This is a genomic window from Catellatospora aurea (assembly GCF_042663325.1).
GTDB classification, from domain to species: domain Bacteria; phylum Actinomycetota; class Actinomycetes; order Mycobacteriales; family Micromonosporaceae; genus Catellatospora; species Catellatospora aurea.
The window spans coordinates 1-56,906 of record NZ_JBHTAC010000046.1; the positions used below are offsets into that span (position 1 = coordinate 1).

At 73.6% G+C, this 56,906-nt stretch carries 50 protein-coding genes and 1 tRNA gene (1 of these 51 running past the window's edge); 24 read left to right on the forward strand and 27 right to left on the reverse strand.

The genetic code is table 11. The features are described 5' to 3' along the window. Positions 1-92 precede the first annotated feature (92 nt). Entirely contained in the window at positions 93-593 is a 501-nt protein-coding gene (locus ACFQO7_RS30665; protein WP_376809645.1) for a hypothetical protein, read from the reverse strand. An 81-nt stretch (positions 594-674) separates the two neighbouring features. Here ACFQO7_RS30665 and ACFQO7_RS30670 point away from each other — a divergent pair, with 81 nt between their 5' ends. Beyond that, positions 675-1,124 (forward strand): NUDIX hydrolase, encoded by a 450-nt coding sequence (locus ACFQO7_RS30670; RefSeq protein ID WP_376809646.1) that lies wholly within the window; start codon positions 675-677, stop codon positions 1,122-1,124. Here ACFQO7_RS30670 and ACFQO7_RS30675 read toward each other — a convergent pair. The 3 genes from ACFQO7_RS30675 to ACFQO7_RS30685 all read right to left on the reverse strand — a co-directional run bounded on the left by ACFQO7_RS30675 (position 1,085) and on the right by ACFQO7_RS30685 (position 5,722). Next, positions 1,085-1,753, reverse strand: a complete 669-nt coding sequence (locus ACFQO7_RS30675; RefSeq protein ID WP_376809647.1) for an ImmA/IrrE family metallo-endopeptidase — start codon at positions 1,751-1,753, stop codon at positions 1,085-1,087. The genes ACFQO7_RS30670 and ACFQO7_RS30675 overlap by 40 nt on opposite strands. A gap of 258 nt (positions 1,754-2,011) precedes the next feature. Further along, entirely contained in the window at positions 2,012-4,765 is a 2,754-nt protein-coding gene (locus ACFQO7_RS30680) for a carbohydrate binding domain-containing protein (RefSeq protein WP_376809648.1), read from the reverse strand. Positions 4,766-4,990: 225 nt separating this feature from the next. Beyond that, complete coding sequence (locus ACFQO7_RS30685; protein WP_376809698.1) at positions 4,991-5,722, reverse strand: Type 1 glutamine amidotransferase-like domain-containing protein; 732 nt, start codon at positions 5,720-5,722, stop codon at positions 4,991-4,993. A 168-nt stretch (positions 5,723-5,890) separates the two neighbouring features. Between ACFQO7_RS30685 and ACFQO7_RS30690 the strand changes: the two genes are divergently transcribed. From ACFQO7_RS30690 to ACFQO7_RS30700, 3 genes are all read left to right on the forward strand, one after another. Further along, the gene (locus ACFQO7_RS30690) at positions 5,891-6,916 is read left to right on the forward strand and encodes a hypothetical protein (protein WP_376809649.1); all 1,026 of its coding nucleotides are present in this window, start codon (positions 5,891-5,893) and stop codon (positions 6,914-6,916) included. 137 nt (positions 6,917-7,053) lie between these two features. After that, complete coding sequence (locus ACFQO7_RS30695) at positions 7,054-7,389, forward strand: DUF4190 domain-containing protein (RefSeq protein WP_376809650.1); 336 nt, start codon at positions 7,054-7,056, stop codon at positions 7,387-7,389. A gap of 84 nt (positions 7,390-7,473) precedes the next feature. After that, a complete protein-coding gene (locus tag ACFQO7_RS30700) occupies positions 7,474-7,929 on the forward strand; it encodes a hypothetical protein (RefSeq protein WP_376809651.1) in 456 nt (151 codons plus the stop codon). Positions 7,930-7,937: 8 nt separating this feature from the next. On the opposite strand, the gene ACFQO7_RS30705 is transcribed toward ACFQO7_RS30700, so the two are convergent. Together ACFQO7_RS30705 and ACFQO7_RS30710 are read right to left on the reverse strand one after the other, a co-directional pair. After that, complete coding sequence (locus tag ACFQO7_RS30705; RefSeq protein ID WP_376809652.1) at positions 7,938-9,572, reverse strand: acyl-CoA dehydrogenase family protein; 1,635 nt, start codon at positions 9,570-9,572, stop codon at positions 7,938-7,940. A 75-nt stretch (positions 9,573-9,647) separates the two neighbouring features. Further along, a complete protein-coding gene (locus ACFQO7_RS30710) occupies positions 9,648-10,289 on the reverse strand; it encodes a hypothetical protein (RefSeq protein WP_376809653.1) in 642 nt (213 codons plus the stop codon). A gap of 215 nt (positions 10,290-10,504) precedes the next feature. Here ACFQO7_RS30710 and ACFQO7_RS30715 point away from each other — a divergent pair, with 215 nt between their 5' ends. Beyond that, on the forward strand, positions 10,505-11,269 hold the full coding sequence (locus ACFQO7_RS30715) for a nucleotidyltransferase domain-containing protein (protein ID WP_376809654.1): 765 nt from the start codon (positions 10,505-10,507) through the stop codon (positions 11,267-11,269). Between the two features lie 15 nt (positions 11,270-11,284). Here the strand turns inward: ACFQO7_RS30715 and ACFQO7_RS30720 are convergent, their stop codons facing one another. Beyond that, positions 11,285-11,872 (reverse strand): ester cyclase, encoded by a 588-nt coding sequence (locus tag ACFQO7_RS30720; RefSeq protein WP_376809655.1) that lies wholly within the window; start codon positions 11,870-11,872, stop codon positions 11,285-11,287. Positions 11,873-11,920: 48 nt separating this feature from the next. Between ACFQO7_RS30720 and ACFQO7_RS30725 the strand changes: the two genes are divergently transcribed. Next, positions 11,921-12,199: a hypothetical protein gene (locus tag ACFQO7_RS30725; protein ID WP_376809656.1), complete on the forward strand. Its 279-nt coding sequence runs from the start codon at positions 11,921-11,923 to the stop codon at positions 12,197-12,199. 10 nt (positions 12,200-12,209) lie between these two features. Here the strand turns inward: ACFQO7_RS30725 and ACFQO7_RS30730 are convergent, their stop codons facing one another. Then, complete coding sequence (locus ACFQO7_RS30730; protein WP_376809657.1) at positions 12,210-12,662, reverse strand: acyl-CoA thioesterase; 453 nt, start codon at positions 12,660-12,662, stop codon at positions 12,210-12,212. A 147-nt stretch (positions 12,663-12,809) separates the two neighbouring features. Here ACFQO7_RS30730 and ACFQO7_RS30735 point away from each other — a divergent pair, with 147 nt between their 5' ends. From ACFQO7_RS30735 to ACFQO7_RS30745, 3 genes are all read left to right on the forward strand, one after another. After that, entirely contained in the window at positions 12,810-14,348 is a 1,539-nt protein-coding gene (locus tag ACFQO7_RS30735) for a M28 family peptidase (protein WP_417281908.1), read from the forward strand. 216 nt (positions 14,349-14,564) lie between these two features. Further along, positions 14,565-15,752, forward strand: coding sequence for a type III PLP-dependent enzyme (locus tag ACFQO7_RS30740; protein WP_376809659.1), 1,188 nt, complete (start codon positions 14,565-14,567; stop codon positions 15,750-15,752). Then, positions 15,749-17,227, forward strand: coding sequence for a saccharopine dehydrogenase NADP-binding domain-containing protein (locus ACFQO7_RS30745; protein ID WP_376809660.1), 1,479 nt, complete (start codon positions 15,749-15,751; stop codon positions 17,225-17,227). The genes ACFQO7_RS30740 and ACFQO7_RS30745 overlap by 4 nt, the downstream gene beginning before the upstream one ends. 135 nt (positions 17,228-17,362) lie before the next feature. Here the strand turns inward: ACFQO7_RS30745 and ACFQO7_RS30750 are convergent, their stop codons facing one another. Next, a complete protein-coding gene (locus ACFQO7_RS30750; protein WP_376809661.1) occupies positions 17,363-17,899 on the reverse strand; it encodes a hypothetical protein in 537 nt (178 codons plus the stop codon). After that, positions 17,859-19,040, reverse strand: coding sequence for a DMT family transporter (locus ACFQO7_RS30755; RefSeq protein ID WP_376809662.1), 1,182 nt, complete (start codon positions 19,038-19,040; stop codon positions 17,859-17,861). Before ACFQO7_RS30755 ends, ACFQO7_RS30750 begins: the two co-directional genes overlap by 41 nt. A gap of 94 nt (positions 19,041-19,134) precedes the next feature. Between ACFQO7_RS30755 and ACFQO7_RS30760 the strand changes: the two genes are divergently transcribed. Then, positions 19,135-20,061 carry a LysR family transcriptional regulator gene (locus tag ACFQO7_RS30760; protein WP_376809663.1) on the forward strand — a complete coding sequence of 309 codons (927 nt, stop codon included), beginning with the start codon at positions 19,135-19,137 and terminating at the stop codon, positions 20,059-20,061. 222 nt (positions 20,062-20,283) lie between these two features. Beyond that, positions 20,284-20,778 (forward strand): hypothetical protein, encoded by a 495-nt coding sequence (locus tag ACFQO7_RS30765; protein WP_376809664.1) that lies wholly within the window; start codon positions 20,284-20,286, stop codon positions 20,776-20,778. Between the two features lie 93 nt (positions 20,779-20,871). On the opposite strand, the gene ACFQO7_RS30770 is transcribed toward ACFQO7_RS30765, so the two are convergent. Further along, a complete protein-coding gene (locus tag ACFQO7_RS30770) occupies positions 20,872-21,951 on the reverse strand; it encodes a hypothetical protein (RefSeq protein ID WP_376809665.1) in 1,080 nt (359 codons plus the stop codon). A gap of 76 nt (positions 21,952-22,027) precedes the next feature. Between ACFQO7_RS30770 and ACFQO7_RS30775 the strand changes: the two genes are divergently transcribed. Both ACFQO7_RS30775 and ACFQO7_RS30780 read left to right on the forward strand, forming a co-directional pair. After that, positions 22,028-22,651, forward strand: coding sequence for a hypothetical protein (locus ACFQO7_RS30775; protein WP_376809666.1), 624 nt, complete (start codon positions 22,028-22,030; stop codon positions 22,649-22,651). Between the two features lie 66 nt (positions 22,652-22,717). Continuing rightward, positions 22,718-23,377: a class I SAM-dependent methyltransferase gene (locus tag ACFQO7_RS30780; RefSeq protein WP_376809667.1), complete on the forward strand. Its 660-nt coding sequence runs from the start codon at positions 22,718-22,720 to the stop codon at positions 23,375-23,377. Here the strand turns inward: ACFQO7_RS30780 and ACFQO7_RS30785 are convergent, their stop codons facing one another. The 5 genes from ACFQO7_RS30785 to ACFQO7_RS30805 all read right to left on the reverse strand — a co-directional run bounded on the left by ACFQO7_RS30785 (position 23,378) and on the right by ACFQO7_RS30805 (position 27,076). Continuing rightward, positions 23,378-23,965 carry a TetR/AcrR family transcriptional regulator gene (locus ACFQO7_RS30785; protein ID WP_360534686.1) on the reverse strand — a complete coding sequence of 196 codons (588 nt, stop codon included), beginning with the start codon at positions 23,963-23,965 and terminating at the stop codon, positions 23,378-23,380. A 12-nt stretch (positions 23,966-23,977) separates the two neighbouring features. Then, a complete protein-coding gene (locus ACFQO7_RS30790) occupies positions 23,978-24,988 on the reverse strand; it encodes an aldo/keto reductase (RefSeq protein WP_360534688.1) in 1,011 nt (336 codons plus the stop codon). Positions 24,989-25,021: 33 nt separating this feature from the next. Next, complete coding sequence (locus ACFQO7_RS30795; protein WP_376809668.1) at positions 25,022-25,666, reverse strand: glycine zipper family protein; 645 nt, start codon at positions 25,664-25,666, stop codon at positions 25,022-25,024. 148 nt (positions 25,667-25,814) lie between these two features. Continuing rightward, on the reverse strand, positions 25,815-26,435 hold the full coding sequence (locus ACFQO7_RS30800; protein WP_376809669.1) for an SGNH/GDSL hydrolase family protein: 621 nt from the start codon (positions 26,433-26,435) through the stop codon (positions 25,815-25,817). A gap of 38 nt (positions 26,436-26,473) precedes the next feature. Beyond that, entirely contained in the window at positions 26,474-27,076 is a 603-nt protein-coding gene (locus tag ACFQO7_RS30805; RefSeq protein ID WP_376809670.1) for a hypothetical protein, read from the reverse strand. 108 nt (positions 27,077-27,184) lie between these two features. On the opposite strand from ACFQO7_RS30805, the gene ACFQO7_RS30810 reads away from it, so the two are divergent. Continuing rightward, a complete protein-coding gene (locus ACFQO7_RS30810; protein ID WP_376809671.1) occupies positions 27,185-27,763 on the forward strand; it encodes a TIGR03086 family metal-binding protein in 579 nt (192 codons plus the stop codon). A gap of 29 nt (positions 27,764-27,792) precedes the next feature. On the opposite strand, the gene ACFQO7_RS30815 is transcribed toward ACFQO7_RS30810, so the two are convergent. The 3 genes from ACFQO7_RS30815 to ACFQO7_RS30825 all read right to left on the reverse strand — a co-directional run bounded on the left by ACFQO7_RS30815 (position 27,793) and on the right by ACFQO7_RS30825 (position 29,348). Next, complete coding sequence (locus ACFQO7_RS30815; protein ID WP_360534698.1) at positions 27,793-28,146, reverse strand: VOC family protein; 354 nt, start codon at positions 28,144-28,146, stop codon at positions 27,793-27,795. A 68-nt stretch (positions 28,147-28,214) separates the two neighbouring features. Continuing rightward, complete coding sequence (locus ACFQO7_RS30820) at positions 28,215-28,469, reverse strand: DUF6343 family protein (RefSeq protein ID WP_376809672.1); 255 nt, start codon at positions 28,467-28,469, stop codon at positions 28,215-28,217. Between the two features lie 39 nt (positions 28,470-28,508). Then, a complete protein-coding gene (locus tag ACFQO7_RS30825) occupies positions 28,509-29,348 on the reverse strand; it encodes a GNAT family N-acetyltransferase (protein ID WP_376809673.1) in 840 nt (279 codons plus the stop codon). A gap of 95 nt (positions 29,349-29,443) precedes the next feature. Between ACFQO7_RS30825 and ACFQO7_RS30830 the strand changes: the two genes are divergently transcribed. After that, on the forward strand, positions 29,444-30,286 hold the full coding sequence (locus ACFQO7_RS30830) for an SDR family oxidoreductase (RefSeq protein ID WP_376809674.1): 843 nt from the start codon (positions 29,444-29,446) through the stop codon (positions 30,284-30,286). Positions 30,287-30,460: 174 nt separating this feature from the next. On the opposite strand, the gene ACFQO7_RS30835 is transcribed toward ACFQO7_RS30830, so the two are convergent. From ACFQO7_RS30835 to ACFQO7_RS30855, 5 genes are all read right to left on the reverse strand, one after another. Beyond that, positions 30,461-32,293: a hypothetical protein gene (locus ACFQO7_RS30835; protein ID WP_376809675.1), complete on the reverse strand. Its 1,833-nt coding sequence runs from the start codon at positions 32,291-32,293 to the stop codon at positions 30,461-30,463. Positions 32,294-32,363: 70 nt separating this feature from the next. Further along, a complete protein-coding gene (locus ACFQO7_RS30840) occupies positions 32,364-35,918 on the reverse strand; it encodes a DUF5682 family protein (protein WP_376809676.1) in 3,555 nt (1,184 codons plus the stop codon). Next, complete coding sequence (locus ACFQO7_RS30845) at positions 35,911-37,068, reverse strand: ATP-binding protein (RefSeq protein ID WP_376809677.1); 1,158 nt, start codon at positions 37,066-37,068, stop codon at positions 35,911-35,913. Before ACFQO7_RS30845 ends, ACFQO7_RS30840 begins: the two co-directional genes overlap by 8 nt. Next, positions 37,065-41,843 carry a hypothetical protein gene (locus ACFQO7_RS30850; RefSeq protein WP_376809678.1) on the reverse strand — a complete coding sequence of 1,593 codons (4,779 nt, stop codon included), beginning with the start codon at positions 41,841-41,843 and terminating at the stop codon, positions 37,065-37,067. Before ACFQO7_RS30850 ends, ACFQO7_RS30845 begins: the two co-directional genes overlap by 4 nt. A 2-nt stretch (positions 41,844-41,845) precedes the next feature. Continuing rightward, positions 41,846-42,784, reverse strand: coding sequence for a DUF4132 domain-containing protein (locus tag ACFQO7_RS30855; RefSeq protein ID WP_376809679.1), 939 nt, complete (start codon positions 42,782-42,784; stop codon positions 41,846-41,848). Between the two features lie 340 nt (positions 42,785-43,124). On the opposite strand from ACFQO7_RS30855, the gene ACFQO7_RS30860 reads away from it, so the two are divergent. The 9 genes from ACFQO7_RS30860 to ACFQO7_RS30900 all read left to right on the forward strand — a co-directional run bounded on the left by ACFQO7_RS30860 (position 43,125) and on the right by ACFQO7_RS30900 (position 52,667). Further along, a complete protein-coding gene (locus tag ACFQO7_RS30860) occupies positions 43,125-43,961 on the forward strand; it encodes a patatin-like phospholipase family protein (RefSeq protein ID WP_376809680.1) in 837 nt (278 codons plus the stop codon). Positions 43,962-44,326: 365 nt separating this feature from the next. After that, positions 44,327-44,399 (forward strand) — tRNA-Cys (locus tag ACFQO7_RS30865). Between the two features lie 26 nt (positions 44,400-44,425). Next, a complete protein-coding gene (locus ACFQO7_RS30870) occupies positions 44,426-45,916 on the forward strand; it encodes an SDR family NAD(P)-dependent oxidoreductase (RefSeq protein ID WP_376809681.1) in 1,491 nt (496 codons plus the stop codon). Continuing rightward, entirely contained in the window at positions 45,913-47,055 is a 1,143-nt protein-coding gene (locus ACFQO7_RS30875; protein ID WP_376809682.1) for a leucine-rich repeat domain-containing protein, read from the forward strand. Before ACFQO7_RS30870 ends, ACFQO7_RS30875 begins: the two co-directional genes overlap by 4 nt. Next, a complete protein-coding gene (locus ACFQO7_RS30880) occupies positions 47,052-48,701 on the forward strand; it encodes an ankyrin repeat domain-containing protein (protein WP_376809683.1) in 1,650 nt (549 codons plus the stop codon). Before ACFQO7_RS30875 ends, ACFQO7_RS30880 begins: the two co-directional genes overlap by 4 nt. A gap of 64 nt (positions 48,702-48,765) precedes the next feature. Continuing rightward, entirely contained in the window at positions 48,766-49,944 is a 1,179-nt protein-coding gene (locus ACFQO7_RS30885; protein ID WP_376809684.1) for an AAA family ATPase, read from the forward strand. A gap of 101 nt (positions 49,945-50,045) precedes the next feature. After that, a complete protein-coding gene (locus ACFQO7_RS30890) occupies positions 50,046-51,320 on the forward strand; it encodes a vWA domain-containing protein (protein ID WP_376809699.1) in 1,275 nt (424 codons plus the stop codon). A 68-nt stretch (positions 51,321-51,388) separates the two neighbouring features. Beyond that, positions 51,389-51,901, forward strand: coding sequence for a hypothetical protein (locus ACFQO7_RS30895; protein WP_376809685.1), 513 nt, complete (start codon positions 51,389-51,391; stop codon positions 51,899-51,901). Between the two features lie 82 nt (positions 51,902-51,983). Beyond that, the gene (locus ACFQO7_RS30900; RefSeq protein WP_376809700.1) at positions 51,984-52,667 is read left to right on the forward strand and encodes a class F sortase; all 684 of its coding nucleotides are present in this window, start codon (positions 51,984-51,986) and stop codon (positions 52,665-52,667) included. Positions 52,668-52,795: 128 nt separating this feature from the next. Here ACFQO7_RS30900 and ACFQO7_RS30905 read toward each other — a convergent pair whose 3' ends face one another. From ACFQO7_RS30905 to ACFQO7_RS30915, 3 genes are all read right to left on the reverse strand, one after another. Then, positions 52,796-53,245 carry an Lrp/AsnC family transcriptional regulator gene (locus tag ACFQO7_RS30905; RefSeq protein WP_360534742.1) on the reverse strand — a complete coding sequence of 150 codons (450 nt, stop codon included), beginning with the start codon at positions 53,243-53,245 and terminating at the stop codon, positions 52,796-52,798. After that, positions 53,245-54,612, reverse strand: a complete 1,368-nt coding sequence (locus tag ACFQO7_RS30910; protein ID WP_376809686.1) for a transaminase — start codon at positions 54,610-54,612, stop codon at positions 53,245-53,247. The genes ACFQO7_RS30905 and ACFQO7_RS30910 overlap by 1 nt, the downstream gene beginning before the upstream one ends. Positions 54,613-54,730: 118 nt before the next feature. Then, on the reverse strand, positions 54,731-56,906 hold the 3' portion of the coding sequence (locus ACFQO7_RS30915; RefSeq protein ID WP_376809687.1) for a helix-turn-helix transcriptional regulator. Its footprint extends 590 nt past the window's final position; only the last 2,176 of its 2,766 coding nucleotides appear in the window; its start codon lies beyond the right edge, outside the window; the stop codon is at positions 54,731-54,733.

Below are 56,906 nucleotides of genomic sequence, written 5' to 3' on the forward strand. Positions count from 1 at the left end.
AGGGCGACACCCACAAGCGCGAAAGGAAGGGCACCTTCACATCGCCATGCGATGTGAAGGTGCCCTTCCTTTCGTCGTCGGACTCCCCCGGCCTAGGCGGGCGGGTTGAGGGCCGACGGCAGGGTCACGCGGCCGCCCAGGGCCAGGAACACCCGCAGCACGGCGTATCCGGCCAGGGCCACCAGGCCGAGGCGGGCGATCGTGAGCACCACGTGCCCGAGCGCGTCGATCGTCTCCGGGAAGGTGTCGACCCAGCCCAGGCCGCCCAGACCGATCAGGAACGTGACGCCGCCGAGCACGACCGCCGCGGCGTACTCGATGAGCGCGACCAGCGCGAAGATCTTCGAGCCCGGCAGCTGCGGGCTCAGGTGCGTGGCGATCAGGACGGCCAGCAGCGGAAGCGCCATGAGGAACAGGTCCAGGAAACCGGATGACTGCGACCGGGAGATCAGCGTCGTGTTCTCCGCGGGCAGGATCCAGCGCAGGAACTGGAAACCGAGGTGGAGCGCTACGTAACCGAGCAGCGCCAGGGTGAACAGCAGCCGCAGCGGCTTGACGCTGGTGTCGGCGGCGGTGGTGACGGGGGTGTTCATGGCGGCATCCTAACCGCGGGTCCGCCGCGCGGCGCGGCGTGCCGCTTGACGAAGATCGTACAGGTGTTCGAGAATGCGCAGGTGAAGCACAGGGCACAGGCGATCGTCGCGGTACACCTGATCCTCCGGCGCGACGACGACGTGCTGCTGGGTCTGCGCGTCAACACGGGCTGGTCCGACGGGTGCTGGCACCTGCCGGCCGGGCACCTGGAGGCGGGCGAGTCCCCACTGGACGCGCTGGTGCGCGAGTCCGCCGAGGAGCTCGGCCTCACCCTCGACCCGGCGCACGCCGAACTCGTGCACCTGCTGCACTACCACGAGTCCCCGCCGCGGCTGAACCTGTTCTTCCAGGTGCGGCAGTGGTCGGGCAGCCCGGTCAACGCCGAGCCGGACAAGTGCGCCGACCTGCACTGGTTCTCGCTGCGCAAGCTGCCGACGCCGCTGGTCGGCTACGCCGGCGCGGCACTGGCGCGGCTGCGCGACGGGGCGTCCTACAGCGAGTGGGCCGAGGCCGGGTCCGCCGCGCGGTAGGCCAGGTGCCGCAGCCCGCGCCGCACCCGCCTGCGCGAGCCGAAGCGCAGCTCGCCGAGCCAGTCCGGCGCGCTCTCGCCGCGTTGCCAGGCGTAGTTGGCCAGCGCGTAGGCGTACAGCGGCCGGGTCAGCCCGGCTCGGCGGCGCGACCAGCGCACCGCCGCCCGGGAGCCGAAGACGCCCAGCCCGAAGTAGACGGTGACCAGGTCGGCGAGCCGCTCGGCGTCGGGCTGGTCGGGCTTGACGCGCCCGTCGCCGACGAGCAGCACGTGCCCCAGCTCGTGCGCGATGGTCGCGACCAGCGGCACCGGGTCGGCCGCGTGGCCGAACGCCACGCCGATCACCGGGTGCCCGTCGCGCAGCCGCAGGTGCCCGTCGGGCACCTCGCCGGCGTGCAGCTCCAGCTCCACCCGCACCGGGTCGACGCCCATCCGCAGGCAGATCGCGTCGAGCAGGGTGCGCGCCTCCTGCACACCGCCGGCGTAGCCGGCGGGCACCAGGTCTGCCGGGCGCACCGGAGGCAGCTCCAGCGGCCCGCGGCCGAACTCGCCCACGAGCCACGTCAGGGACGACGCCACCCAGGCGTCCTCCTCGGGACTGACGGGGCACCGGGGACCGAACCAACGCATGATCAGCATTGTGCGACGCGCGCGCCACTATGAGCTAGTGTCTGGGCCGCAGTCGTCCGGGCACGGTCCGCGTCCGGCGCTGGTCGCGCTGGTCAGGCCGGTTGTGCCAGGGTCGGCAATCCGACCGTACAGTTTGGGTGGACGGTTGCCGCGATCGCGTCCGGCAGCTCCCGGCCGCGCATCCCCGGCCACCAGGCGCGAGCCGTGGGGAAGGGCACCTTCTACATCGCGGAGCGATGTGAAGGTGCCCTTCCTTTCTCAGGGGTGGAGGTAGGTGGTGTCGGCGCCGATCTTGCCGGGGGCGGGGTTGCCGGGCAGGGAGAGGACGTAGACGCGCAGGTTGCCCTTGCCGGAGGCGGTGGCGGTCAGGGTGCCGTTGGTGACGGTGATCGACGTGCCGGTGACGGCGTCGGTGTAGACGCCGTTGGGGATGCCGGTGAAGGTCGCGCTGCCGGAGACGGTGACCAGTGCGAAGCTGTCCACCGCGCCGCTGGTGTAGCGGCGCTTGTAGGCCATCTGGCCGGACACGCCCTCGGTGGAGTACTGGCCCATCTGCAGCGCGGGCACCGCTCGGCGGATCTGGTTGAGCCGCTGCAGGTGCTTGACCAGCGGCTTGTTCAGGGTCGTCGCCACCGCGCCGGACGCCGAGGAGACCACGCCGAAGTCGGGGGCGGTGACGCTGCCCTCGACGTTCGCGCCGTAGTAGGCGCGCCCGGTGCCGGCCAGCGGGCAGCTCGGCCCGCAGTCGATCTGCTTGCCGGCCTGGAACTCGATCTCCGAGCCGTAGTACAGCGTGGGCACGCCGCGGAACGCCCACATCAGCGACATGTTCTCGGCCCAGGTGTCGGTGCCCCCGGCGTAGCGGGTGCTGGACTTGTTCGGGCCGTAGTCGTGCGAGTCGACGTACACCACGTTGTAGGTGGCGTCGTTGACGCTGTCGTCGCTGTCCTTGCCGTTGTAGAAGGCGTTGGGCGCGTCGCCGAAGTTCATGTGCATGCGCATGTCGATGATGTTCATGCCGGAGAACTGCGTGCGGTCGGGCGCGTGGTAGACGTTGCCCTGCAGGAACGCGTTGGTGCTGGTGGGCTGGTTGCCGGTGCCGAGGTTGTTCTCGTAGTTGAACTGCTCGATCGCCGCCGTCACGTCGTCGGCGCTGTAGGTGGCCCGCTCCTTCCAGGTGAAGAACTGGGCGGAGTGGTTGACCGAGCCGCGGTTCCACTTGTCGTTGACGAACGCGGCGACCTCGCCGAAGACGTAGAAGTCCTTGGCCTTGGCCGCGCCGTACTTGCTGATCAGCTTCTGCTCCAGGGCGGGCAGGAAACGCCGGTTCCAGGTCACGCGCGGGATGTGCACCGCGGTGTCGATGCGGAACCCGTCGACGCCCATGTCGATGAACCGGTGGTACGCGTCGATCAGGTACTGCTGCACCGCCGGGTTCTCGGTGTTGAAGTCGGCCAGGTCTTCGTGCAGCCAGCAGCTGCGCGCGTCCTCACCCTCCCAGTTGCCGATCCAGCACTGGTGGTACAGGTTGCTCGGGAACATGCCCGAGGTCGGGCTGGGCCACTGGCAGTTGTAGACCTTGTAGCCCTCGGCGCTGTAGAAGCCGCTGAACACGCCCCAGTTGCGGCAGGTGTTGCCTGCCGGCTCCGGCGTCGACCACAGGTCGCCGGTGTAGTGGCTCTTGCCCGAGCCCGGCTCGACGGACAGGCCGTCGTAGGTGAACGACGGGTTGGGCACGTCGTAGTACCAGCTCCACTGGCTGTCGCGCACGCCGTACACGGTCGGCGTGAACAGGCCCTTGGCGCCCCAGCGGGAGCTGTGGTTGTACACCACGTCCTGGTAGATCTTCAGGCCCTTGGCGTGCGCGGTGTCGATGAGGTTCTGGTAGCTCGCGCCGGGCGACTCCAGCCGGGCGTCGATCCGGAAGAAGTCGTAGCCGTGGTAGCCGTGGTAGTCGTAGTCGGACCGGTTGAGCACCACCGGCGTGATCCAGATGGCGGAGAAGCCCAGGCCCTTGATGTAGTCGAGTTTCTGGATCAGGCCGGAGAAGTCGCCGCGGAACATCGGGTCGTCGTTGGCGGCGTTGCCGGACTTGGTGTGCTGGCTGCCGCCGCGGTTGTTGGCCGCGTCGCCGTCGTAGAAGCGGGCGGTCATCACGAAGTAGATGGCGTCCTTGCGCGGGTCGCCGCCGAGCATGGTGCCGGTGGTCGTCGGCGGCGGCGTGCTCGGGGACGTGGACGGCGTCGGTGACGGCGAGGCCGGGGGCGAGCTGGACGGCGACGGTGACGGGGAGGTGGTCGCGCACGGGTCGCCGACGCCCTTCACCCCGCCGGAGACGGTCACGTTGCCGGTGCCCAGGCTGTAGTTGGCCCCGTTGTTGTTGTCCCAGGTCCCGGAGCCGTTGTTGAACACCACCTGCAGACCCGTCGCCGTGCCCAGGCTGATGGTCTTCTTGCGCCACCCGGTGCAGGCGGCGTCCATGGCCACCCCCGGCACCGCCGTCCACGACCCACCGGTCGGCGCATAGTGGACGTTGACGGTGGTCCAGGCGGTGTTCGGCCGGTAGAACACGGTCGCGGTGTTGCCCGCCGACGAGGGTATGGGTGACGGCGAGGCCGTGGCGCAGGGATCGCCGGCGCCCTTCACCCCGCCGGAGACGGTCACGTTGCCGGTGCCCAGGCTGTAGTTGGCCCCGTTGTTGTTGTCCCAGGTCCCGGAGCCGTTGTTGAACACCACCTGCAGACCCGTCGCCGTGCCCAGGTCGATGGTCTTCTTGCGCCACCCGGTGCAGGCGGCGTCCATGGCCACGCCCGGCACCGCCGTCCACGACCCACCGTTGGGCGCGTAATGAATGTTCACCGTGGTCCAGGCGGTGTTCGGCCGGTAGAACACGGTGACGGTGTTGGCGGCCGACGCGGGCAGCGTCAGCAGCGGGATCAGGCTCGCGACGAGACCGGTCAGGGCGAGCAGCATTGCTCCCCACCGGGCGCGAGCACGACGTCGAGCGCTCACGACGACTCCTCACACGGGGCCGTGCGGCATCGACGGAGGCCGGTTCATCCTCGGTGGATGCGGACACCGTTCTTGCGCAAGGCGATTGAAAGTTTCTGAAAGCTAGCAACAGATTTCGGGCATGTAAAGAGCCGCACATATCTATGGCACGCGCTTGACCCGCCGACCCTGCTCCGCAGGCCGGTTGAAATTCCTTTCAATCCCCGGGTGTACGCCGCACCGGGGTCAGGACAGCAGGCGCGCCCCCAGCGGGCGCTCGCTCACCACGCCCGCGGCGTCGGCCTCGACGTGGTACGCGTCGGCGCCCTCGGCGCTGGAGACGGCCTCGACGAGTTCGGTGCCGACGTAGTGCAGGCCGGTGCCGTCGTCGGTGGCGTAGCCCGCGGGCAGCAGGCCGCTGCCGACGTACTCGTGGAACCGGGCGCGGCGGGGCTGGCCGGGGAAGTCGTGATGCACGCCGTTGCCGTACGGCAGGAACGCCAGCGCGTCGGTGACCGGGTCGAGGTCGTCGGAGAAGGAGTCGGTGCTGCCGCCCACGTGCCAGCAGATGCTGCCCGCACTGCCGCCGCCGAGCACCACTCCGGCCTCCCACGCCTCGCGCATGACCGCGTCGAGCCGGTGGGCGCGCCACACCGCCAGCAGGTTGACCACGCTGCCGCCGCTCACCCAGATCAGGTCCTGCGCCAGCAGGTGCGCCCGCACGTCGGCGTGGTTGGGCTGGGGAAACAGCCGCAGATGGGTGACCGTGTGTCCCGAGTCGTCGAAGGCCTGGCCGAACGCGGCGATCGCGGCGGGATCATCCCCGACGGCGGTCGGCACGTAGCAGATCCGGGCCCGGCGCACCCCGGTCAGCGAGACCGCGTGCTCCAGCAGCAGGCTGCGCTTGCGCGGTGCGGCGCCCGGCGGCAGGCGCAGCAGTCCGGACGCGGCGAAGATCTGCGGTGGGCGGGCCATCAGCCGATCATTCCACGGCCGGGGTACTTCGACCCGTCAGGACTCCGCTCCGCGATAGCTACTGTCTGTCCGATACAGAACACGAATCGTGTTCGGGACAGTCTGATGTCGACTTGGTTCATAGGATCGCCTCACGTTCCGTTCCAATAGTCAGGGGAAGCTATGGGAAGAATGCGCAAGTTGGCAGTCGGGCTGTGCCTGGTGGCCGCCGCGACGTTGATGCCGGTGTCGCCGGCCGCGGCCGTCGCTCCGGGCACACCGGGCAACGTCGCGTTCATCCGCGGCGGCAACCTGTTCGTCGCCGAGCCGGGCGGGACCGTCTGGCAGGCCACCACGGGCGGCGGCTACGAGTGGCCGCGCTGGCGGCCGTACTCCGACAACATGGCCGTCCTCAAGGACGGCAACCTGTGGGTGGGCATCTACTCCACCTACGACCACGCCTTCCACGCCACGCAGCAGATCACGTCCGGGGCCGTCGTGGGCGCCGCGGCGTGGTCGCCCGACGGCAACCGCCTGGCGTACGCGCAGGGGACCTTCGCGCCGACGGTCTTCATCGCCTACTTCGGCCCGGCCTCGGAGTCGGCCAAGGCGTCGGCCACGGTGCAGAAGGTGAAGGTGGACGCGCCGCTGAGCCCGGCCGCGCAGCGGATCGCCGACCGGCTGCCGAAGAAGAGCCAGGGCATCGTGGCGGCTGCCGCGCCGACCACCTGGCACGCCGCCAAGGATTCGCTGGCGGTCGCCTGGTCGCCGGACGGCCGTTACATCGCCTACCCGAACGGCGAGTGCTTCGCGGTCTTCGACGACTGCCTCGGCATGATCGACCTCACCACCTGGACCGAGGTCTGGGTGGCCGCGTTCGGCGGCGGCGGTGCGGATCTGGACGGTTTCGCCACCATCCCCGCGTTCACCGCCGACTCCTCGCGCATCATGTGGACTCAGCAGACCCGGCCGCGCTACGAGGCCGATCCGCAGATCAGCTACATCCACACCATGTCGGCCCTGGTCTCCGACCCGTTCGGCAGCCAGACCCAGGTGGGGGCCAGCGGCGAGTACAGCGCCGTCCCGTCCCCCGCCGGCGGCACCACCATGCTGGTCACCAGCGGCCGCAACAGCGTCGCCTGGGTGGCCCGCCGCACCGGCACCACCCGCACCTGGCTCTACCAGGGCTACCAGCACGACTGGCAGTCCCTGCCCTAACCGAAGGAAGGGCATCGTCGGCTCGCGTCAGCGAGACGAGTAGCGGCTCTTCTTAACGCCCACCGGCCGTCGTGCTGCCACGACGGCCGGTGGCGTGCGTGGCCTAGCCTCCAGGGCAGAGACCGAGGAGGGCCGCCATGAGCGACGACCAGCAGGCGAAGGTTCCGCCACCGCAGCAGCCGCCGTACCCGTACTACCCGCCGCAGCCGCCTTACAACACCTACGCGATCCTGTCGCTGGTGCTGGGCATCTTCGTCCTGCCCCCGCTGGGCATCTACTTCGGCAACCAGGCGAAGAAGCAGATCGCCGCCTCCGGCGAGCGCGGCGTCGAACTGGCCAACGCCGGTGTCATCGTCGGCTGGGTGCTGACCGGCCTGTTCCTGGCCTTCTTCCTGGTCTGGTGCGTCGTGGCCGGGCTGATGTTCGGCATGTTCGGCCTGACCAGCGCCACCACGGTCGGCGTCGCGTCCTGACCGGAGGTCGCCGCGGAGCGGGCAGCGCGTCCGCGGGCGAGAGGCTACGGTGGCGCTTCACCGAGTGACGAAGGAGCGCCCGCCGTGGAGTACGAGCTGAATCTGCGCCTCTGGCAGGAGGAGCGGGAGCAGATCCGCCACCGCCTGCGCCTCGCCGTGACCTGGAGCGCCGCCTGCCTGGCCGCGGCGGTCACGCTGTGCGGGCTGCTGCTGGTCGCCGAGGCCGCCGAGCCGTCGCGGCTGCGGTCCGCGGCCGACGGCGCGAGCATCCTGGCGGGCGTGATCCTGGTGCTGCTGGGCGGGCTGGGCGTCGCGGTGGTGATGGTGGTCCGGTCGGAGGTCGAGACGCACCGCCGCCGCGCGGAGGCGCTGTTCGCCGAGTTCGCCCTGTCCACCGAGGACCGCGCTCGGCTGCCGCAGGGCAACAGGGGTGTCTACAACACCGCGGACGGCGAGGTCATGCTGACCGCACCGCTGCTGGCCGCGCACTGGATCGCGGTCCTCGGCGGGGTGGTGGCCCTGTTCGCCGGAGCCGTCTGACCCCGGTTTCACGGTCCGACCGGCGGCACCCGGTCCAGGATCGCCGCCAGGTCGAGCCCGGCCGGCAGGGTGCCGAAGGCGAGGCCCCGGTCGCCGGCCAGCCGCGAGGCGCAGAACGCGTCGGCGACCGCGGCGGGCGCGTGCCGGACCAGCAGCGAACCCTGCAGCACCAGCGCCAGACGCTCGACGGTGCGCCGGGCGCGCAGCTCGGCGTCGGCCGGGTCGGCGAGTTCCTTGCGCAGCTCCTGCCAGGCCTGATCGAGCCGGGCGTCGCCGCCCAGGCCGGCCGCGATCTCCTGCTCGTACGCGGCGAGACTCTGCGGTTCGCGGGCCAGCGCCCGCAGCACGTCGAGGGCGTTGACGTTGCCGGAGCCCTCCCAGATCCCGTTCAGCGGCGCCTCGCGATACAGCCTCGGCATGCCGGAGTCCTCGGTGTAGCCGTTGCCGCCCAGGCATTCCAGGGCCTCGGCGACCATCGCCGGCTGCCGCTTGCACACCCAGTACTTGGCCAGCGCGGTGGCCAGCCGGGCGAACTCCTGCTCGCCGTGGTCGCCGCGGGCGGCCCGGTCGACCGCGCCCGCCACCCGCATGACCAGCGTCGTGGCGGCCTCGGACTCGATCGCCAGGTCGGCCAGCACGTTGCGCATCAGCGGCTTGTCCAGCAGCGGGCCGCCGAACGCGCGCCGGTGCCGGGCATGGTGCACGGCCTGCGAAAGCGCGGCCCGCATCCCGGCGGCCGAGCCGAGGCTCGAGTCGAGCCGGGTCAGCGACACCATCTCGATGATGACGGCCACGCCTCTGCCCTGCTCGCCGACGAGCCAGGCGACGGTGTCGTCGAACTCAGGTTCGCCGCTGGCGTTGCTGCGGTTGCCGAGTTTGTCCTTGAGCCGCTGGATGCGGAAGGTGTTGCGGGTGCCGTCGGGCAGCACGCGCGGCACCAGGAAGCAGGACAGGCCGCCGGGTGCCTGGGCGAGCACGAGGAACAGGTCGTTCATGGGCGCGCTGGTGAACCACTTGTGCCCGCGCAGCAGCCACGTGCCGTCCCCGGCGGGGGTTGCGGTGGTGGTGTTCGCGCGTACGTCCGAGCCGCCCTGCTTCTCGGTCATGCCCATGCCGGCGAGCAGCCCGGCCTTGCCCTCCGGCGCGCGCAGGCCCGGGTCGTACACCCGGCCGGTCAGCAGCGGTTCGAAGCGCGCGGCGAGGTCGGGCTGGTGGCGCAGCGCGGGCACGGCGGCGTACGTCATCGAGATCGGGCAGGTGTGGCCCTGCTCGACGACGCTCCACACCAGCAGCCCGGCGGCGCGGGCCACGTGCGCGCCCGGCTGCGGGTCGGCCCAGGGCCCGCCGGCGAGCCCTTCGCCGACGGCGACGCGCATCAGCTCGTGCCACGACGGGTGGAAGTCGACCTCGTCGACGCGGTTGCCGTACCGGTCGTGGGTGCGCAGCACGGGGGTGTGCCGGTTGGCCTCGTCGCCCCAGCGCTGGGCCTGCTCGGTGCCCGCGAGCCGGCCGAGCCGGCGCAGGCCGTCGAGAAACCAGGCCGCGCCTTCGCGGGCCGTCGCGGCCAGCAGCGCCGGGTCGGCGGCGACGTCGTGTCCGGCCAGTGGCGGCACCTGGTTGAAAACCTCGTGGGTGGCGGCCATCCCCACATCCTGCCGCATCGGCTGAACGAGCGTTAGCCCTCCGCGCGCACGCCGTCGCGGAGCAGGTCTGGGCGCTCAGGCCTCCGGCAGCGGCGCCGTCGGGGCCGGCCCGCCGGGCGCGGAGGACGCGGCCGTCATGCCGCCGGGGGCGCGCAGCAGGCGCACCCAGCCCGCCAGGTTGCCCAGCGCCACCAGCACCAGCGCCAGCAGCGCGAACCCGAACCCGCCCTGGTCGTGTACGAAGTCGCCGATCTCCTTGCCGTCCGGCAGCGGCCCGGTCAGCTGCTCGCGCAGCCGCTCCTCCACCAGCACCCGGACCGTGGCCTGGTTGACCAGCAGGAACAGCGCCGCGATCGCGGCGAGCGCGGCGACCACACCCCGGCGGGTGCGCGCCCGGCCGACGCCGACCGTGACGAGCACACCGATCACCAGCAGCACCAGCACCGTGCCGGCCAGCGGCTGCGGGGCGAGCACGTCGCTGCGCCGCTGCTCGGGTGGCAGCAGCTTGTCCGCGGTGACGTCGGGGGTGCCGCCGGTGGCCAGGTCCCAGCCGGTGTACGTGGTCGTGCCGCCCGACGCGGCCCGGCCGTAACCGCCGGGGGCGTCGCAGGACACGGTCAGGAACGGGGCCAGGAACAGCAGCCCGGCCAGCACCAGCCCGGCCGGGCTGAGCAGCCGGGAGAACCGGCGCACCGATCGACGCTCGCCATCCGCCATTCGCGACAGCCTAGGCGGCCCCACCCCTCCCGTCACCCCCACCGGACGTCGGCGCGGGCGCCGATCGCACCAAGGTCACTCGACTGAGCTGGCACCTGCGCGAATGGGCCTTCAAGATACGCACGAGTGCCGGGCAATTCCGACGATCAAGGACGGCCGGACGGCGAGCCGGACGAGGGGGCGGGGATACTCGGCGGGTGCTTGAGGAGCTGTGGGTGACGGCGGCGCATGTGCGGGCGCTCGACGAGCGGGTGCGGGGGCTGGTGACGGGGCTGTTCGTCACCGGGTCGGTGCCGCTGGGCGACTACTGGCCGGGGCGCAGCGACATCGACTTCGTGGCGGTGATGGACCGGGAGCCGACGTCGGCCGAGCTGGCCGCGCTGGGCAAGGTGCACCTGTCGCTGCCCGACGCGATGCCCGGCCCGGACTACGACGGCATCTACCTGACCCGCGCGCAGCTGGCCGCCGCCCCGGTCGACGGCGACACCGCGCCGCAGATCCTGGCGGGCGACTTCCAGCCGGCGAAGGCCGGTGGGCAGCTCAACCCGGTGACCTGGCTCGAAGTGGCCCGCCACGGCCTGCCGATCCTGGGCGAGCGGCCCGAGGTGGCACTCGACTCCGACGTGCTGCGCCGGTGGCTGCTGGACAACCTGTCCGGCTACTGGGCGGGCTTCGCCGATCGGGCCACCCCGCAGTTCGCGGCGCTGCCCTCGGACCTGGCGATTCCGCCGGACCCGGTGGTGTGGGCGGTGACGGGACCGGGGCGGCTGCACTACACGCTGGCCACCGGCGAGGTGACCACGAAGACGGGCGGGGCGCACCACACCGCCGAGGTGCTGCCGCAGTGGGCGCAGCTGTGCGAACGCGTGGTGCGTTCCCGCGCGGGCGGCGACGAGCCGTTCACCGCCGCCGACGGCCTCGCCTCGCTCAGCCTCGTCACCGACGTCGTCACCGACGCCCGCACCCGCTGGGCGACCTGACCGGGCCGCGGCCGGTCAGGCGCGGCGGTGGGCGGCGGTGCGGTGGGTGGGTGCGAGGCCGGCGGCTTCGGCGGCCAGGGCGGTGACCCGGTCGGCGGCGCGGGCCGCGCGGCCGGAGACCTTCCACGCGGCCATACGCAGTGCGACGGCGGGCGTCGGCGGGAAGACGCCGAGCTGGCCGAGCATGGTCAGGTCGTCGCGCAGCGCCTCGTGCCGGACGACCTGGCCGTCGCGGATGTCGAGCAGGTGCACCTGCTCGAAGTCGACGTCGCGCCCCGTGGGCGGGATGGCCTGGTCGAGCGCGCCGTCCCGGAAGCGCACGAACGGGCCGGTGTGCCGTCCGCGCATCCGCAGCCGGAGCCAGACCTGGTGGTCGTTGCGGGCCACGCCGAGCACGGGGAAGCGCAGGTCGCTGAAGGCCGAACGCAGCCAGGCGCCTGAGGCCAGGGTCCCGGCCGGGCCGGGGATCGAGCATGCGGCGGGCGCGACGGCGGCCTCACGGTTGTGGTTGTCAGGGGCGACCACCTGGGCCGCCAGCTCGGGATCGCCCGTCTCCAGGATGCGGAACAGGGCCACCGCCAGGTCCTCGTACACCATGGTCATCGTCTTTCTCCCCCTCGGTCGGCACAGAGCCCCACCGCCCTGGCAAAGGTGCACGAGGCGATCCACAAGGCGCTGCCGGTGCACGAGAACGGGCAGGCGCTGTGGGAGCGGGCCACGGCCGCCTACCGCGGTGCGCTGCACGACGTCGCCCGCCACCTGCGCGAGGTGAGCCCGCCGCCGCACCGCTACTCAGTGGAGGAGACGTCCGACCTGCTGTGGCTGTGGTTCGGCCCCACCGGCTGGCACACGCTGGTGGTCGAGAACGGCTGGTCCTGGGACCGGGCCGAGCAGGTCCTGCACCGTACGGCCGTGGCCGCGCTCACCTGAGCGGCCGCGCTCACTCGTCCTCGGCGGACAGCAGTTCGCGGGCCGCGGCGAGGATCTCGGCCGGCATCGGGCACGAGCGGCGGTGCGCGGTGTCCAGGTGCACCCCGGTCAGCGTGGTGACCGCGACGGTCTCACCGGACGCGTTGGTCATCGTGTGCCGGAAGCGAACCACCTTGTCGCGAACTTCCAGCAGCTCAGAGTGCACGGTGACCGTGTCGCCGGCGAAGACTTCGCGTTGGTACACGATGTGCTGCTCCACCGCGACCATGCCGCGCGAGGCCGACCGGAGGTAGTCCGGGGTGAGGCCCAGCGTGCTGAACAGGTTCCACGTCGCCTCGTCGAACTTGCCGACGTACCACATGACGTTCATGTGCCCCATGTGGTCGCAGTGCCACGGGTACACCGCGCCCCGGTAGGTCAGCACCGGCTCGGCCATCGCACGCCCCTCCGCCATGACGATCATGCGCGGTCCAGCGTAACTGAACGATCGATAAGTCGTCTGCGGACCACAGGTCACGGAACGGTCAACCGGTACGTCCATCTATTCGCATTCATCAGTTCGATGGCTAGTCTGCGCCTGCCGGTAACCCCCGGCACACCCCGTGATCCCCTGAGGAGTCAGGCCTTGCGACCCTACGCAGCAACACGCGCCCTGCTCGCGCTCGCCCTGGCGGGAGCCGCGCTGGCCGCGCCCACGGCCGCCACCGCCGCCCCGGCGCCCGTCGCCGCGCGGGCCGCGGCACTCGCCCTGGCCGCGCCGGACATCTCGCTGACCAACGTGAAGGCGCACCTGCAGCAGTTCCAGACCATCGCCAGCAGCAACGGCGGCAACCGCCGCTCGAACACCGCGGGCTACACGGCGTCGGTGAACTACGTCTACAACAAGCTGGTCGCGGCGGGCTTCTCCGTGGTCAAGCAGAACTGCACCTCCGGCTGCACCAGCGGGGCCGGCCCGAACGTGATCGCGGACTGGCCGGGCGGCGACGCCAACACGGTCTACATGTTCGGCGCGCACCTGGACGGCGTCGCGGCGGGCCCCGGCATCAACGATAACGCGTCGGGCTCCTCCACCGTGCTGGAGATCGCGCTGACCCTGGCGGCGACCAACCCGTCGATGCTCAACCACGTGCGGTTCGGCTTCTGGACCGATGAGGAGCAGGGCCTCAACGGCTCGGAGTTCTACGCCAACAGCCTGCCGTCGGCGGAGCGCACCAAGATCAAGGGCTACTTCAACTTCGACATGGTCGCCTCGACCAACGGCGGCTACTTCATCAACCGGATCACCTCCAGCATCGGGCAGGTCCTGAAGGCGTACTACGACACGAACTTCCCGGGCCTGAACCCGGAGGAGAACGTCGAGGGCGCGGGCCGCTCCGACGACGCGTCGTTCAACGCGGTCGGCATCCAGACCTCGGGCGTGGCGGCCGGCGCGAGCGCCAACAAGACCTCGGCGCAGGTCACCAAGTGGGGCGGCACCACCGGGGACTACGACCCCTGTTACCACGCGTCGTGCGACACGTACCCGTCGAACATCAACGACACGATCCTGAACCGGGCCGGCGACGCCGCCGCGTACGCCCTGTGGACGCTGGCCACCGGCACCCCGGCCACCACGGTGTGGACCGACACGTTCGAGACGGCGACCGGTTGGACCACCAACCCGAACGCCACCGACACCGCCACCACCGGCGCCTGGGAGCGCGGCGACCCCGCCGACACCAACTCCAGCGGCGCCAAGCAGCTCGGCACCACCGTCTCGGGGTCCAACGACCTGGTCACCGGGCGGCTGGCGGGCACCGCCGCGGGTGACTACGACCTCGACGGCGGCGTGAGCAGCGTGCGCTCCCCGGCGGTGACCCTGCCGGCCAGTGGCACGATCAACCTGTCGCTGAACTGGTACCTGGCGCACGGCTCGAACTCCTCCAGCGCCGACTACTTCCGGGTGTCCATCGTGCACAGCGGCGGCACCACGACGCTGTTCACCCAGGCCGGCGCGGCCAGCAACCGCAACGGCTCGTGGGCGTCGGGCACCTGGAACATCTCGGCGTACGCCGGCCAGTCGGTGCGGATCCTGATCTCCGCCGCCGACGCCTCCACGGCGAGCCTCGTCGAGGCCGGAGTCGACGACGTCAAGATCACCGTTTCCTGACCTTGCTCGATCAACCGGGCCCCACCTGCGCTGTTCGGCGGCGTAGGTGGGGCCCGGAACACGTCCCGGGCCGGCCGTCACCCACTCGGGGTATGAGCATGAACACAGTGCGTCGTGGCATCCCCATGGGGGTCCGTTCACCATTTGGCCCTAGACTCCACCGTCGGCAACCAAACGGGCCGCATTCACCATTTTCACTGGAGGATTAGCGAGACGATGGCGATGACCAACGGCAAGACCCTGGTCACCATGATCGCGGCAGGAAACCGCGAGATCCAGGACTTCCTCGACTCCGACCAGCGCGAGACTCCCTACCTGGTCATTGATCTGAAGGTCGCGGCGCAGCAGTTCCGCCGCCTGACCGGCGCCTTCCGCGAGACGACCGTCTTCTACGCGGTGAAGGCCAACCCCCAGCCGAAGCTGATCAGGCAACTCGCCCAGCTCGGCTCCTCGTTCGACGTGGCGAGCCCCGCCGAGATCGATCTCTGCCTCTCCGAAGGCGCCGATCCGAGCAGACTGTCGTACGGCAACACGATCAAGAAGTCGTCGGACATCCGCTACGCCTACGATCGCGGTGTCCGCATGTTCGTCTTCGACAGCGAAGCGGAGCTGCGCAAACTCGCCGCGAACGCCCCCGGCTCCGCGGTGTTCTGCCGCCTGCTGGCCGGCAGCGCGGGCGCGCAGTGGCCGTTGAGCCGCAAGTTCGGGTGCTCCCCGGACATGGCGGTGTCGCTGCTGGTCCAGGCCCGAGAACTCGGCCTGCGACCGATCGGGGTGTCGTTCCACGTCGGCTCGCAGCAGCTCGACCCCACCCGCTGGGATCCCAGCATCGCGCAGGCCGCCCAGGTCTTCCGCGAGGTGGCCGAGCACGGCATCCACCTGACGCTGCTCAACTGCGGCGGCGGCTTCCCCACGGGATACCAGGTGCCGGTCGAGCCGATCGAGGCGTACGCCGAGGCGATCAACTCGGCGGTCGAGCGGCACTTCGGCCCGTACCGGCCGACGCTGGCGATCGAACCCGGCCGCTTCATCGCGGCCGACACGGGAGTGCTGCGGGCACAGGTCGTGCTCGTGTCCCAGAAGTCCTACGACGACGACCACCGATGGGTCTACCTGGACATCGGGCGCTTCGGCGGGCTGGCCGAGACGGAGGGCGAGGCGATCCAGTACCGCCTGGTCACCTCTCGCGACGGGGAGCCGACCGGTCCGGTCGTGCTCGCCGGGCCGACCTGCGACAGCGTCGACATCCTCTACGAGAAGGCGCCGTACCGGCTGCCGCTGGACCTGGAGCCCGGCGACTACGTCGACATCCTCGGCACCGGCGCCTACACGACCACGTATTCTTCCGTTGGATTCAACGGCTTTGCACCTTTAGCAACGTTTTGTATCGGAGACAGCGCGTGACGACGATCCCCAAGCTGGCCTTCACCGGCCGCATCCTCCTGCTCGGCAGCGGCTCGGTGTCGCAGTGCCTGCAGCCCCTGCTGCTGCGCCACGTCGACATGGACTTCACGCGCCTGACGATCATGGACTTCGAGGACCTGGCCCACACCGCCGCCGACGCCGTCTCGGCCGGGGCCACCTACGTCCGTGAGCGCATCACCCCGGAGAACATCGAGACCAAGCTCGCCGAGTACGTCGGCGAGGGTGACGTCCTGATCAACCTGGCGTGGAACATCGACACCGGCGTGATCATCGACTGGTGCCAGCGCCACGGCACCCTCTACGTCGACACCTCCGTCGAGGAGTGGGACCCGTACGCCGACCAGCTCAACGCCACCCCGCAGTCGCGCACGCTGTACGCCCGGCACATGAAGCTGCGCGAGCGCGCGAAGGGCTGGAAGTCCGACGGCCCGACGGCCATCGTCGAGCACGGCGCGAACCCCGGCCTGGTCAGCCACTGGGCCAAGATCGCCCTGATGGACATCGCCACCGCGATGCTCAAGGAGCCCGAGCGCCTGCCCAAGCCGCTCGACCCGGCCCGCAAGGCCAAGCTCGAGGAGGCCCTGGCCGGCCGCGACTTCGCGGCGCTGGGCATGCTCACCGGCACCAAGGTGATCCACATCTCCGAGCGCGACACCCAGGTCAGCGACAAGCCCAAGCAGGTCGGCGAGTTCGTCAACACCTGGTCCGTCGAGGGCTTCTACGAGGAGGGCATCGCGCCCGCCGAGATGGGCTGGGGCACCCACGAGCCCACGCTGCCCGAGCACGCGTACACCCACGAGTCGGGTCCGCAGAACCAGATCTGCCTCGCCCAGACCGGCATCACCACCAAGGTCCGCTCCTGGGTGCCGCTGGGCGGCCCCATCATCGGCATGGTCGTGCGCCACGGCGAGGCGTTCACCATCAGCGACCACCTGACCGTGTGGGAGGACGGCAAGGCGGTCTACCGCCCCACCGTGCACTACGCGTACCAGCCGTCCGACGCCGCGCTGAACAGCCTGCACGAGTGCCAGATGAACGGCTACACGCTGCAGACCGACCAGCGCATCATGAACGACGAGATCATCAGCGGCATCGACGAGCTGGGCGTGCTCCTGCTCGGCCACGAGCTCAACGGCTGGTGGGTCGGCTCGCAGCTCGGCATCGACGAGTCGCGCGCCCTGGTCCCGCACCAGAACGCCACCACGCTGCAGGTCGCCGCCTCGGTCCTCGGCGCGGTCTACTGGATGGTCAACAACCCGAACCGGGGCCTGTGCGTCCCCGACGACCTCGACCCCGAGGCCGTCCTCGACGTCGCCAACCCCTACCTGGGCCCGGTCCCGTCGGTCCACACCGACTGGACCCCCCGCAGCTCCCACTACGAGCCGTTCGCCAACTTCCGCCCGAAGACCGGCGACGACTCCGAGCCCTGGGCCTTCGCCAACTTCCTGGTCTAAGGCAAAGGAAGGGCACCTTCACAACGCTCTGCGTTGTAGAAGGTGCCCTTGTTAACGCGGCGGCCCCGGCCACCTGCGGCTGGTCGGGGCCGCGGCGCGTCTGTCGGTGGTGCGGGAGGCAGGGGCCAGGGCCGATCAGGCGGGCAGCGCCTCGAGCCGGTGCTCGGCAGCCGTCATGATCCGTTCCAGCCACCACTCGGCGGTCCGCTGGTCCGTACCCATGCTCGACACCGTGGTCACCACGCCACCGCGCCCCAGGTAGGCGTGGCAGTTGACCGACCCGGAGACCGCGAAGCAGGCCGCGGCCCCTTTCACGTCGGCAGGAAGCTTGATCTTGTTGCTCGCGGTACGGCGGTAGCTGTCGCCGTGGTCGGCGTAGCTCGCACAGCCCTTCAGCATGCTCGCCGCCTTGGCGACCACGTCCTCGGCCCGCTGCCGGGGCAGCACGTGCACCTCCTGCGTGAGCACCGTGCCGTTGACGACCCAGGCCCGCACGTGCGCCTTGACCTGCTTGGCGTCCTTGGTCGCGGAGACCGGGCGGGTTCCGCAGGCGGTGACGGTGCCGGCCGGGAAACCCGGCGCGCGCTCTCCGTCGTACGCGCGCTCCAGATCCGTTCCGGACTCGGTCAGCTCAGCCGCCAGCACCTCGTCGGTGACGAGGACCGCGGTCAACTTCTGCGCCGGGGTGAGCGCCGCCGCGGGTGACGGGGCGGTCGACGCGGACGGAGCGGCCGGAGCCGACGGGGCGGGAACCCACGCCGCCGGGGCGGAGGGAGCGCAGCCCCCGGCGAGCAGCGCCGCCACGACGGCGAGGGGGGCGAGGCGTCTCACGAACGTGCTCATCTCCGGCGGTCGGCGAGGGGACGTCGCAGGATACCGCCGCGGTGGTCGAGCCCGCCGACCGGCGGCGCAGCTGGAGCACCGCGACCGACGCCAGCACCGCCAGCCCGCCGGCGGCCTGCACCGGGGTCAGCCGCTCGCCGTAGACCAGGGCGGTGGTGGCCACCGTCACGGCGGGCTCGGCGCAGGACAGGATCGCGGCGGCGGACGCGCCGACGTCGCGTACCCCGACGAACATGCCCGCGATCGGCACGACGGTGGACACCACGGCCAGCAGCCCGATCCACAGCCAGCCCGAGGCCTGCCCCGGCGCGTGCAGGCTGCCGGTGGCCAGGCCCGCGACCACCATGCTGACCGCGGCGGAGGTGCACACCACCGCGGTCACCGCGAAGATGTCCAGGCCGGAGGGCAGGCCGGCGGAGACGGTCAGATAGAGGGCGTACGCCACCGCGGCGCCCAGCGCCAGCAGCACTCCCCCGGTGGCGGCCGAGCCGCCGACCCCGCCCGCGCCGAGCATCAGCAGCATGCCCACGGCCGAGCAGCCCAGCGCGGCCAGCCGGCGGCGGTCCGGGCGTTCCCGGCGCAGCGCGATCGCGAGCACGGTCACCAGCGCGGGGTACGCGTACAGCAGCAGCGCGGTCAGCGAGGCGTCGATCTGGGCCAGCGCCCCGAAGTAGAAGCCCGCCTGCAGCGCGTAACCGAGCGCGCCCAGCCCGACGCAGACGGCCAGGGCCCGGCCCCGGGGCAGCGGCGCGCGCCGCCACGCCACCACGGCCCACAGCAGCACGGCGGCGAGCGCGAACCGGCCGGACAGCATGGTCGGCACGTTGAAACCGGCCGCGTACGCCTGCTTGGCGAACACCGCCGACATGCCGAACCCGGTCGCGGAGACGAGCACCAGGACGGCGCCGCGCCGGGCGGAACGGGCTGGCGGCGTGCCCACGGGGGCGGGCGCGGAGACGGTGGCGGTCATGGAACAGAACGGTAGGTCGGATTCAGCCATCGAGGTAGCCTTGGTTTCCAGCGTTGCCCACAGGTAATTCCTATAGATCGTCCGAGGCCGTATCGTGCTGTCCCTGCATCAGCTCCGCTGCTTCCTGGCCACCCTGGAGCACGGCTCGTTCACCGCCGCGGCGGGCGCGCTCGGCTACGCCCAGCCCTCGATCTCCGAGCAGGTCCGGCTGCTGGAGCAGCAGCTCGACACGACCCTGTTCCGGCGGGTCGGGCGCGGCCTGGTGCCGACGGAGGCGGCCCGCGCCCTCCAGCCGCACGCCTCCGCGGCGCTGGCCGCCGTCGCCGAGGCAGGGCGGGCCGTCGCCTCGGTGCGCGAGCTGCTGACCGGCACGGTGCGCTTCGGGCTGTTCCGCACCGCCCGGTTCTACCTCACCGCCGATCTCGTCGCCGACGTGCTGCAGCGGCACCCGGGCGTGCGGGTCGAGCTGGTCGGGCAGAACTCCGCCGAGGTCCTGGAGCACCTGCGCAAGGGCCGGCTGGAGGCGGCGGTGATCGCGCTGCCGGTCGAGGACGAGAACATGGTCGTGACCCCGGTGCTGCGCGACGAGCTGGTGTACGTCAGCGCCGACCCGGCCCGGCTGCACGCCCGGATCACCCCGAGTGACCTGGCCGCGGCCCAGCTCGTGCTGCCCGACGCGAGCTGGCGCGAGACCGACACCACCCGCCGCCAGCTCGCCCAGGCGGTGCAGCGCACCGGCCACCCGCTGCGCCCGCGGATCGAGGTCGAGGACACCGAGACGGCGCTGGAGATCGCGGCCCGCGGGCTGGCCGACACCGTCACCTGGCGCGGCGTGCTGCACGGCCTCGGCGACCGGCTGCCCGCCGGGCTCGGCTGGGCCCCGCTGCGCCCGGCGATGTACGAGACGTTCGCCGTGGTGCACCGCGAGGGCGAGCTGTCCCCCGCCAGCCGCGTCGTCGTCGACCTGGTCACCGCCCGGATGCGCGAGCTGGACCGGGCGATGCGGGCCCGGACCGGCTGACCGTCGCCGCGGCTTCGTGGCGCGCGACACCACCTGTGGCCCGTCCTAGGCTGCTAGGTGAGTGGCTCGATCGGACGAGCGCGGGTGTCGCCGTCCACACCGGATGACGACGGCCGATGTGACACTTTGCCGTCTAGCGTCACTCTTCTATGTATGGTAAAAATCTTCCCATCGCTGCGCAGCGGACGGCAAATAACTCCAACACCCCTCAGGAGCACCCCCATGTCCCGCTTCGTACCCCGGGCCCTTGCCGTGGTCGCGGCCGGTGTCATCGCGTCCGTGCTGGCCTTTGCCAGCCCGGCGCACGCCGCGACGTTCCTCACCCACTCCGAGGCCGCCGCCCAGCTGCGCGCCGCCGGGATCACCTGGTCGTCCAGCGGCAACTGCAGCGACCGCAACAACTCCACGTGCACCTCGTTCACCAACGTCCGCCAGGTGACGATCACCGGCATCAAGACGCTGAAGAGCGCCAGCGGCTGCGCCATCAACATCACCGCGGGCACCGAGGCCGGCCACTCCTCCGGCACGTACAGCCACTGGAACGGCTACAAGCTCGACATCAGCAAGTACACCTGCATCGGCAACTACATCAAGAACAACTTCACCTACGTCGGCTACATCTCCGGCTGGGGCTACCAGTACCGCTCCGGCGCGGGCAACCTCTACACCGACGAGGGCAACCACTGGGACATCCTGTACTACACCTGCGGCTGCTGACCGCCGCGCCGATCTCATCGATCGTCGAACCTGCCTGGCACCTGTGCGAATGCCACTGCAAGATACGCACAGGCGCCAGGCAGGTCAGCGGATCTAGGAGCGGGCCGAGGTGGGCGCCGGGGCGTCGGGGACCAGGAAGATCTCCTTGTTCTCGGCGACGAACAGCAGGTCGTGTGTGCCGGGCACGTAACTGCCGCCCTCCACGGAGGCGTTGCCCGCCGCCGACGCGAAGGTGGCGGTGTGCACCGGCTTGCCGTCCATCGCCTCGCGCAGGAACTCGTCGCCGGTCAGCTCCGGGTCCGCCGCGAAGACCCAGTACCGGGAATGGCCGGCCAGGGTCAGCCGGGTGCGGTCGTCGGAGACCGTGCTGACCGAGATCTTGCTGACGTTGTGGTCGAACTTCGCCACCGGGAGCAGGGTGACCGGTGTGTTGCGCTCGGCCGGCAGCACCGCCCGGTACACCGGGGAGTTGGCGGTCTTGGCGAACAGGTACAGCTCCCCGTCGAGCCAGAGCATTGCCTCGGCGTTGCGGGTCTTGCAACCCGGAGCCGGATCGGGGAAGGCCAGCGGATACTTCGCCGTCACCATGAACGGGTCGTCGGTGTCCGGATCGGGCTCCAGCGTGCGGTAGAGGTACTGCTTGCTCACGCAGTCGTTGGCGCCGATGTCGCCGATCCACAGGTTGTCGTCGTCGTCGATGACGACGTCCTCCCAGTCGGCGTTGGGCGCCTCGAAGACCTGCGCGAACGGGAAGTTCTCGCCGCGGCGCACCGGATGGGACTGGGCGTCCTCACCCAGCCGGATGGTCCACAGCGCGGCGCGCGGCCGCTGCGTCGTCGCGCCGCCGCCGTCGCGCAGCCAGTAGAAGACTCCGGGGAACCGCCTGCTGGCCACCAGGCCCGAAGCCTCGTTCGCGGGCAGGTCGGCGGTGTGGATGGCGATCGGCTGCCCGGCCTTGGCCGCCATGCCCGGCATCGCAAACGGGGCGTCCGCGTACGGCGTGGCGGGCGCGGCCGTCTGCGCGGCGGGCGACACCGGCGTCTCCCCCGGCGCGCCGGGGTCGGTCGTGCCCACGGCGGCCGGGTCGGGCTTGCCGGGCCACGGCCGGCTGTCGTACTCGGTCGCCGACAGCAGGGCCACGGCCGTCGCCAGCACCGCCGCTGCGATGATCACCACTCGGGTCATACCCTGCTAACGGGGGAACCCACCCCGGCGCAACCGGCGGACCGGCCGTGGCGTCTAGACATTCATGACCAGCTTTCGATTCACCGGTGGCGCCCTCGCGGCGCTGTTGATCGCCGCCGCCCTGTCGGGCTGCGCCGGCCAGAACGAGGCCGGCGAGGCGGCCGCCCCGCCGCCGACCCTGGACGGCGCCGGCACTCCGGGCTGCGCCGTCGCCCGGCCCACGCCCAGCCCCATCGAGACCGCGGGGTCGACCATGTGGCCGACCAGCGTCACCCTCGACGACGCGCTGACTCGCATCAGCCAGGCCGGCGAGGGCCGCTTCGGCAAGCAGTTCGCCGGCGTCGAGGTGGTGCCCGAGAAGGGCTACGGCATCGTGTACCGGGTGCCGTCCGCCGAGTTCGACGAGTTCGTGACGCAGCAGGCCGGCACCGAGTGCATCTACCTGCGGGACGCCGCGTACGACCAGGCGACGCTGCAGGCGCTGGCGAGCCGGGTGATGGACGACCGGAAGTACTGGGAAAAGCAGGGAATCACGATCAACACGACCGGGACCACGCACGACGGGTCGGGAATCACCATCGGCGTGCTGCCGGCCGACCTGGAACGCGCCCGCGTGGAGCTGCCCAAGCGCTACGGGACGCAGGTCCCCATCACGATCGAGCCACAGGAGGCGATCACCACCTGGTGACGGCCGTGGGCAGGCTCACCTGCCCCGCCGTGCGCGGCCGGGGCGGGCAGGCGGCACACTTCCAGGGTGACCGACACCGCTGCCGACTTCGTCCGCTCGTACGCCGCGCTCGCTCCCGTGCCCTTCCTGCCCGAGCTCAAGCTGCACCAGGCCGACGAGCCGATCGGCCTGTGGGAGCTGACCGAGGGCGAATACCGCAGCGAGCAGCCGCCGCCGTTCTGGGCGTTCGCCTGGGCCGGCGGCCAGGCGCTGGCCCGTTTTCTGTTCGACCACCCGGAGACGACGGCCGGCAAGCGGGTGCTGGACCTGGCGTCGGGCTCCGGGCTGGTCGCGGTGGCCGCCGCGCTGACCGGGGCGGCGTCGGTGCGCGCCGTGGACATCGATCCGCTGTCGGCCGCCGCGATCGGCCTCAACGCCGCCGCCAACGGTGTGCGGGTGTCCGTGGAGCAGGCCGACATCCTGGGCGGTGACGCCGCCGACGCCGAGATCGTGCTGGCCGGGGACGTGTTCTACAGCCAGGCGATGGCCGACCGGATGACCGGTTTCCTGCGCCGGGCGGCCAAGAACGGGGCGCGGGTGCTGGTCGGCGACCCCGACCGGGCGTTCCTGCCCAAACCGCTGTTCCGGGAGCTGGGCGCGTACGACGTGCCGACCCCTTTCGCGCTGGAGAGCGTGACGGTCAAGCACACCCGGGTGTGGGAGCTGCGCGGCCCGGCGAAGAGCTGATCAGCGGGGCACTCCCAGGCCGCTGAGGATCAGCAGCCAGACACCCTCGAACTCGGTCTTGATCTCGGGGTCGTTCCATTCCGCGAGGTGCGCGGGGTTGTGGAAGCGGCTGGTGGCGTCGAACACGGCCCGGCCCGTCCGGAACGGGTCGGCGACCGCGAAGTCGCCCCGGCCCACCCCGTCGGCGATGATCCCGCCGAGCTGCGCCGCCAGCGCGTTGATGTGCGCCCGGACCACCTCGTCGGCCTCCAGCGCCAGGTGGTAGTACGTGGTGAACAGCTCCGGCTCGTCGCGGGCCCGCCGCTGCTTGGCGTCGCACAGCGCCTCCAGCCACCGGCGCAGCCGCGGCTGCGCCGGGCCGCGCTCGGCTGCGATCTCGGCCAGCGGCTCCGACAGCCGCGCCAGCCAGCGCTCCGCCACCGCGCTACGCAGCGCCGCCTTGCTGGGGAAATGCCGGTACACGCTGCCGTGGCTGACGTTCAGCGCGCGCGCGACATCGACGACGTTGGCCTTCGCCGGCCCGAAGCGGCGGAGGGCCTCCTCCGCCGCTTCCAGGATGCGATCGGGTGTGAGCGGAGCATCTGCCATAACGGGCAGACCTTACCTCTCGCTGTCGAGCGCCGACATCGAATGCGGGTCATAGCGGTCCCCGGACACCGATCCGGCCGGCACCGCCGAGGAGATCCGGGCCAGGTCGGTCTCGGTCAGCACGACCGGCAGCGCGCCCAGCGACTCCTCCAGCCGCGCCCGGGTGCGCGCCCCGACCAGGGGCACGATGTCGTCGCCCTGGGCCAGCGCCCAGGCCACCGCGATCTGCGCGACGCTGGCGCCTTTGTCCTGGCCGACCTCGCGCAGCGCGTCGACCAGGGCCAGGTTGCGGTCCAGGTTGTCACCGGCGAACCGGGGCAGGTGCCCGCGGAAGTCGCCGGGCGCGGTGGCCCGCTCGCGGGACCAGTGGCCCGACAGCAGGCCGCGCGACAGCACGCCGTACGCGGTGATGCCGATGCCCAGCTCGCGGGCGGTGGGCAGGATGTCGCGCTCGATGCCCCGCGAGATCAGCGAGTACTCGATCTGCAGGTCGGCGATGGGGTGCACGGCAGCGGCCCGGCGCAAGGTGGACGCGCCGACCTCGGACAGCCCGATGTGCCGGACGTAACCGGCCTTGACCAGGTCGGCCAGCGCCCCGACGGTCTCCTCGATCGGCACGTTCGGATCGAGGCGGGCCGGGCGGTAGATGTCGACGTGGTCGGTGCCGAGGCGCTTGAGGGTGTACGCGAGGAAGTTCTTGATCGCGATCGGCCGGGTGTCGACGCCGTTCCAGCCGCCCGCGGCGTCGCGCAGCGCGCCGAACTTGACGCTGATGACGGCGTTCTCACGGGCGCGGCCCTTGAGCGCGTCGCGCAGCAGCAGCTCGTTGTGGCCCATGCCGTAGAAGTCGCCGGTGTCGAGCAGGGTGACCCCGGCGTCCAGGGCGGCGTGGATCGTGGCGATGCTCTCCGCCTCGTCGGCGGGGCCGTACAGGTCGGACATGCCCATCAGGCCCAGCCCCAGCGCGGAGACGCGCGGGCCGGAGGTGCCGAGCGGGCGAGTGGTCATGGTGTTGGTGGTCATGCCCAGAACGATAGGGCTGACAGATGACAGATTTCAAGTTTTGTCAGTTGTACAGTGATCGCGGTCACCATGATCATGCGGTCCGCGGCGGAGGCGGTCCCTGCGGTGGACCCGCCGCGACCGTCTCCGGCCAGGCCGGGGCACGGGCAGGTCGCCGTAGCGGTCCCGCACGTCGCGGCGGTACGCCCAGGCCTCGTGCCAGACGTGCAGGTAGACGCCGCGAGTGAAATAGCGGCCCGGTCCGGTGATCGGGTAGCCGTCGTGGTCGTGGTAGAACCACCACACCGGCAGCACGCTGAACAGGGCGTAGTTCAGCCCGACCAGCGGCAGGTAGAGCGGCCCCAGCAGGCGCGCCTGGCGGACGTGCAGGTCCTCGTGGCGCTCGTTGGCCGCAGTCCCGCCGGCGACGACGTTGCCCAGCGTGGTGGCGTACCCCTGGATGGCCTGCTCATGGACGTCGATCCGGCCGCGGTGGCAGCAGCGCGGCGGGTCCAGGTGGTGCCCGCGGGCCAGGTTGACCGCGAGGAAGCCCGCCCCGGCGATCGTGTTCACCAGGCTCCAGCTGTGGTCGACCGCGAACAGCCCGACCCCGCGCGGGCTCAGCGGGTAGGCCCGCACGTGCCCGACAGCCCAGCCGTACGGCACCGCGACGACAGCGACGACCGCGCCCGCGAGCACCGCCCACCCCGCGCCCAGCAGAGTCCCGGCCGCGACCGCCGCCCCGACCTGAACGAGCGCCGACAGCGCCCCGACCGCATACGCCCCTATGCCCGCACCCTACCCACCCGCCCCTACCGCCACCACGCGGCAGAAGGGGGCGGGCAGGTCAGCCGATGACGTCGAGGAAGGCGCGGGCGATGACGGCGTGGCCGGCCAGGTTCGGGTGGATGCGGTCGTGGGCCCAGTCGGCGGGCCGGGTCGAGGTCAGCACCCGGTCGAACGCGGCCTGGACGGGCACGTGCAGCGCGCCGAACTCCTTCGCCAGCGTGGCGACGGTCGCGGCGTAGTCGCCGGTCATCACGTACTGCGGGTCGTCGTGATCGGACTCGATCAGGTAGGGGTCGGCGAGGATCAGCCGGCAGCCGGTGCGCTCGACCGCCGTGGCCAGCAGCGTGCGCAGGGTGGCCGTGTACTCGTCGAGTGGGACCGCGGCGTCGGGCATGTTCTCGAAGAAGCGCCAGACGTCGTTGATGCCGATCTTCACGCTCAGCCAGTCGGGGCGCTCGTCGACGACGTCGGCCTGCCACCGGGCGGCCAGGTCGCGCACGGTGTCGCCGCTGACGCCGCGATTGACCCAGCGCAGACCGAGGTCGGGGCGGGCGGCGGTGACGAACGCCTGCACCAGGCTCATGTAGCCGTCGCCGTACGGGGCGGCGCTGTCACGCCGACCGCAGTCGGTGATGCTGTCGCCGATGAACACGATGCGCTGACCCTGCTCGAAAATCACGGGCCCATGGTAGGTGCCCGGCAGCGCGGGCGCGACCCTCAGCGCGGCGAGAACAGCCAGGGCTCGGTCAGGTCGTGATAGGACAGCATGGAGGTCAGCTCCTCGGCCCGGTCGAGCGCGCCCTGCAGCTCCGGCGGCAGCTGCCGCTGCTCCCCGGCCCGCGCCTGCTCCAGCGAGGTGAAGTACACCGCCTCGGTGAAGGTGCCGTCGTGGTGCAGCGCCACGGTGCCGCCGATGAGGTCCGGCCGGAACTGGTGCAGGCTGGCCGACAGCCGTACGACGCTGTCCATCATCTTGTCCGGGTCGCCGGTTCGGCCGGTGATGACCTGCACGAAGCCCGCGTCGTCGGAGCCGGTGGCCAGGTAGCCGCGCACGTCGGCGCTGTCGTGGAAGGTCGGGTCGGACACCAGCGACGCCGTCTGCCGCCACCAGCGGTCCTGTTCGGGCCGTCTGCTGTTGGCCCGGGCCGCCTCCTCGGAGGCGAACCGGGCGAGCACGACCAGCCGGCCGTCGGCGGTGACCCCGCCGGTGGTGCCGAGCCAGCCGTCCGCCCCGGGCGACAGTTCACGGACCCAGCTGTCGAAAGCCTCGCGGGCCGCCTCATGATCGGACACCCGGCCGCGAATGACCTGAACGAACATGGCGGACCTCCCCTCCCCCCGACGGTACGTCCCACCCGGCCGCCCGGGTCGCCGAAGCCGGATCTCGGCCCGTTCGGGCTGCATATACTGCTTGGCGAGGTGGATGCCATGGACCTGCTGAACGGCTACCGGGCCAGTCTCGCCGAGTTCACCGACCGCGTCGCACAGGTGCGGCCGCAGCAGTGGTCGTCACCCACGCCGTGCCCGGAGTGGGACGTCCGCGCACTCGTCAACCATCTGGTGGGCGAGGACCGGTGGACCGTGCCGATCTTCGCCGGGGCGACCGTCGACGACGTCGGTGACCGGTTCGCCGGCGACCTGCTGGGCACGGACCCGGTCGCGGCGGCCGCCGACGCCGCGCGCGAGGCGGAGGCCGCGGTGACCGCGCCCGGGGCGATGGACCGCATCGTGCATCTGTCCTTCGGCGACACCGCCGCCAGCGAGTACGCCTACCAGCTCACCGCCGACCACCTGGTGCACGCCTGGGACCTGGCCGTGGCGCTGGGCGTGGACCCGCAACTGGATCCGCAGGCGGTGAAGGTGGTCGCGGACTGGTTCGACACCGAGGAGCACGCCTACCGCGGGGCGGGGGCCATCGGGCCGCGGATCGACCTGCCCGACGGCTCCGACGCCCAGGACCGGCTGCTGGCCGCGTTCGGCCGCGACCCGGCCTGGGCCCCGGACTGAGCCAGGGCCCTGGACGCCCGGCGCGCGGGTCAGGCGGCGCTGTACGCGGTGGCGTGGGTCGGCCGGTAGACGCCCAGGGTCGCGCCGCCGGGCAGGCGTACCACGGCCTCGGTGCCCCACTCGCGCACGGTCGGCGCGACGATGATCTCCAGACCGCGCTCGCCCCACTGCGCCACCGTGGACTCGACGTCGTCCACGGTCAGGTAGAGCTCGCAGCGGGTGTGCGCCTCGGCCGGGTGGAAGGCGATCTCGGCGGGCGGAGCCTTGAAGATCAGCCAGCCCTCGCCGGTGTCCACGTGCGGGAAACCGAGCACGTCGCGGAAGAAGGCGCGGTCGGCGTCGGCGTTCGTGCTGTAGATCAGAGCATGCATACCGTTGATCATGTCTTGATTTTATGCCGCCTGACCTGCGCGGCAGCCTGCTTCACCGGGGTCTGCTTCGCACGGACGGCTCACTCGAAAAGCGAGTGCGGCGCACCATGGTCCTCGCGGCGGCGCTGCCGCCGCCGACGGGTGATCACGATCAGGTCGACGACCGTGACGGCCATCAACAGCACGCTCAGCCAGCCCAGCCAGCCCAGTCCGAAGGCGAACGAGATCACCGCCAGCACGCCCGCGAACACCAGGCCGAACCCGGCCAGCGCCAGGCGCAGGTTCAGCGCGCTGTACGGGTGGTCGTGGGTGCCGTCCGGTCTCTGTCTGGTCATGGTGGCCTCACTCACCATGCTAGTCCGCGCCGGGGCAGGTCAGGACGATCCCGCGGCGGGCGGGGCGCCGAGCAGCACGCGGTCCAGCACGGGCTGGAAGCCCAGCGCCCGGTACTTCACGCCCGTGGCCGCGGCGCCGGCGAAGACCAGCACGTGGTCGGCGATCCGCCGGGCGGCGGCACAGGCCGCGGCGAACACCGCGTCGGCGTGGGCGTCGTCGCCACCCGGCGCGTGGACCGCGCTCAGCCGGACCATACCCGCGACCAGCCTGCTGCGGCCCGCCATCGCCACCGGTCGGCCCACACCCTGCGGATCCGCTGCCTCCCACAGCGTGATGCCGCCGTAGTCGAGCGGGTCGTCCACGACGTACGCGGCCTCGCTGGGATCGTCCGGGTAGGCGGCCATCAGGTCGTGAAACCACGCCAGGAGCAGATCCCGGTCGGCGGGCCCGGCGACACGGGCGCGACCGGGCGGCGGCGCGGGCGGCGTGAACCGGTCCAGCCGGTACAGCGTGATGCGCGAACGTTCGACAGGCCGGTCGCCGCGAGCGGCCCACCAGGCCTGCGCCACCCGGTCGGCCAGGCCGCCGTCCACTCCCACCGCGTCCGGCTCGCCGAGCGCGTCGAACAGGGCGGCGATCGCCGCGTCGGGCAGCGGGGACAGGATCGGCGCGTGCCCCGGCGCACGCAGGAAAGCCCCCGTGACCTCCCCGTCGGCCTCTCGCCACCAGCCGTACCGCTGGTCGGGGGCGGTGCTGGGGCGCGCCTGAAGGTAGGCGGCCTCGGTGAGCAGCGCCGTGTGCTCGACCGGACGCGAGCGCAGGAACTCTCCCGCCGCGTCGAGCAGGTCACGGACATCCGTTGCGGTGGACCATGTCACGGTCACATCCTCGCGGTCCCCGTCGTCGCGCCGCCAGCCCGTCGCGCGGCGGGTCCGCATACCATGAGAAAACATCCCCACAGGCAGGAGAGGCCATGTCCGAGGCGACGATCGCCGTCACCGGGGCCACCGGCCGGCTCGGCGCGCGGGTGGCCCACCGGCTCGCCGAGGCCGGGCTGCCGCAGCGCCTCCTGGTGCGCGACCCGTCCCGCGCCCCCGAACTGCCCGGCGCGCAGGTCCGCCGCGCGGCGTACGGCGATCGCGCGGCGGCGATCGACGCGCTGAGCGGCGTGGACACGCTGTTCATGGTCTCCGGCGCGGAGTCCGCCGAGCGGGTCGCCGAGCACCGCACGTTCATCGACGCGGCGGTCGCGGCCGGGGTGCGGCGGCTGGTGTACACGTCGTTCTACGGCGCCTCGCCCGACGCGACGTTCACCCTCGCCCGTGACCACTGGGCCACCGAGCAGCACCTGCGGGACACGCCGCTGGCGTGGACGTTCCTGCGCAACAACCTGTACCTGGAGATGCTGCCACTGTTCGCCGGTAACGACGGGATGCTGCGCGGCCCGGCGGGCGACGGCCGGGTCGCCGGGGTCGCGATCGACGACGTGGCCGACGTCGCCACGCTGGTGCTACGCGAGCCCGGCCGCCACGACGGGCAGGTCTACGAGCTGAGCGGCCCGCAGGCGCTGACCCTGGAGCAGGTCGCCGAGATCATCACGTTCGTGACCGGACGCGAGACGGGCTACCACGACGAGAGCGTCGAGGAGGCGTACGCCTCCCGCGCGGTGTACGAGGCCCCGGACTGGCAGGTCGAGGCCTGGGTGAGCACCTACCTGGCGATCCGCGACGGCTCGCTGGCCACCGTCACCGACACCGTCGAACGCCTCACCGGCGTCGCCCCGCTGACCCTGGACGACCTGCTACGGCTGGGCTGACACCGCCGCCGAGGGTGGAAGATCGCCGTTTCCGGTCATGATCTGCGGCCTGACCACATCCGATGACCGGAAACGGCGATCTTGGCCAGCGCGGCCCGGCGGCGACCCGGCAGCGGCCCGGCGATGGCCCGGCGGCCCGGCCGCGACGTCACCGCGCGGCCGGGCGGGGCCGGGTCAGCCCCGGGGCAGCCAGGTGGCGTGGGTCAGCGCCGAGGTGGCGTGCTGCTCGTACACGGCGGCGGCCAGCCACGCCCGGGTGAACGCCTCCGCGTCGTCGCCGGTGAGCCGGCCGAACGGATCCCGGCGCCGGAACCGGGCCGCGCTGCTCAGCTCGGCCAGCAGGTACGCGCCTAGGTCCAGGCGGGCCCGCCGCAGTCGGCGCTGCTGGCCGTCGGCGAGCGCGGCCACGGCCCGGCCGCCGCTGACCACCCGTTCCAGGTGGCGGCGCAGCAGCTGCAGCGCCGGATCACCGGTCACCGGCGGGCGTCCCGCGACGGCCGGGACCTGCTGCCCCGACTGCAGCTGGCTGCGGTGCAGGCGGTCGTAGCCCAGGTCGGCGTGGCCGCCCCAGGCCTCGGGCAGGCGCAGCCCGTCACCGGTGCCGGGCGCGCGCCCGATCGACAGGGCCTCGACGGTCGCCCGCCGCCCGGGGTCGGGACGGCCGACCACCAGCAGTTCCAGGCCCTCGGCCGCGCCGAGCAGCCGCAGGTTCTCCCGGTAGGCCAGTTCGGGATGGTCGTCGGCGACCGTGAGCAGCACCGGAGCGCCGTCGAGGGTCTCGGCGAGCACGGCGTCGCCGGTGGCCGCGCCGCGTACGCGCACCGACAGGAACAGCAGGTCGGACCCGGCCAGCCGGTCCCCGACCGGCTCGGCGAGCGCATCGAAGGCCCGGCTGACCTGCTCGTCCAGCGGCTGCTCCCACAGGGCGCGCAGAGGCGGCTCGGTCCAGGCCGCCCCGGTCGCCCGGACCGCGCGCACCGATCTTCCCGCGCCGAGCCGCCCCGAGGCGCTCGCCGTGCCCCCGGAGACGATCATGCCCGCGCGGGTGAGCTGCCGATGGCTCAGCCCGGCCTCGCCCAGCGCCACGGCCGTGTCGCCGGATCGGGCGGCCCGGTCCGCGCCGCCCGGGGCGACGTCGGTGACCGTCCACAGCCGACCGTCGCGGTCCACGACGTACGTGACCGTTCCGGCATAACCGGACTCGGCGACGACCGGGACCGTGCACAGGCCGTACAGGCGCAGCCCGGCCTGTGGGTCGTAGCCGCGCCGGGCCACGCCGAGCAGGTCCGCGGACTGCTCGGCGGGCAGCTCCCCGGCGCGCAGCCGGTGCGCGACGGCCAGCACCTCGCGCAGGTCGTCGGTCAGCTCGGCGAGCCGGAACTGCGGCTGCGCCTCCCGCAGCGCCTGCAATCCGGCGGCGACCCGGGTGCCGGCCGCGGCGGCGCGGTGCAGCCCGTTGGCGCGGCCCTCGTGCACGGCCCGCAGCAGCGCGGTACGCAGCACCAGCCCGCTGCCCGAGGTGCCCGCCGCGAGCACGGCCGCCCCGGCCCGCCACAGCCCTTCGGCCGCGTCGCGCTGCTTCGGCGTGAGCACGACCGGCGCACCGCCGGATGGGCCGGTGTCAGGTCCCGCTTCATCGGTGACCACGGCGGCGGTGCCGGCGGGTGGCGCATCCGGCGTCGGCGGCTCCGCAGGCGCGGCGTCCGGTTCGTCGTCGAGGCCGTCGTGGACCGGGGCCAGGGCCAGCACCGCGACGCGGTGCAGGCAGTTGGGCGCGAGCAGGCAGCTGCACCGGGCGTCGGCCCCGGTGCGCACCACGCCGCCGGTCACCACCAGGGTGACGGTGGTGCTCTCGTCGACGGTGACCGTGACCTGGCCGTCGGCCGTGGACACCGGCCAGGCGGCGGCCCGGGTGACGGCGTCGTCGACCTTCTTGCGCAGCCGCCCCGGCAGCGCGTCGAGCGTCTCCGCCAGCGCGGGCGCGGTCACCGGAGGCAGCCCGCTCATCGTTTCTCCTCGCTTCGCTCGTCGGCGCGCCGAGCCGAACGCCGCATCCCGATTCGCTCGCTGCGTTCGCTCATCGGCGCACCTGCTCGCCGACCCAGCGGGCCAGTTCGAGCGGGCTGAGCGCGGCGACCGGCATACCGGCCGCGACCAGCTGGCCCGCGGCCGACACCGAGTAGCGCGGCCGTCCCGCGTCGTCGAGGCTGGCGCAGCCCAGCACGGTCGCGCCGGACTCCACCAGCGCGCGCACCTCGGCCAGCAGACCGCCCATGGAGTGCCCCTCCTCGAAGTCGCTCACCAGCACCACCAGCGTCCGCGCGGGCACGGTGACCAGCGACCGGGCGTGCCGCAGCCCGGCGGCGATGTGCGTGCCGCCGCCGACCTTGACCTCCAGCAGCAGGCTCAGCGGGTCGCCGACGCGGTCGGTCAGGTCCACCACCTCGGTGGAGAACGCGACGAAGTGCGTCGTCAGCGCGGGCACCCCGGCCAGCACGGACGCAGTCAGCGCGGACCAGATCACCGACTCCTCCATCGAGCCGGACACGTCCACCACCAGCACCAGCCGCCAGTCCACGCCGCGGCGGGCGCGGGTGCGGAACACGGGGCGCTCGGGCACCACGGTGACTCGGCCGTCGGCGTCGCGGCGGCTGGTCGCGAGGTTCGCCCGCAGGGTGCGGGCCAGGTCGAGCCGCCCGCCCGGCCGGGCGGTGGGGCGGGGCGTGGTGAGGCCGTTGAGCGCCGGGCGCAGCGTGGTGGCCAGCTCCCTGGTCAGCTCCGCGATGATGCGGGCCACCAGCGGGCGCAGCCGGGTCACCACGGCCTCGGGCATGCCACCGGCCAGCGACAGCACGTCACGCAGCAGGTCCATGGACGGGCGCACCGCGTCGGGGTCGAGTTCCAGCGCGGCGTCGAGGCGGCCGGACTCCACGGCCGCGGCCAGCACCTCTTCCCGGACGCCGGGCCCGAACAGCGCGGACAGTTCCTCGGACCATTCCCGTACGCCGGGGAAGGACGGCTCGCGCCCCGCGCCCGCGCCGCGGTCCTCGCGTGCGCCCTCGCCCCGGCCCATGCCGTAGAGCTCGTCGAGCGCGGTGGCGTACCGCCGCGCTTTGCCGCCCATGCCGGCACGGTCGCGGCCCAGGATGAGCCGCCACCGGTCGGCGGGCGACAGCTCGCCCGATGGCGCGGGCCTGGCGTCCGGGCCGGTGGTCCGGCGCGTGGACGATTCGGCACCGCGCTTCTCGGCACTGGCCCGATCCGCCTCCGCGGCTCCGGTAGGGGCCGGGTCGGCGGATGCGGCCGTGCCGTCGGCGGCCAGCAGGCCCAGCTCCACCAGGGCGGTCCGGCCCGCCCGGTCGGCGAGCAGTCGGGCCAGCAGGGCGTCCGGGTCGTCGACGTCGCCGAGGTCGGCCACGTCGTGGCCGCCGAGCCGTTCGTCGATGACCGCGAGCAGCCGGTCGCGCCCGGCGGGGCTGGCGGTGTGGAAGCCGCCGCGCAGCGCGGGCAGCCGGTGCAGGAACGCCTCGTCGGGCAGGTTCTCGACGCGGTCGAGCAGCCCGGTCAGCACGCCTTCGGCGGCCTGCAGCAGCGGCTCGGCGACGGCCAGCAGGCCGCTGACGTGCCCCTGCAGGGCGCGGCGGGCCTCGTCGGTGCCGGCGGTGTCCACCCAGGACGCCACCCGCACCCCGAACTCCTCTGGCGGCACGTGGCCGAGCAGCACCCGCACCGCGCCCGCCGCGGCGGCCATCAGCGGTGTGCCGCGGGCGGCCAGCCGGGCCAGCGCGTCGGCCAGGCGCAGCGCCGACCCGGACGCCTCGGCACGCTGCGCGAGCGCTGCGAGGGCCCGCGCGTCGTCGACGGCTTCGGAGCCGGCGAGCCCGTCGACCTGCCGCACGGCGGCGGTCTCCACCGCCTCGGCGACCTCGGCGAGGGCGGCCCGGTCGGGTTCGGGCAGGCCGGGCACGTGGCCGTGGCGCAGCCGGTCGAGCAGGGCCAGCGCGCTCATCGCCTCGGTGAGCGAGCCCTGGGCGGGCACCACTGCGGCGACCTCGGCCAGCCGCCGCGCGGCCAGCGCGGGCAGGCCGCACACCGCCGCGGCGTGCAGGCCCTCGACGACCTCGGCCGCCGACGGGCCGCCGTCGGCGGTCTCGCGGCGGCGGCGCTCGCCGAGCGCGCCCTCGGTCGCCTGCTCCAGGGTGACCCCGCGCAGCCCGGCGACCTCGATGCCGGCCTCGGTGTGCGGGGTCCACTGCAGCCGCCAGCGGCTGGTGATGGCGTCGACACCGCCCGCGCCGCCGTCGCCGGCGACCGGTTCGGCGTAGGCGACCCCGCAGGCGGCCAGCCGCTGCAGGAGAACCTCGCGGCGGCGGTCCAGGTCGGAGCGCAGCGGGTCGAGGCGGGTGTCCTTGGCGGCGTCGCCGGGGCCGGGCAGCCGCAGGGACGCCAGCAGCTCACGGACCGCGGGCCCGAGCCCGGAGCGCGGGGTGCCCGGGGCGAGCCGCCCGCGGCGGTCCCCCACCATCACGTGCTCCATCGCGGTGGCGACGACGCGGCCGCGGCCGAGCACCTCGCCGTGGGCGAGCACGCTCTGCAGCGCCTCGATCAGCTCGCCCCGGCCCGGGGCGGGCAGCCGGCGCAGCCGGGCCAGGTCGACGGCGAGCCGGACGGCCTCGCGCGCCTCGGCGGGCCCGGCCGGGTGTCCGGCGGCGCGCACCCCGGCGCACACCGCCACGACGGCGGCCAGTGCCGCCGCCTCGACCTGCGCCGGGTCACCCGCGGCGGACAGCACGGACTGCTGCCACTGCGGGTCGCGGATGCCCGCCGGATAGCCGGATCGGGCGTCGAGCAGCCCGAAGGTGTACGGCACCAGCGAGGTGACCACCTTCGCACCCGCCGGGGCCGGGTTCGCCGGTCCCGCCGCACGCAGCGCCGGGGCGTGGAACGCGCCGACCAGCATCGCGACCCGTTTGCCCGCGTGCTCGGCGAGGCAGCCGCGCATGTACGCCTCCCGGCGCAGGTCCAGCGTGGACACCCCGTCGCCGGTCTCGGCGTCGCGGCGCAGCGCCCAGCCGACCAGCAGCGCCGCCCGGCGTACCGCCTCGGGGTCCGCGCCGGGCGCGCGGGCCTCGACCATCCGGTCCCACATGTCCTCGTCGGCGCGGCCGGTCGCGGCGTCCTTGAGCGCCCCGGCCAGCGACAGCCGCTGCCCGGCCGGCCCGGCGGCGGGCTGTTCCCGCTCGTGCCAGGCGCGGTCGGCCAGCGGCAGGTCGCACGGCACGACGGGCACGCCGTGCCGGTGCGCCCAGCGGACCGCGGCCAGCTCCGGCGAGAAGTCCGCGAACGGGTAGAACGCCAGACCGGCGTCCCCCACCGCGCCCGCCAGGGCGACGGGCGCGGTGGTGTCGGGGTCGGCCAGCCACGGCAGCCACTCGCCCAGCTCCGGGGGCAGCTCCAGCAGCAGCGCCTCGGGGGCGTACCGGTCGAGCAGGTCGGGCAGCACGACCGACAGCGCGGGCGAGTGGTGCCGCACGCCGATCAGGAACGGGTCGCGCTGTCCGGCCAGCTCGGCGACGGCGACCGCGGGGTCGCCGTCCAGCGCCGTCGTATGCTCCGCCGTCGTCTCAGCCACCGAGGACATCACGCAGTTCCCACAGTCGCCGCCACAGCCGCGCGCCGTCCTCCGCGCGGCGGCGCACCGCCCCGTCCCAGTAGCCGAGCAGCTTCGCGCCGTCGGCCGGGTCGTCCTTGCGCACCACGCCGAGCAGGTGCCCCGGCAGCAGCGACAGCACGTCCCGGTCGCCGGGGAAGTACGCCTGGGCCAGCCCCAGCGACGTCGCGACGGCGACCGCCTCGGCGGTGCTCATCACCGTCGACGGGCGCTCCACGTCCCAGCCCTCGACCGAGCGGCCCTCGCGCAGGTCCCGGAACGCGGTGACCAGCGCCTCCAGCACCGCGTCGTCGACGGCGAACGGGGCCTTGACCCGCTCCAGCGCGGCGCGGGCCCGCTCGCCGACCAGCGCGGTCTCGGCCGCGAGGTCGCCGATCGGGCCGACGGTCTCGAAGTTGAAGCGGCGCTTGAGCGCCGCCGACATCTCCGACACGCCCCGGTCGCGCAGGTTCGCGGTGGCGATGAGGGTGAAGCCGGGTGCGGCGTGCACGGTCGCGCCGTCGGTGCCGGCCAGCTCCGGCACGGCGATACGCCGGTCGGACAGCAGCGACACCAGCGCGTCCTGCACCTCGGGCAGGCAGCGGGTGATCTCCTCGACGCGGGCCACCGCGCCGGTGCGCATCGCCGACAGGATCGGCGAGGGCACCAGCGCCTCGCTGCTCGGGCCGTGGGCCAGCAGCAGCGCGTAGTTCCAGCCGTAGCGCAGCTGGTCCTCGGTGGTGCCGGCGGTGCCCTGCACGACCAGCTCGCTGCTGCCGCAGACGGCCGCCGACAGCAGCTCCGACAGCATCGACTTGGCCGTGCCCGGCTCGCCGACCAGCAGCAGGCCGCGCTCCCCGGCGAGGGTGACCACGCACCGCTCGACCAGGGCGCGCTCGCCGACGAACTTCGCCGGGACGACCAGCTTGTTGGGCAGGCCGTCGCGCCGGTCCTCCTTGGCCAGCTCCAGCTCGCGGCCGTCGCTGCCGGTGATGAAGGTGACCACGGCCCGGGGGGTGAGCCGCCAGCCGGGCGGGCGCGGCCCGCCGTCGTACGCGGCCAGGAACGCCAGCTCGCCGGCGTACGCATGCTCGGCAGGGTCGACCTGCCGCGCGGTCGTGGTGGTGGTCATCGGCGCCTCTCGGTTACCAGTTCGTCGAATCGGGGTCCGTCGCCCGCGGTGATCCTGTCCCAGGCCAGCGCGAACAGCTGCGGCGCGGGCGCGACCGGCAGCACGATGTCCAGCCCGGACACCCCGTTCTCGCCGCCGATGAGCAGCGGCAGCTTCCACCGCTCCAGGGGCAGGTGCGGGGCCTTGAGCGCCAGCCACCCGCCGGGCAGGAACAGGCTGCGCCCGGCCCGGGGCCGCTTGGCCTCGACCACGAGGTCGGTGGCGGCCAGCGCGGCACGGGCCGCCTTCAGCCGGGCCGGCTTCCAGCCCGTCCACAGCGCCGTGTTCTTGTCGGTCGGGTCGGGCAGCGCCAGCAGCTGCAGGTACAGCGCCGCCGCGTCGGCGGGCAGCCCGCGCTCCTGCGCGACCCGGGCCACCAGGTCGGGCACGGACCGGGTCGGGTCCTGGGCGTACCCGTCGAGCCCGGCCGGCACCGGGTAGCCGACCAGCCGGGCGAGCTGGCCGCCGAGCAGCGCGTGCAGCGCGGCGTCGACGCCGTCCTGGTGGCTGTCCAGCCTGGCCCGCAGCACGTGCAGCACCGGGTCGTCGGCGCCGGTCAGCAGCGCGGGGCGCACGTGCACCGCGCGCCAGCCGGTGTCCGGCGGCAGCAGCACCGCCCCGGCCGAGATGCTGCCGTCTGCGCCGTTCACCCGGGTCGCGCCGGTCGCCGCGAGCAGCGGGTCGATCTTGCGTTCGGTGACGTAGCCGGCCGGCAGGGACAGCGCCGGGTCGGCTAGCCGGGCCTGGGCCAGCTCCACCGTCCGCGGCAGCGCGGCCCGGATCGGGTCGTCGGCCGGCAGGTGGTAGACCAGCCACGGCAGGCACTTGGCGAGCGCGACGAACACGTCGTCGTCGTCGATGCCGTCGACGGTGCCGTGCAGCCACCGGCAGGTGTCCGGGTTGGCGATGCCGTGGATCAGCTCGGAGGCGTTCATGGAGCCGTCCACATCGGCCTTGTCGATGGCGACGATCAGGTCGTCGCGCACCGGGCGGCGTACGCCGTGGCGCTCGGTCCACGCGGCCGCGAACCGCGCGGACGCCGGGCCGGACCGCCACAGCGCGGCCAGCTCGGCGGGCAGCAGCAGGGCCAGCATCCGCGCGGTCGCGGTGACGCTGCCCGACCGCATCCGGCTCGCGGCGGCGGCCGCCGGACCGGCTTCGACGGCGAGCAGCTCGCGCACCCACTCCGACTCCGGCTTGTGCCACGCCTGCTGCGGCAGGCCGGCCAGCACCATGGTGGCCTCGGTGAGGCTGACCCCGGCGGCGTCGGACAGCGCGGCGACCCGGTCGGGCTGCCAGGCGATCGGCCCGTTCGCGGCCAGCAGGCTGGTGAACTCGGCGATCGCGTCGGGGGTGGCCCCGGCGGTGTCGAGCATCCGCTCAGCGGTGATGGCGTAGCCGGGCAGCGCCCCGAACACCCCGCCGGGGGCGTACTCCAACCCCTTGACCTCGCGGTCGTCGTTGTCGGCGGACAGCACCAGCAGCCGGCGCGCACCGAACGTCAGCACCGTGCCGGGCAGGCCGGCCTCGTCGAAGGGCTGGTCGGCCTTCAGGTCGACCAGCCGCAGCCGCGATCCCGGCGTGAGCAGCCCGCTGCGGGCGACGACGCCGAGCAGTTCCACCAGCGCGGCCCGGTGCTCCGGGCTGGTCACCGGGCTCGCCGCGCGGTACATCGCGGCGGGCAGGGTGCCTAGCGCGTCGAACCAGTCGTCGTCGGCGTCCAGGTACAGCTGCCCGGTGGGCGCCTGCTCGGCGGTGAACGCCGCGCCGGTCGCGGCGAACAGGCGCACCGCGCTGTCATTGCGGCTGTAGCAGTACCGGATGAGGCCGGACAGCGCGTGGCTGAGCACGTGGTCCTGCACGCCGCCGGTCCACTCCGCGGCAGGCTTCGCCGCGGCCTCGACCGCCTTGCCCTCGCACCGGTCGCGCAGCTCGGCGAGCCGGGTGACGTGCACGGCGGCCCGCTCCACCAGCCCGGCGACCCCGGCCCGCAGCGACGGGTCGGTGACCTCCGGCAGGTGCCGCGCGACCAGCGCGACCAGCGCCTCCTGCGCGGCGGCGTCGTCCTTTGCGGCGGCGATCGCCGCGACGGACTCGCCCAGCAGCCCCGCGCACCACTCGTCGGTGACCGCGCGCAGCGCCGCCGAACCGGCCTCGTCGCGCGGGCGCAGCAGGTGCCAGTACGCGGCCCCGGGCACCAGCCGGGTGCCGCGGGCGTACGCCGACGGGCCCTGCGGCACCGAGTACTCGCCGAGCAGCCAGCCCTCGGCGTCGGCCAGGGTCATCGAGCTGCGCCGCCAGTCGCGGGCGGTGAACACGCCGCAGACCGCGTCCGAGCCCGGCAGGCGCACCGCCCCGGACAGGTCGCCGCGGACGCTCGCCCCGGCGGGCAGCGTGTACGTCGTGCCGTCGGTCGACTGCCCGGTCAGGCCGCCGTCCGCGCGGTTGGGCACCCGCCCGCCGAGCAGCGGGCTCGGCGCACCGGCCGCCGGGTCGCGCGGCGCGAGCCGGGACAGGTGCAGCACCAGCGACTCCCCGTCGGCCGCGCCGTCCTCCAGGAACGCGGGCAGGCTGGCCCGGCCGCGCTCGCCGGTGGCCGGGTCGAACTCCTGGCACACCAGTTTGTCGCCGTTGTGCCGGATCACCCAGTACGAGGCCCCGTCGGTGAGGACCCGGCCGGTGTGCCGCTCGCTGCGGTCGCCGACGTGCAGCGGGCGGCTGCCGAGGGTGCGGCCACCGCCGGGCAGCGGCAGCGACATCGCGTCGGTCATGTCGAAGGCGCTGTCGGGAACGGTGAACACGTCGTCGGACGCGCCGCTCCAGTAGCCCGACCGCTCGCGGCCGATGTCCCAGCAGACCAGCAGCTGCTTGTCGACGTAGCGCAGCACCAGCCGCCACAGGTAGTGGCGCTGGTCGGCGGGGATGCGCAGCATGTGCTCCAGCTCGACGCCGTGCTCGCCGAGCACCAGCACCAGGTCGCCGCGGCGCAGCACCAGGTACGGGTACTGGCTGACGATGGCGAGGCTGTCCTCGTTGTCGTCGGCGGTCACGCCCAGCCGGGCGACGGCCGCCTCCAGCGCGGGCCAGCCCAGCTCGTCGAGCAGGCCGGTGCGCAGCGAGCGGCCCAGCATCGCGGCGACGTCGTGGCCGAGCACCCGCTCGGCGACGACCGGGTTGACGGCGACGCCGTCGGGGCAGCCGAGCAGGGCCAGCCGGTCCAGGTGCTTGGCGAGCGTGGGCAGGCTGTGCCGGGCGGTGTCCGCGGCGATCAGGTCGAGCAGGGTGTGGGCCGCGGTGCGCAGGCCCGGCACGGCCGTGACGGCGCGCACCCGCTCGGGGTCGCCCGCGGTCTCCCGGTAGTTCGGGCGCAGGTGCTGCTCGACGGACTCGGCGAGCGCGTTCAGGAAGCGGTCGTCGCCGGCGACGGCGACCAGGTCGCGGCGGCCCTCGCGCTCGTCGGACAGCCAGCGCGACACCTGGTAGCGGGCGGCGTCGTCCGGGTCGGCGACCGGCACGCCCAGCGCCAGGCAGGCGTCGAGCAGGTCGAGGTCGACGCCGCTGTGCCGGCGGCACAGCACGACCGGCAGCCCGTCGGCCTTCAACCGGCCCGACATGCGCTCCAGCAGCGCCAGCAGGTGGACCGAACGGCCGCTCTGCCGCCAGCCCCGGCGCTGGCGGTGCACGTCGAACCGGCCGAGCCAGCCCGCCGGCCCGTCGGGCGACTCGGCGGCGGACGGCACGGTGCCGTGCGGCTCGGTCAGCGCGGCGGTCGCCCCGGCGCGTTCCAGCACGTCCAGCCACACCTCGTCGGTGACGTTCTGCGGGAACATGCCGAGCAGGCGGCCGCGCAGGGCCGCGTCGGCGGCGGCGAGCGCGGCCAGCGCGCCGGCGTACGCCGTCCAGAAGCCCTCAGGCGCGCGCGACAGCGACGGCGCGGACAGCAGCTGCGCGAGCACCTGCCGGTCGGCCTCGCCCTGGTCGAGTTTGGCGGCCTTGGCCAGGCGGCGCAGGTCGACGTGCATCTGCGCGTACGGCGGCAGCCCGCCCAGGGTCCGCTCCACGCACAGCCGCAGGAAGCGGTCGTAGGCGTCGGCCGGCGTGCACCGTGCGGCCAGCTCCCGGGCGTGCTGCGACAGGGCCTTCGCGGTCAGCGCCCCGGCCAGCGCGAACTCCAGGAACACCGCGTGCTGGCGCTCCTCGTCGATGCGCAGCGCGTACGCCCGCTCGGCGTCGCGCGCCTTGCCGAACATCGTCGCCGCGTACGTGGTGCTGTCGGCGACCAGGAACGCCCGGCCCGCCTCCTCGTAGTACGTCGGCAGGAAGTGCGGGACCGCGCGGGCCAGCCGCTCGCCGAGGGCGTTGAAGCCGTCCTTGGCCGGGCCGATGCGGGACTTCGCCTGCCGGGCCAGCCGCTCGATCTCCTTGACCAGGGCCAGCGCGTGGTGGCCGTTGGCCGGGTCGTGGACCAGCGCCCAGGCCGGGAAGCCCAGCGCCTGCTGGCGGACCAGGCCGACCTCGAAGACCTTCGCGGGCTTGTCGAACCCGAGGAACTCCATGCTCAGGTCCTCGGCAGCGCCGATGGTCCCCGGCACCAGCCGCACCACGGTGCGCTCCCCCAGCACCGGGTGCCGGTAGGTACGCGAGGTCAGCGCGTCGACGGTGTCGTCCTTGGCCACCGGCGAGCCGACGGGCAGCACCGCGCCCGCCTCCAGCAACGTCAGGTTCTGCTCGCTCATGACTAGTCCTCGTCCTCGTCGTCGTAGTCCTCGTCGTCTTCGTCGGCGTCCGCGATCTGGTCCTCGGCGGAGTCCTCGTCCTCGTCCTTCTCGACGACGCGGCCCGCGTACAGGGCCGCGGCCATGCGGGTGCCCTCGGACCAGGCGACCGGGCCGACCTCGGCCAGGGTGAGCGCGGTGCCGTTGCGGTCGGTGAAGACCAGGTCCCCGGTCTCGGTCTCGTAGTACGGGTCGTCGGAGCCGACCCACGAGCGCGCCTCGACCGTCACGCCGCCCTCGAACACGCGGCAGACGGCGTTGCCGCCGCGCACCGGGTAGCCGAGCTTGGTGGCGCGGGCGGTCAGGTGGCGCAGCTCGGCGTACTTGCCCCCGGAGTAGTCGGCGACGCGCCGAGCGGCCGGATCCGCATCGGCCGGGCGGACGAAGATCTGCCGGAACAGCTGGTCCACGGACTGGGAAACGCCCAGGTCGGCGGCGAACTCGCGCAGGTCGTCGAGGTCGGGCAGGGTCACCGGGTGCGGGATCACCACCCGCTGCGCGGGCAGCCGCACGGTGTCGCCGTCGAGGTTGACGATGCCGATCTGCCCGGAGGCCGCGTCGCGCAGGAAGCCGACCTCGTCCGGGTCGAAGACGCCGTCGTCGTCGAGCACCCCGACCACCAGGTCGGTCAGCGCCGCGCGCCAGGTCTCGTCGGCCCACACGTCGGCCAGCACCGCGACGGGCACCGGCAGCGAGCGGACCATCCACCGCTCGATGTCGGTGCGGCACTGCGCCTCGTGCCGGCCCAGCCACTCGGTGAGCTGCCGCAGGCCGGTCACGACCGGGTCGTCGCGCAGCGCCGACGGCACCGACTTCAGCTCCTTGCCCTTGGCGTTGCGGGCGATCAGATCGCTCCCGCGCAGGGTGACCTGATAGCCACCCGATGCCACCAACCATCCCATGTGGACGGCCACCTCCCTGTCGAAGACACCGGACGCTAAACCACCGCGCCGACAGTCCGGCAAACGGCTGGTCGCGGCCCCGCCCCGCTCGCGGCATACCGACCGGGAACCATTCGGCCACACCGCCTGCGGCGGCGCGCAGCGGGGTCCCCGCGTCGCGGCCGCGCCGGTCGTGAGGTGTGGAAAGCGATGTCAACGGGTATATGCAGGCATGACCACGCGTCTCGGGAGTACCGTCGAAGGTCCAGCGCCGGGCACGCCGCCGGTCCGCCGCAGCCGCGTGGATGCGGGCGTCGCCGGGCCGCTGGGCAGTGCGTCAGCGGTGACGGAGGAGGCGGCGGTGAAGGGCAGAGCGCTCGTGCTCGGTGGCGGCGGGGTCACCGGTATCGCGTGGGAACTGGGCATCCTGGCCGGACTCGCCGAGGCCGGAGTCGACCTGAGCACCGCCGACCTGCTGATCGGCACGTCGGCCGGGTCCGTGGTCGCGTCGGTGATGGCCACCGAGCCCAGCCTGGAGGAGCGCTACCAGACCCAGCTGGAGGACCCGAAGGACGAGGTCGCGGCCCGCATCAGCACGCGCACCCTGCTGGCGTACGGCTGGGCGATGGTGCGCAGCCGCGCCCCCGAGCAGTACCGCGCCCGCCTCGGCGCGCTCGCGCTGGCCGCCGCCTCGATGACGCCCGAGGAGCGCAAGGCGGTCATCGCGTCCCGGCTGCCCGTGGTCGAGTGGCCCGCCCAGCCCTTGAAGATCACCGCGTCCGACGCGCACACCGGCGAGTTCACCGTGTTCGACCGCGACAGCGGCGTGGAGCTCATCGACGCCGTCGCCGCCAGCTGCGCGGTCCCCGGCGTATGGCCCCCCGCCGCGGTCAACGGCCACCGCTACATCGACGGCGGCATGCGCTCGGCGACCAACGCCGACCTGGCCAAGGGGCACGAGCGGGTGGTCATCATCGCCCCGGTGACCGTCGGCGGCGGCCTGGTCACCAGCACCGCCCGCCACGTCGCCGAGCTGACGGCGGCCGGCACCCGGGTGACGGTCATCAGCCCGGACCGCGACGCCCGGGCCGCGATCGGCCGCAACATGCTCGACCCGGCCCGCCGGGCGGCGTCGGCCCGCGCCGGACGCACCCAGTCCGCGCACGTCGTCGAACAGGTCGGCGCCGTCTGGTGCTGAGCCGGCACCGACCGTCCGTTCAGGATGTTCCCAGCCACACGCACGACGATCACTACGTCAACGCCGCTACCAGCCAGAACTCGATGTGACGCCACTCTCTCCGGCCGAGGCCGACCCGGAGTGGCCAAAGCCAATCGCTAGCGCTATGCTCGACCGTGACGCCCGTCTTGGCGACTTCCCCCGTGGTTGCCAAGACGGGCGCTTTATTGTGCCCGCACCTCCTCCGCGCACCGTCCACAGAGGAAGGAAGGGCACCTTAACATCGCCATACGTAGAGCAAGGTGCCCTTCTTAACGTCCCGCCGCCGCGTACCGCGCAGCCGGGTTGCTCGATTGTCGGCCGGGTCGGGTATCGTCCCGCGCGGCGAGGCTGTAGCGCAGAGGTCGTCGCGCCTTGACTGCAAGCTGGAGGACGTCGGTTCGAATCCGACCAGCCTCGCCCCCACCTGACCCCGGGGAGAGCGCATGCCGCACCGCAGCACGGACGTGCCGCCGGCACGCGTGCCCGCGGACGGCCCGCCCGGCCCCGGGGACGCGCCGATCAGTCCGTCCGATCTGGACACCTGCCTGCGGGTGCTGGCCGCCGCCGGGCGCGGCGCGCTGGACGGCCCGGCGGCGCTGGCCGTCGAACGGGCCGTCGCCGAAGCGCACCGCGGCGGCAAGAAGCGCCGCAAGGCCGACCGCGCGGCGACCCGTGAGCAGGCAGACCGGCAGTTGCTGGCCACGGCCAGCCGCTACCGCGAGGAGATCCCCGCCGCCACGGCCCGGCACGGCGCCCTCGACTCCCCCAGCACCGGGCCCGCGCACATCCTGCCGCCTGGACCGGACGAACATCGCGTCGCGCCGGGAACGCATGAGCGGGCAGCGGCCGCGCTGCTGCACCGGCCGCGCCGGTGTTACGTGTGCAAGGAGCGGTTCCGGCAGGTCGACGCCGACTACCACCAGCTGTGCCCGCCGTGCGCCGAGCGCAACCGGCAGCGCCGCGACGCCCGCTGCGACCTGACCGGCCGCCGCGCCGTGGTCACCGGCGGCCGGGTGAAGATCGGCTTCCACATCGCGCTGAAGCTGCTGCGCGACGGCGCGGACGTCCTGGTCACCACCCGCTTCCCGCACGACGCGGCGCGCCGCTTCGCCGAGCTGCCCGACGCGCCCGAGTGGTCGCACCGGCTGCACGTGCACGGCGCGGACTTCCTCGACCTGGCCGGGGTCGTGGGCCTGGTCGACGCCGTCGGGCAGCGCTGGGACCACCTCGACATCCTGGTCAACAACGCCGCGCAGACCCTGCACCGTCCTGCGGCCTACCACCGCGAGGTGCGGGCGGCCGAGCTGCTGCCGCTGACCGGCCCGGCCGCCGCGATCGGCACGACGGCGACCCGGCACCGCCCGGACACCGCCGTCGTGCTGCCGGAGCTGGCCCAGGCGCTGTTCCCGGCCGGGCACACCGACGAGACCGGCCAGCCGCTGGACCTGCGCGAGGTCAACAGCTGGACGCTGCACGCCCACGACGTCAGCCCGCGCGAGTGGCTGGAGGTGCACGTCGTCAACGCGTTCGTGCCGTTCCTGCTCACCTCCCGGCTGCGCCCGCTGCTGGCCGCCGCGCCGTCCGCGGTGCGGCACGTGGTGCAGGTGTCGGCGATGGAGGGCAGCTTCTCCCGCGCGAACAAGACCCAGCGCCACCCGCACACCAACATGGCCAAGGCGGCGCTGAACATGCTGACCCGGACGCTGGCCGACGACTACCACGGTGACGGCATCCTGATGAACAGCGTGGACACCGGCTGGGTGACCGACGAACGGCCGCACCCGGACAAGCAGGCCCAGCGCGAGGCGGGCTTCCGGCCGCCGCTGGACGTGATCGACGGAGCCGCGCGGGTGTACGACCCGATCGTGCGGGCCGAGGCCGGCGACCCGGTGCACGGGGCTTTCCTCAAGGACTACCGGCAGGTGGCATGGTGACCGAGCACGAGACCTCCGCGAACCCGGTGCGCTGCCCGGCGATCAGCCATCCCGAGACGGGGCTGGCCGACCCGGCCGACTTCGACGCGCTGCTGACCCGGCTCGCCGACCCGGCCGGGGTCGCCGCCGCGGAGGACTTCCCACGCGGCACGCTGCAGCCCGACGGCCGCCTCGACCTGTGCAAGCAGGGTCTCGGCCCGCAGGTCGCGGCGCGGGTGGTGCAGGCGGCCGTACGCTTCCCGCACGCCACCCATCTGCTGCTGGGCACCAACGGCCTGGGCAGCGACGGGGCCCGCGCGGTCGCCGACGCGCTCGCGCCCGGCCATCACGTGCAGACCGTCTACCTGGGCTGCAACCGCATCGACGCGGACGGCGCGGGCGCGCTGGCCGACCGGCTCGCCGGCGACGCGACGGTGCGGGCGCTGTGGCTCAAGCGCAACCCGATCGGCGACGAGGGTGTGTCCCGGCTGTGCGCGGCTCTCGCCGCCAACAGCACGCTGCGCACCCTCGACCTGGTCAACACCGGGCTGACCCGGCACGGGCTGGACTCCCTGGCCCAGGTGCTGGCAGACCGGAGCACGCCACTGGAGCGGCTGTTCCTCGGCGGCAACGGGCTGCGCCCCGACGCGGTGCCCGCGCTGTCGGTGATCGTGCGCGACGGGCGGGTACGCGAGCTGTACCTGGCCGCGAACCACCTCGGCGACGAGGGCGCGGCCGCGCTCGGCGAGGCCGTCGAGGGCCTGCCGATGACGCTGGGCCTGGGCGGCAACGGCCTCACCCCGGCCGGGGTGACCGCGCTGGCGGCGCGGCTGGGCGCGTGGACCGCCCTGGACCTGGCCCGGCCGCCGTCGGAGCGGGCGCTGGGCGCGCTGCCCAACACCGTCGGCGACGAAGGCGCGGCGGCGCTGGCGGCCGTGCTGCCCGCGAGCCGGCTGCGGCGGCTGGACCTGCGCTTCACCGGCATCACCGGCCGCGGCGCGAAGCTGCTGGTCGCCGCGCTGAACGACGACATGCCGCTGCGCTACCTGGGCATCAACCACGGCGTGCCGCGGCGGCTGCGGCGGCTGGCCGCGGCCACCCTCGGCCCGGCCGAGCAGCCGCACCCCGACATCAGCGCGATCGCGAGCGTGTACCGGTGAGCGACGCCGAACTGACCGTCTGGCAGCGGGTACGCCGCTACGCCGTGCCGACCCGGATGATCGACGAGTGCACGGAGCGACGGCTCGCCGGTGACTGGCGCGGGGCCTGCGCCGCGGGCCGGGTCGACACCGACGTCGACCTCGCCGGGGTGGCCAGCACCCACGGGGCGGCGGAGGCCGAAAGGATCGCCGCGGAACTGGCCGGGTTCGCCCCCGACCTGCTGCGCTGGCACCTGCCGCGGGCGCTGGGCGGGCGCACGAGTCTCGCCACCGGCCTCACCTTCACCCTCGCGCCGCGGCTGGACGTCGTCGGCCAGGACACCCCGGCGCTGCAGGTCGAGCTGCCCAAGACCGTGGACGGCTCGCAGCGCCTGCGACTGACCGTCGCCCCGCTCGGCAAGGCCCCTGGCCCTGAGCTACCCGGCCACCTGTGGAACGCCGACGAGGCGGCGGGGCTGCGCCGGGCGTACGGCGGCGACGCGCACCGGCTGCCCTTCCTCACCCCCGACGGTGCGCCGGTGCCGATGGCCGGGTTCGCCGCCGCGACCGGTGACGGCGACCCGGCGCGGGCGGAGCGCTCCGCCGCGCTGCTCGCCGCGGAACAACTGGTCGAGGCGTGGCGTGAAGCCGGGCTGGAACTCGACGAGACGCTGCCCGCGTTCCGGTACAGCCACTACAAGGTGTCCCGCGAGCAGGTGCTCGGGCAGCGGCTGCACCTGGTCGCACTCGCCCCCGCGGTGCGCCGGCTCGCCGCGCGCCACGCCGCCGACGGCGTGGTGCTCAACGCGGACTGGCGGCTGCGCTTCCTGTTCACCCCGGACGGCGACACGGTGCGAGTCCGGATGCTCGGCGAGAACGAGCGCCGCGGCGACCTGCCGGTGCTGGCCGAGCCGCTGTACCGCGTACCCCCCGATCTGGAACTGCTGTATCGCGGCCTGATCTCGCCGGCGGACCTGCACCCCCTGGTGCGTGCCGCGTTGTTCCCCGACGCGCCCGGTGGTGTCCCCGCGGCGCGCGGCCCCGCGTTCGGGCCGGTGCGGGTGCGCTGCCGAGGGCAGTGGCACCGCATCGACAACGCGGGCGGGCGGCTGGTGCCGCTCGACCACACGCCCGAGGAGGTGCAGCGCGAGCACGCGCTGCGGGCGCTCGGCGGCAAGGTGGCCGGCTGCTTCGCCGCCCAGCAGGGCTGGACCGACGGCAGCACCCGGCTGCCCCGGACGTTGCGGGACCAGCGCCGGGAGCTGATGCAGACCATCCTGCACGGCGACACCCAGGCGGTGCTGGCGATGCTGGACGCGGGCCTGGACCCGCACGTGCGCGACGGACGCGGCTCGACGCTGCTGCACCTGCTGCGCTGCCTCGACCACGAGGTGCTGCTGCCCCGGCTGCTCGCCGCGGGCCTGCCGATCGACGCCCGCGACCACCGCAAACGCACCCCGCTGCACGTCGCGGTCGGCTGGGTGGGCACCCCCGCGCTGGTGCTGGCGCTGCTGGAGGCGGGCGCGGACCCCAAGGCCGAGGACGACAACGGCACCTCCGTCACCGACCTGGTCGAGTACAAGGGCTTCGAGTACTACGAGGAAGAGAGCGGCGACAAGCACGCCGACCTCAAGCTGATCTCCCAGTACATCCAGGAGCGTTCATGAGCGAGCGCAGCGAGCGAATCATGAGCGGCCCGGCTGCGGGTGACGAGCGGAGCGAGGAGCACGCATGAGTGAGGCTTTGCGTACGGCGGACGAACTGATCGCGGCGACCCGGGCGTGGCGCAGCGAGCCGGTGGCCGACCCGCGGGTCGAGGCGCTGGCCCTGGCGGTGTCGGCGAACCTGCCGGTGCTGCTGTGGGGCGAGCCGGGCATCGGCAAGTCCGCGTCGCTGCAGCAGCTCGCGGCCGGGCTCGGGGTGCCGCTGGAGACGGTGATCGCCAGCGTGCACGAGCCGTCGGACTTCTCCGGCCTGCCGATCGTCGGCGACGACCCGGCCGCCGACGGGGTGCCGATGGCCCCGCCGGACTGGGCGGTGCGGCTCGCGCGCAGCGGGCAGGGCCTGCTGTTCTTCGACGAGCTGTCGTCCGCGCCGCCCGCGGTGCAGGCCGCGCTGCTGCGGGTGGTGCTGGAGCGGCGGGTCGGCAGCCTGGAGCTGCCGCCCGCGATCCGGATCGTCGCCGCGGCGAACCCGCCGTCCAGCGCCGCCGACGGCTGGCACCTGAGCCCGCCGCTGGCCAACCGCTTCGTGCACCTGCACTGGACGCACGACCCGCGCGTGGTCGCCCGCGGCCTGGCCGGAACCTGGCCCGCGATCACCGTGCCGACGGTGCACCCGGCGCGGATGGCCGGTGCGGTGGCCCGCGCCCGGGGCACCGTGGCGGGTTTCCTGACCGCGCGGCCGGGCCTGGTGCACCACCTGCCCGGCGACGCCGACAGCCGGGGCGGGGCGTGGCCGTCGCCGCGCAGCTGGGAGATGGCCCTGCGGCTGCTGGCGTTCCACCTGGCCACCGACACCGGCCGGGACGCGCTGACCACCGCGCTGGTCGGCGCGGTCGGCGACGGCGCGGGCCTGGAGTTCGGCACGTACCTGGAGGAGCTGGACCTGCCGGACCCGGAGCGGGTGCTGGCCGATCCGAAGGCGTTCGCGCTGCCCGACCGGGGCGACCGGCAGCTCGCGTTCCTCACCGCGGTGGTGTCGGCGGTGCAGGCGCGCACCACCCACCAGCGCTGGGACGCGGGCTGGGTGGTGCTGGCCAAGGCCGTCGACGCCGGGGTGCCCGACGTCGCCGCCCGCGCCGCCCTGGACCTGGCCGCGCTGCGTGACACCGACTGGCCGGTGCCCGCCGAGATCGACGCGTTCGTCGAGGTGCTGAGCCTGTCGGGCATGCTGCCGGCCGCGCGATGAACGTTCCCGCCCCGGGCCCGGCGCGGTCCGGACAGCCCGCGCCCGTGGACGATGCCGTGCCCGCCGGACGGGACACCGGTGCCGGGCGGCCCGCCCGGACCGTGCCACTCGACCGGGCGAAGCTGCTCGCGGCGCGGTTCCGGGCCGCGGGCGAGCGGCCGTACCTGGCCAGCGCGCTGTACAGCCTGACCGTGGTGCCCAGCGACCAGGTGCCGACGATGGGCGTGGACCGGCACTGGCGCTGCTACGTGTCCCCCGCGTTCGTCGAGCGGACGCCCGTCGGGCAGCTCGCCGGGGTGTGGATCCACGAGGTGGCGCACCTGCTGCGCGACCACCACGGCCGGGGCGACCGGCTGGCCGCCGACCTGCGCGCCGATCACCACCGGGTCAACCTCGCCCAGGACTGCGAGATCAACGACGACCTGGTCGCCGACGGGCTGCCGCTGCCCGAGGGCCGCATCCACCCCGACCTGTACGGCCTGCCCACCGGCCAGTTGTTCGAGCAGTACCTGCCGTCGCTGCCCGCCTCCCCGCCCTGCCGCGGACAGTGCGCCGGTGCCGCGGCGGCGGGCGGGGCGGGCCGGGGCGCGGGCGGCACGGGCGGCGGGGCGATGTGCGACTGCCCGCCCGTCGAGTGCGGCTCGGGCGCGCACGGCCACTCGTCGCCGTGGGACCTCCCCGAGGCGGGCGCGCCGACCGTGCGCGGCGTGGAGGCCGACGCGATCCGGCGGCAGACCGCGCAGTCGGTGCGCCAACACGTCCGCGGGCGCGGCACCGTGCCCGCGGGCTGGCAGCGCTGGGCCGAGCAGGTGCTCGAACCGACGATCGACTGGCGGCAGGCGCTCGCGGGGGCGGTGCGCGAGGCGGCGGCCGGGGCGGGCGGCGCGGTCGACTACACCTACCGGCGGCCGTCGCGGCGCGGGGCCGCGCTGCCCGGTGTGGTGCTGCCGAGCCTGCGGCGGCCGCTGCCCCGGGTCGCGATCGTCATCGACACCTCCGGCTCCATGTCGGAGGACGACCTGGCCGCGGTGCTGGCCGAGGTCGGCGGGGTGCTGCGGGCGGTGGGCGTACGCGGCAACCGGGTCGCCGTGCTGGCCTGCGACGCCGACGTGCACGCCGCGCGGCGGGTGTCCACCGTCGGCGAGGTCGTGCTGGCCGGCGGGGGCGGCACCGACATGCGGGTCGGCATCAGCGCGGCGCTGGCCGTGCCGGAGCCGCCGCACTTCGTGATCGTGCTGACCGACGGGTACACGCCATGGCCGGACGCGGCGCTGTCGCGGACCAGGATCATCGCCGGGCTGGTCGGGGCGGACGCGCCCCAGCCTCCATCCTGGATCGAGGCCATCCCGATCATCATGACTTCAGGGAAAACGTGAGCTGCGTCCGAGAAAGGGTGCTTTTGTAATACCCAGCAGATCTTCGGATCTCGGGGAAGGAAGCAGCCATGGGTACGTCTCTTCGGCGTGCGGCCCTGTCCGCAGCCATCGGGGTCGCCGCCGCGACGCTGGTCTCGCCGTCGGTGGCGCTCGCCGCGGCCGACGTCACCGTCAACCCGTCCGCCGTCGCCCCGGGCGGCCGGTTCACGCTCGCCGCGTACTGCGGCGCGGGGGCGGTCTCCGCCTCGGTGAGCACCACGACGATCGGCGGGCCGTCCGAGATCACACTGAACCCGTACACCGACGGCGGGCCGGGCGCGTACAACGCCGAGCTCACCGTGCCGTCGACGACGCTGCCGGGCACGTACCAGCTCAACGTCACCTGCAGTGACGGCGAGACGGGCGCGGGCACGCTGGTCGTGTCGCCGACCGGCGCCCCCGCGGGCGGCGGCGGGTCCACCTCCGACGGCCCCAGCCGGGCGCTGCTCGGCGCGGGCTCCGGCCTGCTGGCCCTGTCCGGCCTGGGCGGCGTCGTGCTGCTGATCCGCAGCCGGAGGTACCGTGGCCACCACTGCGCCTGAACCGGCCGAGACCGAACCCGCGATCGAGGTCGGACCCGCGGTCGAGGTGAGGTCCACGGCCGACGCGGTGCCCACGGCCGCGATCCTGGCCCCGCGCGGCCGGCACCGCACCGCCGGGCGCACCGGGCGCAGGGCCGTGCTGCTGCTGGTGGGCGCGGCGCTCGCCGGGATCGGGCTGATCGCCGCCGCGTTCCTGATCACCCCGGCCGGGCCGCCCCAGCCCGCCGACGACGCCTCGGGGCGCTACCAGCTCGTCGACACCGACCGGCGGCCCGACGCCCGCGGCATCCGGCCGCTGGACCGGTCCGCGCCGGTGCGCGTGAAGATCCCGTCGATCAAGGTGGACGCGGTCGTGGTCACCGTCGGCACCAACCTCGACGGCAGCCTGCAGGTGCCCGAACTCAAACACCCGGACCTGACCGGCTGGTACCGCTACGGCCCCAGCCCCGGCGAACGCGGCAACGCGGTCATCGTCGGGCACGTCGACACCCGTACCAGCGGCCCCGCCGTGTTCTTCCAGCTGGGCTCCCTGAAACCCGGCACGAAGATCGAGGTCCAGCGCCTCGACGGCTCCCAGGCCACCTTCACCGTCGACGTCGTCAAGTCGTTCCCCAAGGACGAGTTCCCCGCCCACCGCGTCTACGGCGCCACCGACGACATGGGCCTACGCCTCGTCACCTGCGGCCCCCCCTACGACCGCACCGACCGCAACTACCTCAACAACATCGTCGTCTTCGCCACCCTCACCAAAACCCGCGCCGGCTGACCCCCTTTCTGGGTTGATCATGAACCTAGGGACGTGTTCGACGGCGTGTCGCTCCCCCAACTTCATGATCGACGCGACGGAAGCGGGACGCAGCGGCGCAAGCGAGCCGCTGCGGCGGGGCGGCCGGGTCAGTCGGGGACGCCCCAGGTGAAGCGGTGGACGTGGATGCCGAAGTACGGGAAGGACTCGATGGCGGCCACCCCGGGGACCGGGCGGATGTGGTCGTTGACCAGGGCGGACAGGTCGGCCATGGTCGCGCAGACGACCTCGGCGAACAGGTCGAACGAACCGGCCGTGGCGACCAGGTAGACCACGGCGTCGAGCTCGCCGAGCGCCGCGGCGACCGCGCCGGCGTCCCGGTCGACGCGGATGCCGAGCAGCGCCATCACGGGCCGCCCCGTCTTCAGCGGGTCGGTGACCGCGGCGATCTGCATGACCCCGGCGTCGGTGAGGCGCTGGATGCGCTGGCGCACGGCCGGCCCGCTCAGCCCGACCTCCAACCCCAGGTCGGTGTACGACGCCCGCCCGTCCACCTGCAGCCGCCGGATCAGCGCCTTGTCGGTCGCGTCGAGGTCCATCAGCCGACCAGCTCCGCCACGGCCTGCTCGAACACCTCGGTGTGCCGGGCGATGTCGGCGTCGGTGGTGTCCGGGCACATCAGCGCCATGTTGTGGAACGGCGTCATGAGGATGCCGCGGTTGAGCGTGTACAGGTGCATGTACTCGTCGAGCAGGTCGTCGGCGGCCGCCGCGGACTCGCCGCCGGAACGCGGTGCGGGCCTGGTGAAGCGGTACTCCGCCCGCGCGCCGAGTTGGGTGACCGACCACGGCACGTCGGCGGTGTCCAGGATGCGCCGCACGTCCTCGGTGTAGTCCCCGGCGAGTCGGATCATGTGCGCGAACGCGTCGTCGGTGAGCACCTCGTCCAGCGTGGCCCGCATCGCGGCCAGCGACAGCGCGTTGCCGGCCAGGGTGCCGCCCACGCCGCCGACGTCGACGATGTCCGCGCTGCCGGTGGCGGTGATCCGGTGCACCCGGTCGGCGACCTCCTCGGTGAGGCCGTACGCCCCGCACGGGATGCCGCCGCCCAGCGACTTGCCGATGACGAACACGTCCGGGCGCAGCCCGTCGCGGGCGGTCATGCCGCCGGGACCGGCCGAGATCGTGTGCGTCTCGTCGATCATCAGCAGCGCGCCGTACCGGGTGGCCAGCTCGCGCAGCCCGGCCAGGAAACCGGGTTCGGGCAGCACGATGCCGATGTTGGTGAGGGCGGGCTCGGCGAGGATCGCCGCGACGTCGCCGTGGGCGAGTTCGCGTTCGACCGCGGCCAGGTCGTTCCACTCGGCGACGCGGGTGGTCGACGTCGGGTCGACGGCGGGGGCGACGTTGCCCGGACGGCTGCGCGCCCGGCCGTCCGGTCCGACCACGACGAACGTCTCGTCGACGGAGCCGTGGTAGCAGTACGAGAAGACCAGCAGTTTCGGTTTACCGGTGACCAGGCGGGCCAGGCGGGCCGCCCAGCGGTTGGCGTCGGTGGCCGACAGCGTGAACGACCAGCGGGGCAGGCCGAAGCGGCGGGCGAGCTCCGCGCCGACCCACTCCGCGTCCTCGGTGGGCAGCATGGTGGTGATGCCGCCGTCGACGGCGATGCGCCGGTGCACGGCGGCGACCGTGGCCCGCGGGCTGTGCCCGGCCATGGCCCCGGTGTCGCCGAGCGCGAAGTCGAGGTAGGTGTGGCCGTCCACATCGGTGATCCGGTTGCCGTGCGCGGTGGCGTACGCGAGCGGGAAACCGCCCGCCCACTTGCTCATCCATGTCATCGGCACCCGCCCGAACAGGTGCCCGGCCTGCTCGTGCACGCGCAGCGACCCGGGGTGCCCGGCGCGGTAGGCGGCCCGTTCCCGCTCCACCAGGGCGGTCACCCGACTACGATCAATGGTGGTCATGGGCGCACCGTAACACGATTTCCAAAGCTGGAGGATGGCTCGGCTTCAATTTTCAAAGCTGGTGTCAGGAAGGTGCCCTTCCGCTACGCATACCGATAAGAAGGTGCCCTTCCTTCGGTCAGGGGAGGAGGTTGGCGAGTTCGACGCGGGAGCGGACGCCGAGTCTGGTGAAGATGTTGCCTAGGTGGTGTTCGACGGTGCGTGGGCTGAGGAACAGCTGGGCGGCGATCTCGCGGTTGGTCGCGCCCTGCGCGGCGAGGCGGGCGATCTGGCGCTGCTGCGGGGTGAGTTCGCCGTCGGGTTCGGTCGGGCGCGGGCGGGCGGGTTCGCCGGTGGCGCGCAGCTCGGCGCGGGTCCACTCGGCCCAGCGGTCGGCGTGCAGGCGCTCGAACGACTCCAGGGCGCTGCGCAGCTCGGCGCGGGCCTCGGCGCGTTTGCGGCGACGGCGCAGCAGTGCGCCGTACAGGAGTTCGGTGCGGGCCCGTTCGAAGGCGCGGTCGCCGACGGCGTGCAGCTCCAGGGCCGCGCGGAAGTGCTCCTCGGCCTCGCCGCCCTCGCTGAGCAGGGCACGGCAGCGCGCGGCCAGCGCGAGGTTGTCGGGGCTGCTGGTGCTGTCGGCCCACGGTTCGAACGTGGTGAACGCGGCGCGGGCCGCGTCTGACGCCCCGGTGCGCACCGCGGCCTCCACGTAGGTCGGCACCGACAGCGCCGCCACCGCCATGTGGCCCTGGCCGGGGCCGGCTCGGGCCAGCCCGCGCAGGCGGCCCGCCGCGTCGGCGTGGCGGCCCAGGGACAGGTCCAGGAAGGCCAGCGCCCAGGTGCTGAGCGCGGCGGGCAGGCCCAGCCCGTACAGGCCGGCCCGGTCCAGGGCGGTGCGGGCGCGCAGGCGGCAGGTCTGCTCGTCGCCGTGGATCGCGTCGAGCAGGGCCAGCGCGGCCAGGTGGTGGCAGGCGCCGTTGCCCTGGCCGGTCTCGGTCGCGGCGCGCAGGCCCTCCAGCGCGTTGGCGGTCGCGGCGGCGTGCCGCCCGGTCCAGAACTCGGCGTACGCGCTGAACTCCAGCGCCTTGGGCACCATGGTCAGCGCGCCGCGCCCGCGGGCCAGCGCGACCGCGCGGGCCGCCATCACCCGGCCCTGGGCGTTGTCGCCGAGGATCAGCGCGGCGATGCTCGCCCAGATCAGCGCCGACGGGTCGTCGATGCGGGGCGCGCCGTCGAGCACCGCGCGCAGCGGGGCCAGCGCCGCGCCGAACCGGCCCAGGAAGATCGCCGACAGCGCCTCCAGGTAGTCCAGCATCACCGTGGCCTGCGGTGAGACAGCCGCCCCACGCAGCGGCGCCGCCTGTGCGGCGACCTGCAGGAAGCGGCGATGGTCACCGGCGTACACGCCCGCCTCGCCCGCCCGCATCATGGCCCGGACAGCCAGCTCCGGATCAATGGGGGCGAGCCGGTGCGCGGCCGTCAGCAGGGCCTCGTACGCGTCGCTGGCCCGGCCGTCGCGCAGGTCGATGTCGCCGCGCAGCAGTTCCAGCTCGCCGCGTGCGGCCGCGCCCGGGGCCGTCGGCAGGGCACGGTCGAGCAGGTCGCGGGCGCGTGCGGAGCGGCCCGCGTGCCAGGCGTCACGGGCCGCCGCCGCCAGCCGCCGCGCCTTGGCACCGTCGTCGCCGGTGCTCAGCTCGGCCGCGCGCTCGTAGGCCGCCGACGCGGTCGCGTACCCGCCGCGGTGGCGCGCGGACGCGGCCGCCGTCTCCAGCTCCTCGGCCAGCTCGTGGTCGGGGGCCAGCCCGGCCGCGGCCCGGTGCCAGGCCCGGCGCAGCGGCTGGCGGGCCGCGTCGAGCAGCCGGGCCAGCAGGGCGTGCGCGGCGCGGCGGCGGGCCAGCGGGGCGGTCTGGTAGATCGCCGCCCGCAGCTGCGGGTGGCGGAACTCCACACCCGCCGGGCCGACCCGCACCAGCCCCGCGGACTCGGCCGGTTCCAGCGCGGCCAGGTCCAGGCCCGCTTCGTCGGCGGCCCGCACCAGCAGGTTCGTGTCCATCTCGTCCTCGGCCGCGGCGATCAGCAGCAGCCGGCGGGTCTGCTCCGGCAGTGCCCGCACCTGGCGCAGGTGCGCGTGCTGCAGCCTGGTGCAGGGCGGCAGCGGATCCGGCAGCGGGCGGACCCCGCCCAGCTGGTCCGCGGTGAGCGCGGCGACGAGCTCGGTGACCGCCTGCGGGTTGCCCGCGGCGGCCGCGGCCAGGCGCAGGCGTACGCCCTTGGCGACGGCGACCGGCGCGACCCGCCCGACCACCTCGGCGCAC

What these genes read in the sequence shown, in the direction of transcription:
- ACFQO7_RS30845 (WP_376809677.1), bottom strand. Translation starts at nt 37,068, where the DNA reads ATGACCACCACCACGACCGCGCGGCAGGTCGACCCTGCCGAGCATGCG.
- ACFQO7_RS30755 (WP_376809662.1), bottom strand. Translation starts at nt 19,040, where the DNA reads ATGACCGCCACCGTCTCCGCGCCCGCCCCCGTGGGCACGCCGCCAGCC.
- ACFQO7_RS30820 (WP_376809672.1), bottom strand. Translation starts at nt 28,469, where the DNA reads ATGACCAGACAGAGACCGGACGGCACCCACGACCACCCGTACAGCGCG.
- ACFQO7_RS30905 (WP_360534742.1), bottom strand. Translation starts at nt 53,245, where the DNA reads ATGGACCTCGACGCGACCGACAAGGCGCTGATCCGGCGGCTGCAGGTG.
- ACFQO7_RS30690 (WP_376809649.1), top strand. Translation starts at nt 5,891, where the DNA reads ATGCGCAAGTTGGCAGTCGGGCTGTGCCTGGTGGCCGCCGCGACGTTG.
- ACFQO7_RS30720 (WP_376809655.1), bottom strand. Translation starts at nt 11,872, where the DNA reads ATGACCATGGTGTACGAGGACCTGGCGGTGGCCCTGTTCCGCATCCTG.
- ACFQO7_RS30785 (WP_360534686.1), bottom strand. Translation starts at nt 23,965, where the DNA reads ATGGCAGATGCTCCGCTCACACCCGATCGCATCCTGGAAGCGGCGGAG.
- ACFQO7_RS30710 (WP_376809653.1), bottom strand. Translation starts at nt 10,289, where the DNA reads ATGGCGGATGGCGAGCGTCGATCGGTGCGCCGGTTCTCCCGGCTGCTC.
- ACFQO7_RS30885 (WP_376809684.1), top strand. Translation starts at nt 48,766, where the DNA reads ATGAGTGAGGCTTTGCGTACGGCGGACGAACTGATCGCGGCGACCCGG.
- ACFQO7_RS30675 (WP_376809647.1), bottom strand. Translation starts at nt 1,753, where the DNA reads ATGCGTTGGTTCGGTCCCCGGTGCCCCGTCAGTCCCGAGGAGGACGCC.
- ACFQO7_RS30705 (WP_376809652.1), bottom strand. Translation starts at nt 9,572, where the DNA reads ATGGCCGCCACCCACGAGGTTTTCAACCAGGTGCCGCCACTGGCCGGA.
- ACFQO7_RS30810 (WP_376809671.1), top strand. Translation starts at nt 27,185, where the DNA reads ATGGACCTGCTGAACGGCTACCGGGCCAGTCTCGCCGAGTTCACCGAC.
- ACFQO7_RS30730 (WP_376809657.1), bottom strand. Translation starts at nt 12,662, where the DNA reads ATGATCGTCATGGCGGAGGGGCGTGCGATGGCCGAGCCGGTGCTGACC.
- ACFQO7_RS30895 (WP_376809685.1), top strand. Translation starts at nt 51,389, where the DNA reads ATGGGTACGTCTCTTCGGCGTGCGGCCCTGTCCGCAGCCATCGGGGTC.
- ACFQO7_RS30695 (WP_376809650.1), top strand. Translation starts at nt 7,054, where the DNA reads ATGAGCGACGACCAGCAGGCGAAGGTTCCGCCACCGCAGCAGCCGCCG.
- ACFQO7_RS30855 (WP_376809679.1), bottom strand. Translation starts at nt 42,784, where the DNA reads ATGGGATGGTTGGTGGCATCGGGTGGCTATCAGGTCACCCTGCGCGGG.
- ACFQO7_RS30835 (WP_376809675.1), bottom strand. Translation starts at nt 32,293, where the DNA reads ATGAGCGGGCTGCCTCCGGTGACCGCGCCCGCGCTGGCGGAGACGCTC.
- ACFQO7_RS30815 (WP_360534698.1), bottom strand. Translation starts at nt 28,146, where the DNA reads ATGATCAACGGTATGCATGCTCTGATCTACAGCACGAACGCCGACGCC.
- ACFQO7_RS30665 (WP_376809645.1), bottom strand. Translation starts at nt 593, where the DNA reads ATGAACACCCCCGTCACCACCGCCGCCGACACCAGCGTCAAGCCGCTG.
- ACFQO7_RS30850 (WP_376809678.1), bottom strand. Translation starts at nt 41,843, where the DNA reads ATGAGCGAGCAGAACCTGACGTTGCTGGAGGCGGGCGCGGTGCTGCCC.
- ACFQO7_RS30805 (WP_376809670.1), bottom strand. Translation starts at nt 27,076, where the DNA reads ATGTTCGTTCAGGTCATTCGCGGCCGGGTGTCCGATCATGAGGCGGCC.
- ACFQO7_RS30830 (WP_376809674.1), top strand. Translation starts at nt 29,444, where the DNA reads ATGTCCGAGGCGACGATCGCCGTCACCGGGGCCACCGGCCGGCTCGGC.
- ACFQO7_RS30765 (WP_376809664.1), top strand. Translation starts at nt 20,284, where the DNA reads ATGTCCCGCTTCGTACCCCGGGCCCTTGCCGTGGTCGCGGCCGGTGTC.
- ACFQO7_RS30740 (WP_376809659.1), top strand. Translation starts at nt 14,565, where the DNA reads ATGGCGATGACCAACGGCAAGACCCTGGTCACCATGATCGCGGCAGGA.
- ACFQO7_RS30910 (WP_376809686.1), bottom strand. Translation starts at nt 54,612, where the DNA reads ATGACCACCATTGATCGTAGTCGGGTGACCGCCCTGGTGGAGCGGGAA.
- ACFQO7_RS30775 (WP_376809666.1), top strand. Translation starts at nt 22,028, where the DNA reads ATGACCAGCTTTCGATTCACCGGTGGCGCCCTCGCGGCGCTGTTGATC.
- ACFQO7_RS30790 (WP_360534688.1), bottom strand. Translation starts at nt 24,988, where the DNA reads ATGACCACCAACACCATGACCACTCGCCCGCTCGGCACCTCCGGCCCG.
- ACFQO7_RS30870 (WP_376809681.1), top strand. Translation starts at nt 44,426, where the DNA reads ATGCCGCACCGCAGCACGGACGTGCCGCCGGCACGCGTGCCCGCGGAC.